Annotated in this window: 50 protein-coding genes, 1 tRNA gene and 1 pseudogene (2 of these 52 running past the window's edge); 21 read left to right on the forward strand and 31 right to left on the reverse strand. The window is 66.5% G+C overall.

Annotated features, from left to right (window positions below; all coding sequences use genetic code 11):
* The 5 genes in view from F4036_04575 to lptB are tightly spaced (at most 14 nt apart) and all read left to right on the forward strand, a layout consistent with a single transcriptional unit that may run on beyond the window.
* Positions 1-893: the 3' portion of a KpsF/GutQ family sugar-phosphate isomerase gene (locus F4036_04575; protein MYK37018.1), read on the forward strand. It extends 79 nt beyond the left edge of the window; only the last 893 of its 972 coding nucleotides appear in the window; its start codon lies off the left edge, out of view; it ends in the stop codon at positions 891-893.
* 14 nt (positions 894-907) lie between these two features.
* A complete protein-coding gene (locus F4036_04580; protein MYK37019.1) occupies positions 908-1,414 on the forward strand; it encodes an HAD hydrolase family protein in 507 nt (168 codons plus the stop codon).
* On the forward strand, positions 1,411-2,055 hold the full coding sequence (gene lptC, locus F4036_04585; GenBank protein MYK37020.1) for an LPS export ABC transporter periplasmic protein LptC: 645 nt from the start codon (positions 1,411-1,413) through the stop codon (positions 2,053-2,055). Before F4036_04580 ends, lptC begins: the two co-directional genes overlap by 4 nt.
* Entirely contained in the window at positions 2,030-2,644 is a 615-nt protein-coding gene (locus tag F4036_04590) for a hypothetical protein (GenBank protein MYK37021.1), read from the forward strand. Before lptC ends, F4036_04590 begins: the two co-directional genes overlap by 26 nt.
* Positions 2,644-3,375, forward strand: coding sequence for an LPS export ABC transporter ATP-binding protein (gene lptB, locus F4036_04595; protein ID MYK37022.1), 732 nt, complete (start codon positions 2,644-2,646; stop codon positions 3,373-3,375). Before F4036_04590 ends, lptB begins: the two co-directional genes overlap by 1 nt.
* A gap of 81 nt (positions 3,376-3,456) precedes the next feature.
* Here lptB and secA read toward each other — a convergent pair whose 3' ends face one another.
* Together secA and F4036_04605 are read right to left on the reverse strand one after the other, a co-directional pair.
* A complete protein-coding gene (gene secA, locus F4036_04600; protein MYK37023.1) occupies positions 3,457-6,207 on the reverse strand; it encodes a preprotein translocase subunit SecA in 2,751 nt (916 codons plus the stop codon).
* 58 nt (positions 6,208-6,265) lie between these two features.
* On the reverse strand, positions 6,266-7,150 hold the full coding sequence (locus F4036_04605; GenBank protein MYK37024.1) for a M23 family metallopeptidase: 885 nt from the start codon (positions 7,148-7,150) through the stop codon (positions 6,266-6,268).
* A 30-nt stretch (positions 7,151-7,180) separates the two neighbouring features.
* On the opposite strand from F4036_04605, the gene F4036_04610 reads away from it, so the two are divergent.
* On the forward strand, positions 7,181-7,483 hold the full coding sequence (locus F4036_04610) for a hypothetical protein (GenBank protein ID MYK37025.1): 303 nt from the start codon (positions 7,181-7,183) through the stop codon (positions 7,481-7,483).
* Here the strand turns inward: F4036_04610 and F4036_04615 are convergent.
* From F4036_04615 to F4036_04700, 18 genes are all read right to left on the reverse strand, one after another.
* Positions 7,467-8,423: a UDP-3-O-acyl-N-acetylglucosamine deacetylase gene (locus F4036_04615; GenBank protein MYK37026.1), complete on the reverse strand. Its 957-nt coding sequence runs from the start codon at positions 8,421-8,423 to the stop codon at positions 7,467-7,469. The genes F4036_04610 and F4036_04615 overlap by 17 nt on opposite strands.
* 188 nt (positions 8,424-8,611) lie before the next feature.
* Entirely contained in the window at positions 8,612-11,500 is a 2,889-nt protein-coding gene (locus F4036_04620) for a TonB-dependent receptor (GenBank protein ID MYK37027.1), read from the reverse strand.
* Between the two features lie 99 nt (positions 11,501-11,599).
* A complete protein-coding gene (ftsZ, locus tag F4036_04625) occupies positions 11,600-12,847 on the reverse strand; it encodes a cell division protein FtsZ (GenBank protein ID MYK37028.1) in 1,248 nt (415 codons plus the stop codon).
* 22 nt (positions 12,848-12,869) lie between these two features.
* Positions 12,870-14,102 (reverse strand): cell division protein FtsA, encoded by a 1,233-nt coding sequence (gene ftsA / locus F4036_04630; GenBank protein MYK37029.1) that lies wholly within the window; start codon positions 14,100-14,102, stop codon positions 12,870-12,872.
* The gene (locus tag F4036_04635; protein MYK37030.1) at positions 14,099-14,833 is read right to left on the reverse strand and encodes an FtsQ-type POTRA domain-containing protein; all 735 of its coding nucleotides are present in this window, start codon (positions 14,831-14,833) and stop codon (positions 14,099-14,101) included. The genes ftsA and F4036_04635 overlap by 4 nt, the downstream gene beginning before the upstream one ends.
* 1 nt (position 14,834) lies before the next feature.
* Positions 14,835-15,806 (reverse strand): D-alanine--D-alanine ligase, encoded by a 972-nt coding sequence (locus tag F4036_04640; GenBank protein MYK37031.1) that lies wholly within the window; start codon positions 15,804-15,806, stop codon positions 14,835-14,837.
* Positions 15,803-16,720, reverse strand: coding sequence for a UDP-N-acetylmuramate dehydrogenase (gene murB, locus F4036_04645; GenBank protein MYK37032.1), 918 nt, complete (start codon positions 16,718-16,720; stop codon positions 15,803-15,805). The genes F4036_04640 and murB overlap by 4 nt, the downstream gene beginning before the upstream one ends.
* Positions 16,717-18,156: a UDP-N-acetylmuramate--L-alanine ligase gene (locus tag F4036_04650; GenBank protein MYK37033.1), complete on the reverse strand. Its 1,440-nt coding sequence runs from the start codon at positions 18,154-18,156 to the stop codon at positions 16,717-16,719. The genes murB and F4036_04650 overlap by 4 nt, the downstream gene beginning before the upstream one ends.
* Complete coding sequence (gene murG / locus F4036_04655) at positions 18,153-19,232, reverse strand: undecaprenyldiphospho-muramoylpentapeptide beta-N-acetylglucosaminyltransferase (protein ID MYK37034.1); 1,080 nt, start codon at positions 19,230-19,232, stop codon at positions 18,153-18,155. Before murG ends, F4036_04650 begins: the two co-directional genes overlap by 4 nt.
* Positions 19,229-20,398 (reverse strand): putative lipid II flippase FtsW, encoded by a 1,170-nt coding sequence (gene ftsW / locus F4036_04660; GenBank protein ID MYK37035.1) that lies wholly within the window; start codon positions 20,396-20,398, stop codon positions 19,229-19,231. Before ftsW ends, murG begins: the two co-directional genes overlap by 4 nt.
* 4 nt (positions 20,399-20,402) lie before the next feature.
* Entirely contained in the window at positions 20,403-21,725 is a 1,323-nt protein-coding gene (gene murD / locus F4036_04665; GenBank protein MYK37036.1) for a UDP-N-acetylmuramoyl-L-alanine--D-glutamate ligase, read from the reverse strand.
* An 11-nt stretch (positions 21,726-21,736) separates the two neighbouring features.
* Positions 21,737-22,813, reverse strand: a complete 1,077-nt coding sequence (locus F4036_04670; GenBank protein MYK37037.1) for a phospho-N-acetylmuramoyl-pentapeptide-transferase — start codon at positions 22,811-22,813, stop codon at positions 21,737-21,739.
* Complete coding sequence (locus F4036_04675; protein MYK37038.1) at positions 22,806-24,188, reverse strand: UDP-N-acetylmuramoyl-tripeptide--D-alanyl-D-alanine ligase; 1,383 nt, start codon at positions 24,186-24,188, stop codon at positions 22,806-22,808. The genes F4036_04670 and F4036_04675 overlap by 8 nt, the downstream gene beginning before the upstream one ends.
* Positions 24,185-25,678, reverse strand: a complete 1,494-nt coding sequence (locus F4036_04680; protein ID MYK37039.1) for a UDP-N-acetylmuramoyl-L-alanyl-D-glutamate--2,6-diaminopimelate ligase — start codon at positions 25,676-25,678, stop codon at positions 24,185-24,187. The genes F4036_04675 and F4036_04680 overlap by 4 nt, the downstream gene beginning before the upstream one ends.
* The gene (locus F4036_04685; GenBank protein MYK37040.1) at positions 25,675-27,363 is read right to left on the reverse strand and encodes a penicillin-binding protein 2; all 1,689 of its coding nucleotides are present in this window, start codon (positions 27,361-27,363) and stop codon (positions 25,675-25,677) included. The genes F4036_04680 and F4036_04685 overlap by 4 nt, the downstream gene beginning before the upstream one ends.
* Before the next feature lie 24 nt (positions 27,364-27,387).
* Complete coding sequence (ftsL, locus tag F4036_04690) at positions 27,388-27,711, reverse strand: cell division protein FtsL (GenBank protein MYK37041.1); 324 nt, start codon at positions 27,709-27,711, stop codon at positions 27,388-27,390.
* A gap of 8 nt (positions 27,712-27,719) precedes the next feature.
* The gene (gene rsmH / locus F4036_04695; GenBank protein MYK37042.1) at positions 27,720-28,655 is read right to left on the reverse strand and encodes a 16S rRNA (cytosine(1402)-N(4))-methyltransferase RsmH; all 936 of its coding nucleotides are present in this window, start codon (positions 28,653-28,655) and stop codon (positions 27,720-27,722) included.
* Positions 28,652-29,080, reverse strand: coding sequence for a division/cell wall cluster transcriptional repressor MraZ (locus tag F4036_04700; GenBank protein ID MYK37043.1), 429 nt, complete (start codon positions 29,078-29,080; stop codon positions 28,652-28,654). Before F4036_04700 ends, rsmH begins: the two co-directional genes overlap by 4 nt.
* A 160-nt stretch (positions 29,081-29,240) precedes the next feature.
* Between F4036_04700 and F4036_04705 the strand changes: the two genes are divergently transcribed.
* The gene (locus tag F4036_04705) at positions 29,241-29,543 is read left to right on the forward strand and encodes an aromatic ring-opening dioxygenase subunit LigA (protein MYK37044.1); all 303 of its coding nucleotides are present in this window, start codon (positions 29,241-29,243) and stop codon (positions 29,541-29,543) included.
* Positions 29,540-30,358 carry an extradiol ring-cleavage dioxygenase gene (locus F4036_04710; protein ID MYK37045.1) on the forward strand — a complete coding sequence of 273 codons (819 nt, stop codon included), beginning with the start codon at positions 29,540-29,542 and terminating at the stop codon, positions 30,356-30,358. Before F4036_04705 ends, F4036_04710 begins: the two co-directional genes overlap by 4 nt.
* Before the next feature lie 243 nt (positions 30,359-30,601).
* Here the strand turns inward: F4036_04710 and F4036_04715 are convergent, their stop codons facing one another.
* From F4036_04715 to F4036_04725, 3 genes are all read right to left on the reverse strand, one after another.
* On the reverse strand, positions 30,602-31,912 hold the full coding sequence (locus F4036_04715; protein ID MYK37046.1) for a LysM peptidoglycan-binding domain-containing protein: 1,311 nt from the start codon (positions 31,910-31,912) through the stop codon (positions 30,602-30,604).
* 109 nt (positions 31,913-32,021) lie between these two features.
* Positions 32,022-32,585: a tRNA (adenosine(37)-N6)-threonylcarbamoyltransferase complex ATPase subunit type 1 TsaE gene (gene tsaE, locus F4036_04720; GenBank protein MYK37047.1), complete on the reverse strand. Its 564-nt coding sequence runs from the start codon at positions 32,583-32,585 to the stop codon at positions 32,022-32,024.
* A gap of 3 nt (positions 32,586-32,588) precedes the next feature.
* Positions 32,589-33,737, reverse strand: coding sequence for an ATP-binding protein (locus tag F4036_04725; GenBank protein ID MYK37048.1), 1,149 nt, complete (start codon positions 33,735-33,737; stop codon positions 32,589-32,591).
* Between the two features lie 131 nt (positions 33,738-33,868).
* On the opposite strand from F4036_04725, the gene F4036_04730 reads away from it, so the two are divergent.
* The gene (locus tag F4036_04730) at positions 33,869-34,975 is read left to right on the forward strand and encodes a hypothetical protein (GenBank protein MYK37049.1); all 1,107 of its coding nucleotides are present in this window, start codon (positions 33,869-33,871) and stop codon (positions 34,973-34,975) included.
* A gap of 16 nt (positions 34,976-34,991) precedes the next feature.
* Here the strand turns inward: F4036_04730 and F4036_04735 are convergent, their stop codons facing one another.
* Complete coding sequence (locus F4036_04735) at positions 34,992-36,491, reverse strand: NAD(P)H-hydrate dehydratase (GenBank protein MYK37050.1); 1,500 nt, start codon at positions 36,489-36,491, stop codon at positions 34,992-34,994.
* A gap of 95 nt (positions 36,492-36,586) precedes the next feature.
* Between F4036_04735 and queG the strand changes: the two are divergent.
* Positions 36,587-37,636: pseudogene (gene queG / locus F4036_04740) on the forward strand (tRNA epoxyqueuosine(34) reductase QueG).
* 8 nt (positions 37,637-37,644) lie between these two features.
* On the opposite strand, the gene F4036_04745 reads toward queG, so the two are convergent.
* From F4036_04745 to pcnB, 4 genes are all read right to left on the reverse strand, one after another.
* The gene (locus F4036_04745) at positions 37,645-38,499 is read right to left on the reverse strand and encodes a pantoate--beta-alanine ligase (GenBank protein MYK37051.1); all 855 of its coding nucleotides are present in this window, start codon (positions 38,497-38,499) and stop codon (positions 37,645-37,647) included.
* A gap of 15 nt (positions 38,500-38,514) precedes the next feature.
* Positions 38,515-39,318: a 3-methyl-2-oxobutanoate hydroxymethyltransferase gene (panB, locus tag F4036_04750; GenBank protein ID MYK37052.1), complete on the reverse strand. Its 804-nt coding sequence runs from the start codon at positions 39,316-39,318 to the stop codon at positions 38,515-38,517.
* Positions 39,319-39,381: 63 nt separating this feature from the next.
* Complete coding sequence (locus F4036_04755; GenBank protein ID MYK37053.1) at positions 39,382-40,152, reverse strand: deoxynucleoside kinase; 771 nt, start codon at positions 40,150-40,152, stop codon at positions 39,382-39,384.
* A complete protein-coding gene (gene pcnB / locus F4036_04760) occupies positions 40,019-41,386 on the reverse strand; it encodes a polynucleotide adenylyltransferase PcnB (protein MYK37054.1) in 1,368 nt (455 codons plus the stop codon). The genes F4036_04755 and pcnB overlap by 134 nt, the downstream gene beginning before the upstream one ends.
* Before the next feature lie 22 nt (positions 41,387-41,408).
* On the opposite strand from pcnB, the gene F4036_04765 reads away from it, so the two are divergent.
* A tRNA-Glu gene (locus F4036_04765) sits at positions 41,409-41,483 on the forward strand.
* Positions 41,484-41,488: 5 nt separating this feature from the next.
* On the opposite strand, the gene F4036_04770 is transcribed toward F4036_04765, so the two are convergent.
* The 3 genes from F4036_04770 to lptF are packed head-to-tail and all read right to left on the reverse strand — an operon-like array spanning position 41,489 to position 44,978.
* A complete protein-coding gene (locus F4036_04770) occupies positions 41,489-42,787 on the reverse strand; it encodes an MFS transporter (protein ID MYK37055.1) in 1,299 nt (432 codons plus the stop codon).
* Positions 42,787-43,998, reverse strand: coding sequence for an LPS export ABC transporter permease LptG (gene lptG, locus F4036_04775; GenBank protein MYK37056.1), 1,212 nt, complete (start codon positions 43,996-43,998; stop codon positions 42,787-42,789). The genes F4036_04770 and lptG overlap by 1 nt, the downstream gene beginning before the upstream one ends.
* Entirely contained in the window at positions 43,875-44,978 is a 1,104-nt protein-coding gene (gene lptF, locus F4036_04780; protein ID MYK37057.1) for an LPS export ABC transporter permease LptF, read from the reverse strand. The genes lptG and lptF overlap by 124 nt, the downstream gene beginning before the upstream one ends.
* Before the next feature lie 90 nt (positions 44,979-45,068).
* Between lptF and F4036_04785 the strand changes: the two genes are divergently transcribed.
* The 10 genes from F4036_04785 to F4036_04830 all read left to right on the forward strand — a co-directional run.
* Positions 45,069-46,553, forward strand: coding sequence for a leucyl aminopeptidase (locus tag F4036_04785; protein ID MYK37058.1), 1,485 nt, complete (start codon positions 45,069-45,071; stop codon positions 46,551-46,553).
* A 94-nt stretch (positions 46,554-46,647) separates the two neighbouring features.
* On the forward strand, positions 46,648-49,458 hold the full coding sequence (locus tag F4036_04790) for a valine--tRNA ligase (protein MYK37059.1): 2,811 nt from the start codon (positions 46,648-46,650) through the stop codon (positions 49,456-49,458).
* Between the two features lie 69 nt (positions 49,459-49,527).
* On the forward strand, positions 49,528-51,654 hold the full coding sequence (locus F4036_04795) for an indolepyruvate ferredoxin oxidoreductase subunit alpha (GenBank protein MYK37060.1): 2,127 nt from the start codon (positions 49,528-49,530) through the stop codon (positions 51,652-51,654).
* Positions 51,648-53,192: an indolepyruvate oxidoreductase subunit beta family protein gene (locus tag F4036_04800; protein ID MYK37061.1), complete on the forward strand. Its 1,545-nt coding sequence runs from the start codon at positions 51,648-51,650 to the stop codon at positions 53,190-53,192. The genes F4036_04795 and F4036_04800 overlap by 7 nt, the downstream gene beginning before the upstream one ends.
* The gene (locus tag F4036_04805; GenBank protein MYK37062.1) at positions 53,189-53,704 is read left to right on the forward strand and encodes a disulfide bond formation protein B; all 516 of its coding nucleotides are present in this window, start codon (positions 53,189-53,191) and stop codon (positions 53,702-53,704) included. The genes F4036_04800 and F4036_04805 overlap by 4 nt, the downstream gene beginning before the upstream one ends.
* Positions 53,705-53,772: 68 nt before the next feature.
* Positions 53,773-54,765 carry an oxidoreductase gene (locus F4036_04810; GenBank protein ID MYK37063.1) on the forward strand — a complete coding sequence of 331 codons (993 nt, stop codon included), beginning with the start codon at positions 53,773-53,775 and terminating at the stop codon, positions 54,763-54,765.
* Positions 54,766-54,812: 47 nt separating this feature from the next.
* Positions 54,813-55,652, forward strand: coding sequence for an SDR family oxidoreductase (locus F4036_04815; GenBank protein ID MYK37064.1), 840 nt, complete (start codon positions 54,813-54,815; stop codon positions 55,650-55,652).
* 64 nt (positions 55,653-55,716) lie between these two features.
* Positions 55,717-56,424, forward strand: coding sequence for a hypothetical protein (locus F4036_04820; GenBank protein ID MYK37065.1), 708 nt, complete (start codon positions 55,717-55,719; stop codon positions 56,422-56,424).
* Positions 56,425-56,464: 40 nt separating this feature from the next.
* Positions 56,465-57,166: an SDR family oxidoreductase gene (locus tag F4036_04825; protein MYK37066.1), complete on the forward strand. Its 702-nt coding sequence runs from the start codon at positions 56,465-56,467 to the stop codon at positions 57,164-57,166.
* 31 nt (positions 57,167-57,197) lie between these two features.
* Positions 57,198-57,382: the 5' portion of a hypothetical protein gene (locus F4036_04830; GenBank protein MYK37067.1), read on the forward strand. 337 nt of this gene lie beyond the right edge of the window; the window shows 185 of its 522 coding nt (coding positions 1-185); the start codon lies at positions 57,198-57,200; its stop codon lies off the right edge, out of view.

Below are 57,382 nucleotides of genomic sequence, written 5' to 3' on the forward strand. Positions count from 1 at the left end.
AGCGCCTGGGCGAGGATTTCGACACGGCCTGCGAGCTATGCCTGAGGACCGAAGGCCGCGTAGTGCTTACCGGCATCGGGAAATCGGGCCATATCGCCGGCAAGATCGCGGCCACACTGGCCAGCACCGGCACGCCGGCATTCTTCATGCATACGGGCGAAGCCGGCCACGGCGATCTGGGCATGATCACGCCGGACGACATTGTGATCGCGTTGTCGAATTCCGGCGAAACCGAGGAAATCGTGCGCCTGCTTCCGATGCTGAAAAGCGCGGGCGTACCGCTGATCGCGATGACCGGTCAGGAGGATTCGACTCTGGCCCGCCATGCCACGGCGGTCCTGGACGCGCAGGTGCGGGAAGAAGCCTGTCCGCTGAATCTCGCGCCCACCTCCAGCACGACCGCGATGCTGGCGCTCGGCGACGCGCTGGCGGTCGCCCTGCTCGAGGCGCGCGGCTTCACTCCCGAGGAATTCGCCCGCACCCATCCGGGCGGGCGGCTGGGACGGCGCCTGCTGGTGCCGGTTTCGGACGTGATGCGCACCGGCGCCGACATCCCGCAGGTGGCCCCGACCGCCACGCTCGCCGAAGGGCTGCTGGAAATGACCCGCAAGGGCCTGGGAATGACCGCGATTACCGACGACAGCGGGCATCCCCTCGGAGTATTCACGGACGGCGACCTGCGTCGCGCGATGGACCGTGAGGTGGATCTCAGGAAGACCCGCATGGCCGATGTCATGACCCGGGGCGGGCGTTCGGTGGCGCCGGACCTGCTGGCTTCGGCAGCGTTGGCGGAAATGAAACAGCGCAGGATCACGGCGCTGATGGTTGTGGCGGACGGTTTCCTCGTCGGCGCATTCAACATCCACGACCTGATGCGGGCCGGCGTGGTCTAGGACCTGTTCCCGCCATGCACCCGCCGATGTCCCTGCGCGATCGGGCAGCCGGTATTCGCCTGCTGGCGCTGGACGCCGACGGCGTGCTGACCGACGGACGGATCTTCATCGCGGATGCGAGCGGAAGCGAATGGACGATGGGATTCTCGGTCAGGGACGGCCACGGTGTCCGCCTGCTGATCCGGGCCGGCCTGGAAGTGGCGGTGATCTCGGGCAGGGACAGCTACGGTCTGCGTTTGCGTCTCGGCGAACTGGGTATCGGGCGTTCGGCGCTTCGCTGCCGGGACAAACGGGCGGCGCTGACGGAAATGCTCGCGGAACTCGGCCTTGAGCCCCGCCAGGCCGCGTTTATCGGCGACGACCTGCCCGACCTGCCGGCCATGAAGCAAGCGGGGCTTGCCATTGCGGTGGCGGACGCCCATCCGGATGTGAGGGCCGCGGCTGACTGGACAACGGCGCTGGCGGGAGGTCAAGGGGCCGTTCGCGAAGTCTGCGACTTCCTGCTGGCGGCGCAATCATGAGCCGGCTGCGCCGCCATTTCCCGGCACTGCTCCTGCTGGGCCTGGCTCTCGCGAGCCTGCTGCTTGCCTTACGCACCGAGTCCGTTTCCGGGCCGGAACAGGCAAGCCTTGCCGGGAACTATTTCTTTCGCGACGCCCGGATGACGCTCGCCGGAAAGGACGGCCGGGCCGCGCTTGTCGTGACCTCCGGCTCCGCCGTCCGGTCCCTTACCGGCACTGCGCTGAAGCTGGAACCGGTATCGATCCGGCGCAGTGGCACCCAGGCGTGGGAACTGGCGGCCGATTCCGCGGAAGTGCCCGGCGAGAACGCCGACATCGTTGCCCGGGGCGGCCTTCGCATGACCTTCGGGCCTGCAGGAGACTGGGCCGCGACGGCCCGGCGCGCCACGATCCCGCCCGACGGAACGAGCATCACGCTCACCGGAAACGTGCACATCCACAGGCCCGAAGGAGGAGCGGGCGGATCGGCCATTTTCGGCGAACACATCATCCTTGAACCGAGAGGCATGACGGCCCGCACCGACCGGCCGGTCCGGCTGCGGATCGGCGATTTTGAATTCGAGGCCAACGGCCTTGACGCGCAAATCGGCGAGCAGGTCATTAAACTTGAGTCCGATGTTCGTTCGATCGGCAATCCCTGACGTACTGTGCGCAATCGCGCTCTCGGCCGTCCTGCTGCCGGCCGCGGCGTATTCGCAGGACGGTTCCGACGAGCCGGAATCCAAGCTTCAGATCGACGCGGGCGCCGGGCGCTACGACGCCGCTACCGGCCGCATGACCCTCACCAGCGTCCGGATCAGCGAGGCAGGCTACGAAATAATCGCCGATCAGGCGGACAGCGACTCTTTCGACCTGACGGACGCGACCTGGAACTTCGTGGGCAATGTGCGCTTTCGCGCGCTGACGGCCAGCCTGACCTGCGATTCGGCCGAACTCCGTTTCGAGGACGACCAGCTGAAGAGCGCCACCGTTCGCGGGGATCCGGTGCGGATGCGGAATGAAGGCGACATCGTGATCGAAGGCAATGCCGCGACCGTGGAATACGACGCGGAATCGGAATTGGTCCGCTTCCTGGGAGGAGCGGTCCTTGAAACCCGGGCAAGCCGGGTCAGCGGTCAATCGATTACCTACGATCTGCGCAACGAAACCGTGACGGTCCATCCGCCGGAAGGGGAGCCCGTTCTGTTCACGTTCGACTTCTTCACTGCCGACGAGGATGACGAGCCTTAGTGTCGCGTCAGGCACTTACAGCCGAGAGCATCTCGAAGCGCTTCGGCGAACGCCGCGCCGTCCGCGAGGCGTCCTTCGAGGTCCGGGGCGGCGAGGTCGTGGGGCTGCTCGGCCCCAACGGCGCCGGCAAGACCACGGCCTTTTACGTCGTCGCGGGGTTACTGAGCTGCGACACCGGCAGCGTGCGGCTGGACGGGGTCGATGTCACGGGATTCCCCGTCCATCGGCGCGCGCTTCTGGGACTGGGCTACCTGCCCCAGGAAGCCTCGGTCTTCCGAAAGCTGTCCGTGGAGCAGAACATACTCGCCATACTTGAATTGCGGGCCGACCTGAACCGGGCGGGCCGCAACGATGAACTGAATCGTCTTCTCGACGATTTCCAGCTTCACAACGTCCGCAAGTCGGCGGGCATCAGCCTCTCCGGCGGAGAACGCCGCAGGGTGGAAATCGCCCGGACACTGGCCAGATCACCCCGCTACGTGCTGCTGGACGAACCCTTCGCCGGAATCGACCCGATTTCGGTGACGGAAATCCAGGGGATCATCGCCCAACTTGCCCGGCGCGGCATCGGCGTGCTGATTACCGACCACAACGTGCGCGAGACGCTGGGTATCTGCAGCCGCGGATATATCCTGCACGAAGGCGTGGTGATCGCGTCCGGCACGCCGGAAACGCTGCTCGAAGACCCCAAGGTGCGTTCCGTTTACCTCGGCGAGTCCTTTCGCCTGTAGCCGGGGGCGAGAGCATGTCCCTCGCGGCGTCCCGCCCTCCACGGGGCGGGGACGTGCTCGTTCCCGGGGTCTTCTTCCGATTCAGGCGTCGGCGCTGATTGCGCCGTGGCAGCGTTTGTACTTCTTGCCGGAGCCGCAGGGGCACGGATCGTTGCGGCCCACCCGGGGCCGGGCGCGCCGATAGGTCTGGACCGGCGCCGGGGGCGAGGGCATGTCCCTCGCGGCGGGCGGGCGGCGGGGGCCGCGGGTTGCGGGCGCCTGCGGTCGGGCAGGCTGACGGGCTGCGGGAGCGGCCAACGCCGAGGCTTCATCGTGCTGCAGTTGCAGCTTCCTGCTGGGCGCCGGGGCCTGCGCAACGGGCTTGTCCGCGGCCGAGAACTGCGCCCGGCATAGCGTCACCGTGACCTGCCGGGCAACCATGCCGAGCATTTCGGTGAACATCTCGAAGGCTTCGCGCTTGTACTCCTGCTTGGGATTCCTTTGCGCATAGCCCCGCAGGTGGATTCCCTGGCGCAGATAGTCCATCGCCGCCAGGTGTTCCTTCCAGTGATGATCCAGTTGCTGCAGCAGGACCACGCGCTCGATGTGGCGCATGACGTCGGGCGCGACCGGAGCGGTCTTCTCCCGGTAGAGCCGGTCCAGCTCGTCGTTGACCCGCCCGGCCACCCCGTCCGGCGACAGCTCGGGGCTGGCCCCGAGCCATTCGGTTACCGGCGCATCCGCGCCCAGTTCAAGCGACAGGGCTTTCTCCAGCGAGGCCGGGTCCCAGTCCTCGTCGGCGGCGTCCTCGGGCATGTGTTGCGCCACCAGGTCCTGCACCATCTCGTCACGCATGCCCGCGACGATGTCGCTGACGTCGCCCGAGCCCAGCAGTTCGTCGCGCCGCTCGTACACGACCCGGCGCTGGTCGTTGGCGACGTCGTCGTATTCCAGCAACTGCTTGCGGACGTCGAAATTGTGCGCCTCCACCTTGCGCTGGGCGCGCTCGATCTGGCGCGAAAGGAGCTTGCTCTCGATCGCCTCCCCTTCGCGCATGCCGACCGATGAGAGCATTCCCTGCGTGCGTTTCGGGTCGCCGAAGATCCGCATCAGGCTGTCTTCCAGCGAGATATAGAAACGCGATGCGCCGGGGTCGCCCTGGCGTCCGGAACGCCCCCGCAACTGATTGTCTATGCGCCGGGATTCATGGCGCTCGGTACCCACGATGCGCAGCCCGCCGGCTTCGATCACTCGCCGGTTGCGCTTTTTCCAGTCCTCCCTGAGGGCGCCCTTCTCGTTGTCCGGGGCTTCGTCGCCCAGTCCCTTCAATTCGGCTTCCAGGTTCCCGCCCAGAACGATGTCGGTCCCGCGGCCCGCCATGTTGGTGGCGATGGTCACCACGCCCGGACGGCCGGCTTCGGCGATGATCTGCGCCTCCCTGGCGTGATGCTTGGCATTCAGCACCTGGTGGGGAATCCGCACGCCCTTCAGCATGCCGGACAGCAGTTCCGATGTCTCGATCGAGGCGGTTCCCACCAGCACGGGCTGGCCCCGGTCCCTGCTTTCCTGAATGTCCTCGACCACCGCGTCGAATTTGTCGCCGGCGGTAAGAAAGACCAGGTCCGGATCGTCGCGGCGAATCATTTTCATATGGGTCGGAATGACCACGACTTCCAGGCCGTAGATCTGCTGGAACTCGTACGCTTCGGTGTCGGCGGTGCCGGTCATGCCGGCCAGCTTTTCGTACATCCGGAAGTAGTTCTGAAACGTGATCGACGCCACGGTGCGGTTTTCCTGGCGCACCGCCACCTTCTCCTTTGCCTCGATGGCCTGATGCAGTCCATCGGACCAGCGCCGCCCCGGCATCGTGCGGCCGGTAAACTCGTCCACGATGATCACCTCGCCGTCGCGAACGATGTATTCCACGTCGCGCTTGAAGAGGTGGCGGGCCCTGAGCGCGGCGGTAAGGTGGTGCATGAGGCGCACGTTGGCCGCGTCGTACAGGCTCGCGCCGGCCTCGATCAGCCCCGCCTGGATGAGCAGCGTCTCGACGCGCTCGTGGCCCTCGTCGGTCAGGTAGGCCTGCTTGGCTTTCTCGTCGAGCGTGAAGTCTCCCGGTCCGTCCTCCTGCTCCCGCTTTCTCAGGCGGGGCGCGACCAGGTTCATGCGCCGGTAGAGTTCGGTGCTTTCCTCCGCGGGTCCCGAGATGATCAGCGGGGTGCGCGCCTCATCGATCAGGATGGAATCGACCTCGTCGACTATGGCGTACCGCAGTCCCCGCTGCGCCTGATCCTCGTCGCGCAGCGCCAGGTTGTCGCGCAGGTAGTCGAACCCGAATTCGTTGTTGGTGCCGTAGCACACATCGCAGCGGTAGGCCTCGCGCTTTTCCTCGGGAGCCTGCTGGCTGACGACCGCGCCCACCGTGCATCCCAGAAAACGGTAAACGGGTCCCATCCACTCGGCGTCGCGCCGCGCCAGATAGTCGTTGACGGTAACGATGTGTACGCACTCGCCCGCCAGGGAATTGAGGAAGGCCGGCAGGGTCGCGACCAGCGTCTTGCCCTCGCCGGTGCGCATTTCCGCGATCTTGCCTTCGTGCAGGGCAATGCCACCGATCAACTGCACGTCAAAGTGCCGCAGGCCGAGGGTTCGCACGCTCGCTTCCCGCACCAGGGCATAGGCTTCCGGCAGCAGTTCTTCCGTATCCTGTCCGTCACGGGCGCGGCGGCGCAGGGCCGAGGCGCGTTCCCTCAGTTTTGCGTCGGACGACTTTCCGAGTTCCGGCTCCAGCGCATTGATGCGCCGGGCGACTTTCTCGTACCGCGACAGCATCCGCTGATTGCGGCTGCCCATGATCCATTGCAGCGGATTCACAGACTAGGGCCTTGAGGCTAAATCGGTGGTGGAGGGGTCAGGGAGTTCTGCGGAGAAAATCAACCGGGTTCACGGAAACGCCGTTGCGCAAGACTTCGAAGTGCAGGCTGCTGCCGGTTACCCGCCCGCTGCGGCCCATTCGGGCGATCTCCTGGCCTCGCTGCACATAATCGCCCACCGCCACGAGATTGAGGGAGTTGTGCGCATAGCGGGTAACGTAGCCGCCGGCGTGACTTATTTCCACCAACTCCCCGAACGTGCTTCGGCGGCCTGACCAGGTGACGACGCCCGGCGCCACGGCGTATATCGGGTCGCCCATGGCGCCGTCGATATCCACGCCGTCATGCCATTGCCGCCTGCCGGAGAACGGATCCTTGCGGAAACCGCGATACGAGGTGATGCGGCGCGAATCCACCGGCCAGCCCGAAGGCGCATACATGGATTCAGCGCCTTCCCGGGTAAGCGCGTCGGCCACGCCCTGCAACTCCTTGAACCGCTGGTTCATCCGGGCCGTCAGGAGGTTGAGTTCGGCGATCAGATCCACCCGTTCGCCGGCGACCTCGCCCTCATAGCCCAGCGCAGGGCTGGAGATGTCGGCGCTCACCGGCTTGAATGGGGCTTCGCCGCCCATTTCCTCAAGCGAGGTCTGCCAGGTTTCCATCTGCACCAACGCCGCTTTCATTTCCTCGACCCGGGCCGCCATGACGGCGATCCGGCGCTCCGCGTTCGCACGGGCCTCCTGAAATTCTGCGTTCTGCGCCACCAGCGTGGTCTGCAGCTTGTCCAGACGGGCAACCACGGACGGCATCGCCCGGTCCTGCAAAAGGCTCCCGGCGAGATAGCTTCCGGCCGAACTGGCAACCAGGGCGAAGGCCCAGATCAGGTTACGGTTCAGCAACAGGTTTCGGGTAATCGAGCTCATGGCAATATCGCAAGGTAGGGATTCTACGACATGCGCACGATTCGAAAGCCGCCGCGAAAGAGCCGACCGGAAAGTCTGGAGTCCGCGCTCGGCGATCTGGCGGAGCAGGCCCGCGCCCAGGTGGCGCTGGCCGACCTGCTGCGCGAATCGCTGCAACCCGGCCTGCGTGAAGGCTTTGCCGGCAGCGACCTCGATCCGGGCGGCACGCTGACGATATTCGCCGCCGCTCCCGAATGGGCCGCCCGCCTGAGATTCGAGGCCGGCAATATGGAACGGGCCGCAGGCAACGGCGGCTGGCCGGTCAGGCGCGTACGCATCAGGTTAGCCCTGTAAGGCTGTCGAACCGGCCGGCAGCATCGCGACTGCGCGACCCGTCCGCGGCGCGGGAGACCCCCTTTACCTCCTCCCAGGCGGAAGAACGCTGCATCAGTTCCGTCATCAGGCGCGCGTTGAGAGTGTGCCCCGACCCGAAGCACCGGTACCGGCCGATCAGGGGCCGGCCGAGCAGCGACAGATCGCCCACCGCATCCAGCAGTTTGTGCCGTATCGGCTCGTTTGCGTAACGCAGGCCACCCTCGTTCACAACCCGGTAGTCGTCGAACACCACGGCATTGTGCAAACCGCCGCCCAGGGCCAGGCCATGCCGGCGCATGGCCGCCACCTCGTGGAGGAAACCGAAGGTGCGCGCGCGGCTTATCTGTTCGATATAGCCGCCGGCCGAAAACTCGAATTCGTGAGCCTGTCCGCCTCGAGTGAACGCGGGATGAGCGAAATCCCCCCGGTAGGAAAGCGTGTAGCCCTCGCCGGGCAGGAGCGCCGCCCAATGCCGGCCCTGTTCCACCCGGACCTCCTCGAGCACCCGGATATAGGTCCTGGGCGTCTCCTGCCGCTCGACACCCGCTTCTTCCACGAGCAGCACGAAAGCCGAAGCGCTGCCGTCCAGCGCCGGCACCTCCGGGCCATCCAGATCGACCCAGGCGTTGTCGATGCCGATTCCGGCCAGGGCGGACAGCAGGTGCTCCACCGTCGCCACCCGCGCATTGCCGCTCCCCAGCGTCGTTCCAAGCCGGGTATCGACGATGAAGTCGTGGCGCGCCGGAATGTCCGGCGCGTCCGCAAGGTCGGCCCGCCGAAACACCACTCCGTTGTTCGGAGCGGCGGGGCGTAGTGTCATTTGCGCCTTTCGACCGCTGTGCAGGCCTATGCCGCAAACCGTGACAGTGCCGCGCAGGGTTCGTTGCCGGACAAGCGCTTGCCGGATGGAATCACCCATAAGTTACCGAATTATCGGCATTTTTCGGAATAAAGCAAGCCGCGGGACGGAGGAGGCGTCAGACTTAAGCCCTTCGTTCGTCCCCCTCCTCGTGGGAGCGTTGAAGCAGGGACAGCGAGAACCGAGCCAGGATGGCGTCTCCCACGAGGAGGGAGACGAACGAAGGGCGAGGAAGCGCAAGCGATTAGTCAGAACTCGTAGCGGACGCTCACTCCGTATTCGCGCGGACTGCCGAGAAACGCGTTGAATGTCTGCGTGGATCCCGGTCCCGTGCCGCTACCCTGCAAGGGCGCGTCGAAGGCCGTAATGAAATACTCCTCGTCCAACAGATTGCGCGCCCACAGATCGATGGTCCAGCGCGGCGAGCCCGGACGGGTCAGCATCAGCCTGGCGTTGACCACCGTGAAGGCATCCTGCTGCTTTTCGATGTCCAGATCGGAGCCCGTGTTGTGCTCGCTGGTATAGCGGGCATCCACGTGAAAGGCGCCCTCCAGCGCGCCTATGGGAAAGCGCATGGTGGCGCCGACCACGCCGGTCCACTCCGGCGCGTGCGTCATCCGTTGACCGGACCGCACCCCGTATTCGGGTCCCTCGCCGTACTTGACGTCGGCGTAGGTTACGCCGCCGTATATTTCAACCCCGCCGATAACGACGCCGCGCGCCTCGATCTCGACACCCTGGCTGGTCACTTCCGGAATGTTCAGCGCCTCAAAGGCCAGGCCGGTAAACGTCGTAAGCTGGAAACCGTCGAATTTCTCGTAGAAGAGGTTGACGTCCATCATGGCGCGCCGGTTCTCGAACTCGAACTTCGCACCCAGGTCGAAGGCGTCGACGGTCTCGGGCTGGAATGCCCACTCGTGCACGCCCGGCACGTTGGCGCGCCCGGTCGTGAGCAGGGTGAGGATGGGGCTGATCAAGCCGGTGCGGTCCATGTTGAAGCCGCCGGCCTTGTAGCCCCGCGCGTAGCCGCCGTATACCAGGTAGTCGCCGACCTGGCGGGACAGCCGCACCGTGCCGGAGATCTCGTTCTCGTCCTGGGAGCCGGAATACCTTCCGTCAAGGCTCGGGTCCACGAACGGGATGCACGCAAAGGCCGTCATGGTTCCGATGCCCGCGTTCACGTCCGGATTGACCAGCAGCGCCTGGCCTCCCTGCGCCAGCCCGGCGAGGTTGGGCAGCAGCTCCTGGTAACCGGCTGCGACAGCCGCCGCGCCGTTGGTGATCGCCGCCTGGGCAATGGGGTTGGGAATTGCCTGGGTCGCCTGCTGGACAAAACCGTTGAGTTGCTGCAGGTACTGGTTCACGCCGCCCGCATACGCCTGCAGACCGCCAAGATAGGCCTGCATGGACTGGAAATATCCGAGCACCTGCCCGGAAAAGGGCCGGCAAACCTGGTCGGTCGATTGCAGGTTGGCGTCGATCGACTTGCTCTCCGACGTGTAGCGCAGTCCCACGGTCAGTTCGAAGTCGTTGGCCATCGCAATGCTGTTATGCGTGAACAGCGCCCAGCTTTCGGAATTCTGCTCGAAATCGTCGCGGGAACCATTACCGTAGAACGCGCCCCCGGAGTATTGCTCGTAGCTGGTCCACGGACTAAACGGAAATGCCGGAAACGGCGGCAGGGTGGCGGTCGGCTGCGGGACCGCAAAACCCGGTGGCAGGAAGGGCGCAAGACCGGCCGCGTAGCCCGCGGCGCCCATGGCCAGTTGCTGTGCGCCCCACTCGAACGCCGCAGCCCCCGCGCCCAGTTGCGCGAAGCCCGCGCCCACCGCGTTCGCGGTCGCGCCGCCGATCGCATTGGCGTAGGGCGAATAGCCGACGCCGAACTCCAGGACGTCGGTGTAGTCCAGATCCTCGTTGGCGTAGAAGGCGCCCACCAGCCAGTCCACCGCGCCGGCCTCGCCGTTGATGCGAATTTCCTGCGTGAAGGTCTCGAAACCCGTGGCGGATTCCCCATGGGGACGCTCGCCGATATCGACGACGGAGAAATCGATGTCCATTCCGCGCTCCGTCTGCCAGTCCCGGATCGCCGTGATGCTGGTCACGCGCCCCAGGCCGGTGCTGGTGTTGATCTCCACCGACACGCCGGTTTCGTCCATGCCCTGGTAGTAGCCGGAACCGGCGCTCACCGTGGCCTTGCGGTCATACGGATCGAATGCGATACCGACGATGCCGGGATTGCGGGTCTGCAGTAACGAGATGCCCTGAATAATGTCCGCCGTGGGGCCCCGCACCAGTCCTACCGCGGCGCAGCACTCCTCTTCGCGGCTGGTGTAATCCGCAATCAATCGAACGGTCGTGTCCGGGTTGGGCTCGTACATCAATTGCCCGCGCACGAACAGGCGGTCGCGATCGTTGAAAGTCCGGTCGTAATTGGGGTCTTCCAGGAAGCCGTCACGCTTGTGCCAGACGCTGTCCAGCCGCAACGAAATCCCGCTGGCGGCATCGCCTCCGCTGGCGCCGGCCTCGATCCGGGTCGAATCATAGGATCCGACACTGATATCGCCGTATCCCGAAGGTTCGGTATCGGGAGCCGCCGTAATGATGCTTACGACGCCGGCCGATGCGTTTCGTCCGAACAGAGTGCCCTGCGGGCCGCGCAGGATCTCGACCCGTTCAATGGCGCCCAACTCGTTGTATCCGACGCCCGCCCGGTTGCGGTATACGCCGTCCACGTACAGGCCCACAGCAGGCTCGAAGCCCGGATTGTCGCTGTTGGTGCCGATGCCCCGGATTCTCGCCGTCGCGCCGACCGTTTCTCCCTGGCCGGTGTTCAGGGTCAGGCTGGGCGCAATGCGCATCAGTTCACGAATGTCCGTCACGCCGCTCAGTTCGAGCTGCTCCGCGCCATAGGCGGAAACAGCGAGCGGAACCTCCATGATGGACCGCTCGCGGCGCGTGGCCGTCACGATGATTTCCTCGAGAACCAGGCCGTAGGCGCCATCGGACTGAGCGTCTTCCTGCTGCGCCGCCAGAGGAAACGAAATCAACAGGGAAAACAGTAAGTAATGAGCGCGCATAACCCCCCCTTTTCCGCCCACGCGCGTGGCGAAATGCAAATCGGTACTTGAAGCCATCTTACACCGGCTCCGCGTACGCGACCAATCTGTCGCCGCGCGGGCGCGCGGCGTCTGCGGGTGTTCCCGTGGATGGCGGGAAAATTGACCCCCTTCCCGCTAGTCCACCTGCTTGCGCAGGTGCGTGGGCACCGGATTGAAGACTTCACGGCCGCGTGCGCCGCCTCCGGCGCGAACCCGCATCACGGCCGGGCGTTCCAGGCCTTCGTAGCTGGGTTGCTGGGACAGGCCGAGGATGCTCCGCTTCTTCGCGCCGGTCCCCGGGCCGTCCTTTGCGGACCCGAAGTCCCTGTTGCCGCGCGGCTCGGCCCGGCGAACCGGTCCGCCGGCCTGCGTCGCTTCCTCTCGCGCGCCCTCGGACGCGCTCAGGCCGGTGGCTACCAGCGTAACCCGCACCGCGCCCTTCATCGACTCGTTGACCACCTCGCCGAACTTGACCATGCCCTCGCGGGCCAGCATGTTCTGCAGCGAGTCGCCCAGGGACTTGAACTCGCGCATGCCCAGGTCATTGCCGTGGGTGATGTTGACCAGCAGTCCGCGGGCGTCACGCACGTCCACGCCCTGGAGCAACGGGCTTTGCATCGCGTGCTCGAGCGCCTCGCGCGCCCGGTCCTGTCCGGAGGCCTCGCCGGCCCCGATCACTACCCTTCCGGGCTCCTGCATCACCTTGCGGACGTCGGCGAGATCCACGTTGATCCGGCCTGGGCAGGTCAGCAATTCGGCAATGCCGCGCACGGCGTTGCGCAATACCTTGTTGGACTCGCTGAAGGCCTCCTCCATGGTCACGTCGCCTTCGCCCTGATCGCAGAAATAATCGAACAGCTTTTCGTTCGGGACGGTGATCAGGGAATGGGCGTGTTCCTGCAGCGCACCGATCCCTTCGCCGGCAATCTGGGTCCTGGCGGGCCCCTCGAAATCGAACGGGGTCGTCACCACGCCGACGACCAGGAGGTTGCACTCCCGGCCCAGGCGCGCGACCTCCGGGGCGGCGCCGGTTCCGGTCCCGCCGCCCATTCCCGCGGCCACGAAAATCATGTCGGCGCCATCCATGACCGCCTTCATCCGGTCTTCGTCCTCCAGGGCGGCCTCCCGGCCCTTGCCGGGATCCGAGCCCGCGCCCATCCCCTGGGTCACCGCGCGCCCTATCGTGAGCTTGACGTCCGCGCCCGAGTTGGACATGGCCTGTTCGTCGGTGTTGATCGCGACAAACTGCACGTTGCGGACGTTGGACTTGACCATCTCGTTGACCGCGTTGCCGCCGGCCCCGCCCACACCCACGACTTTCAGCCGCGGCGTCGATCCGGGTTCGGACTTCACCAGCCTTATGTTCATGTCTTTTGCCTCCATTACGGTGCTCCTTCGCAATTGGTCAGAATTGACCCTTGATCCACTTGAATGCCGAGCGCAGGCCGCCCTTTCGGGACCTGGACCCGGCAGCCGCGCCTTCGTCGCGCGGTTTGAGTGTGTACAGCAACAGGCCGACGCCCGTCGCGTGGGCCGGATTGCTTACGACTTCCTTCATGCCCCCGGCCCGCTGCGCGTATCCCAGGCGGACCGGCACGTTCAATACTTCCTCGGCCAGTTCCACGGCGCCCGGCATTGCCGAAGTGCCCCCCGTGAGCACCACGCCCGCCGCCGCGCTTTCGAGGTAACCGCCACGGTGCAGCACGTTGTGAACCAACTGGAAGAGTTCCTCGTAGCGGGGCTCCACGACCCGCGCCAGGGCCTGCCGGGACAGCTTGCGGGGCGGCCGGTCACCGACGCTGACCACCTCGATCTCCTCGTCTTCCTCCACCATCTGGGCCAGGGCGCAGGCATAGCGGATCTTCAACTGCTCGGCTGCCGGGGTCGGGGTCCGCAGGGATTGAGCGATGTCGTAGGTCACCTGGTCGCCGGCGATCGGAATGACGTGGGTGAAGCGGATCGAGCCGCCTTCGAACACGGCGATGTCGGTCGTGCCCGCGCCGATGTCGAGCACGCAGCAGCCGAGCTGCATCTCGTCTTCGGTAAGAATGGCGGTACCCGAGGCGAGATGTTCGAGCACGATGCGCCCGGCGCGCAGATCGCAGCGGCGAACGCATTTCTCGATGTTCTGCGCGGCGCTCTCCCCGACTGTGATGATATGGACATGCGCCTCGAGGCGCACGCCCGACATGGCGGTGGGATCAAGAATCCCGTCCTGATCGTCGACCACGTAGTCCCGCGGCAGGACGTGCAGCACGCGTTTGTCCGAGGGCACGACCACCGCGCGGGCCGCCTCTATGACGCGCGCGACGTCCGATTCCGAGACTTCGTCGCCGCGCACCGCGACAATTCCGTGGGACGTAAGGCTTTGAACGTGGTCCCCGGAAATGCCCACGATCACTTCGCCGATCTGCACCCCGGACATCAGCTCCGCTTCGCCGACGGCCTGGTCGATCGAGCGCACCGTTGCCTCGATGTTCACGACCGAGCCGCGCTTCATGCCCTGCGACGGGCTTGAGCCGAAGCCCAGAATCTCAAGTTCCCTGGACTCCTCATCGACCGCGGCCACGATGGCGGCCACCTTGGAGGTGCCGATATCGAGCGCGGTCACGATTTCCTGGTCGCGTCTTCGTGTCATGGCGATCTTCCTCCTTGCCTGCGCGCGGCGGTGTTGACGTTGCGCCAGGCCACGGCGAATCCGTTCGGGTAGCGCAAGTCCAGATAGGCGATCTCCGTTGCCCGTTCCGCGGTCAGTTCATCCAGGGCCATCAGGGCCCGCTCGAGCCTGAGATCGACCGATTCGGCGCCCAGGCGGAGTTGCGGTCCGTCCCGCAGGCCGAGGCTCCATGCGCCACGCGGATCCAGGCGCAGTTCGTCCAGCGCCAGCGAGCGGGCGCCCAGCCGCGCGGAAAAAGCCCGGTAGCGATCCAGCATCACTTTTTCGGTCCCCCCGGGCCCCTCGAGAAGCGGCAGGGTCCGGTTGATCGGGCCGCCGGGATCAAAGGCCTCGCCGGACTCGTCAAGCAGCGCTTCCCGCCCCCAGCGGGCGACGGGCCGGCGCTCGGTAATCACGATGCTCACGTCCAGGGGCCATTCCCGGCGCACCCGGGCGGTAGCGACCCAGTTGAGTTCCTCCAGCCGCAGGCTGAGCCGTTCCGCCGGCAAACGCAGCCATCCCCAGGACGTGAAGGGCACGATCAGCGCCTGCAGGTCCTCCTGGCTCACATGATGAATCTCACCGTGAATCTGCACCGTTCGTATGGGCACCCGGTTCAGTCCGGGCAGGCTGAAGGCGGCCACCGTGCAGAGAACCAGCCCGGCCAGGATCGGGGATGCGATCCTCCTGCGGCGCTTTCGGGTCCTTCTCATCTCAGTTCCCACCGCCGGCGGCGCCCCGGTCAAAGCTGGTCTCGAGAATCCGCCAGCACAACTCGTCGAAGGAAATGTCCGCCTGCGCCGCGGCCATTGGCACCAGGCTATGCGTAGTCATGCCCGGAACGGCGTTCACTTCCAGCACCGAGAAGGCCCGGCTGCGGTCGCACATCAGGTCCACGCGGGCCCAGCCGCTGACATTCAATTCCCGGATGGCCCGTTCGGCCATTCGGTTGACCTCCGCTTCCTGTTTCCGATCCAGTCCGCTGGGGCAAACGTAGCGCGTTTCATCGCTCTCATACTTGGTGTGGAAGTCGTAGAACTTCGTGTCGGGCGGGACGATGCGGATCACGGGTAGCATCTCCCCCTGCAGCATGCTCGCCGTGTACTCGGCGCCTTCGATCCAGGCTTCGACCATCACGTCTTCGCCGTAGCGGGCTGCGAAGGCAAACGCGGCGGCCACTCCCGAGGCCCCGTTCACCCGCGAAATACCAAAGCTGGATCCCTGATTGTTCGGCTTGAATCCGACCGGATAGCCCAGCTCGTTCGCCGACCGTTCGGCATCGGGCAGGTCGCGGACCATGCGCCATTCGGGCGTGGGCAGTCCGGCGTGGGCGAATACCCCTTTGCTCACGTGTTTGTCCATGGAGACCGCAAGCGCCGAATGGCCGCTGCCGGTGTAGGGCAATCCAAGCAGTTCGAGCAGCCCGGCCACCACGCCGTCTTCGCCTCCGGGTCCATGCAGGGCGTTGAACACGCGGTCGTAGCCGCCGCCCTGCAGCGCCGCCACCAGCGCGGCGCCGGAAGCGTCCACCGGCTCGGCATCCACTCCCCGGGCGCGCAGCGCTCCAAGCACCGCCTCTCCGGTGAGGATCGAAATCTCGCGTTCGGCGGAATCCCCGCCCAACAGCAAGGCGACCCGGCCGAATTCGGCCGCGCCGGCTATTTCATGGCGCAGCGGCCCGCTCATGCCGCGGCCTCCGGCCCGGCGCCCAGGATCCGGACCTCCGGTTCCAGCGCCACTCCCGAGGATTCCCGGACAGTGGCCTGAATCCTGAGAATCAGGCGCTCGATGTCGGCGGCCGTGGCGCCGCCATGATTGACGATGAAATTGGCGTGCTTGGTCGAGACTTCGGCCGCGCCCTGGCGCATTCCCTTCAATCCGGCCCGTTCGATCAATTCACCGGCAAAACCGCCGGGAGGATTGCGGAAGACCGAGCCGCAGCTGGGCAGGTTAAGCGGCTGACGCCGGCGGCGCTCGGCCATCAAGGAACGGATCCTGCCCGTCTGCGGGGCGGCCTCGAACTCGAAGTGCGCCATCAGGAAACACTCGTCGGCGGGACCGTCAAGCTGCCGGTATCCGGGACGGTACTGGCCGCGCGGACGGCTGTGTTCATTGCCGCCGCGATCCAGCGTTTCCACCGACCGCACGCTGTCCCAGGTTTCTCCGCCGAAGGCACCGGCATTCATCGCCAGGGCGCCGCCCACCGTGCCCGGTATTCCGGCAAAGAAATCGGCCGGCCCCAGGTCCCATGACGAGCACGCCTTCGCCAGCGCCGTGCACGGCAGGCCCGCACCGGCCCCGACGCTCGATTCCGTTCGTTTCAGCTCCCGAAATGCCCGCCCCAGGGACACTACGGCCCCCTGGATTCCGTCATCGCGAACCAGGAGATTGCTGCCCATGCCGACAAAATGGACCGGCAGCGCCGGATCCAGTGCGCGCAGGAATTCCGCCAGGTCGGACCGGTCCGCGGGTACGAAAAACAGCCGGGCGGGACCGCCCACCCGCCAGTGGGTGTGCCTGGACATGGGTTCGTCATGAGACAGTCGCCCACGCAGGGCTTGAAAGTCCGGGCCTTGAGAACGGGCGGTAGCGGCGCTCATCGCGTCCCCTCCCGGCGGCCTTTCCGCACGGCGATCGTGGGCCCGCGCAGCCGTGCCGGCAGCCTCGCGGCCTCGGCGCCGATGTCGCCGGCGCCCATCGTAAGCACCACGTCTCCGTCGGCCACGATATTTCGAAGGGCTGCCGCCAGGCCCCTTACGTCCGGTACGAATACCGGCTCGGCGCTCCCCCGTGCGCGCATCGCGCGACAGATCGCCCGGCCGTCGGCGCCGGAAATGGGCGATTCTCCGGCTGCATACACTTCCGTCACCAGGACCCGGTCGGCGCCGGACAGTACCGCGGCGAGGTCGTCCAGCAAATCGCGCGTGCGGGTATAGCGATGCGGTTGAAAGGCCGCCACCAGGCGGCGTCCGGGCCAGGCCTCCCTGGCCGCCTGCAGGGTGGCCGCGACCTCGCGGGGATGATGAGCGTAATCGTCCACGAGCGTCACCTGGCCACCGCTCATCGGGACATCGCCCAGCAATTCAAAACGGCGCCGCAGCGGACGGCATTCCGCCAGCGCCTGGCGTACGAACTTCATGTCGATGCCGAGTTCGTCGCCAAGGGCCACGACCGCCAGCGCATTCAGAGCGTTGTGCCGACCCGGGAGATTGACGGTCACCACCGTGCGCTCCCCGCCGGGCAGCGCGACCTCCATGCTTGACCAGAGGCCCTCCCCGCGCAGCTTCACGCCCCGGTAATCCGCTTCCGGCGAAAAGCCGTAGGTGCGGATCCGGCGCTGCACCCTCGGCAGGATCTCGGCCACGCCGGGGTCGTCGGCGCAGGCCAGGAACAGGCCATAGAACGGCAGATTGTGGGCGAATTCCACGAAGGCCTGCCTGAGGCGTTCCAGGTTTCCGCCGTAGGCGGCCAGGTGGTCGTTATCGATGTTGGTGACGACCGCCACGACCGGCTGCAGGTGCAGGAAGGACGCATCGCTCTCATCGGCCTCGGCAACCAGGCAGGAGCCCGCGCCAAGCTTGCTGCGCATGGCGTTGCGCACCTGTCCGCCCACCACGTACGTAGGATCCTCGCCCGCGCAATCCAGCATTTCCACGATCAGGTGGGCCGTGGTCGTCTTGCCGTGCGTTCCGGACACCGCTATGCCGTCGCGCCGGCGCATCAGCTCCGCGAGGACATCGGCCCGCGCCACCACCGGCAATCGGGCCGCGGCGGCCGCCTTGATTTCGACATTGTCGGGCGGGATGGCGGAAGAACGAACCACCAGGTCCGCGTTGCCCACCTGGGACGCGCGGTGACCGTAAAACACCTTCACACCCAGGCTCTCCAGGTGCCGCGTGGCCCGGCCCGAAAACCGGTCCGATCCCTGCACCTCGTATCCCAGGTTGGCCACCACCTCGGCCAATCCGCTCATGCCGGCGCCGCCTATCCCGACGAAATGGATGCAACGCACCCGCTCGGTCAGCAGTTTCCTCATGCCCCGGCCCTCACCCTCAGACAGGCTTTCACGACGTCGTCGGTCGCGTCCGGGCGAGCCATTTCATGGGCGCGCAGGGCGCGCGCCAGGGCGCTGGCGCGATTGGCGGCGAATTCTTCCACGGCGTGTGCCAGCGCATCGGCGGACAGGTCCCGCTCCGCGATCAGCGCAGCGGCTCCGCGGCCCACCAGGTGCTGGGCATTCCGGGTCTGGTGATCGTCGGCGGCCAGCGCGAACGGCACCAGGATGGCGCCCAGCCCCACCACGCTGAGTTCCGCCAGCGTCAGAGCGCCGGCGCGGCATACCGCGATATCCGCCCAGGCGTATACCTGCGCCATGTCGACGATGAATTCGCGCACATTCGACTTCACTCCCAGGCGCCGGTAGGCGGATTCGACCTCGCGGGTGTCCGAGCGGCCGGCCTGGTGCAGCACCGTGCACTCGGCGTCCAGCTTCGCCAGACCCTCGGGGACTTTTCGGTTCAGGATCCTGGCCCCCTGGCTTCCGCCGAGTACCAGGATGCGCAGCGGCCCGGTGCGTTCACCGAACCGGATCCTGGGCGGATCGAGACTGAGCAATTCCCGGCGAACCGGATTGCCGGTTTCGATGCAGGGCCTGTGGGCAGGCAATGCTCCGGGAAAGGCCAACAGGACGCGGCGGGCGAAACGCGCGAGCAGGCGGTTGGCGTAACCGGCCACCGTGTTCTGTTCATGAATCAGCAACGGCACGCGGGCAAGCCAGGCCGCCAGGCCCCCGGGCGCCGAAACGAAACCGCCCATGCCGAGCGCCACCCCGGGCCTGACGCGCCGGAAGATCAGCAAGGCCTGAAGCACCGCGCGGCCCACGGTGAGGGGCGCCAGCAGCCACACCAGGAATCCGCGCCCGCGCAGTCCGGAGATCGTCAACCACTCCATCGCGACGCCGGCCGGCGGTTTGATGCGCGACTCGAGTCCGCGGCGGCTGCCCAGCCATACCACGTCCACCCCGCGGTCGCACAGGGCCCTGGCAACCGCCAGCGCGGGGAAAACGTGCCCGCCGGTGCCGCCGGCCATGATCATCACCGGACCGGCGTTCATCGACGGCTCCTCGACGGCCTGCCCGGCTCGAGGGCGGCATTTTCCCGGTCGATGCGCAAGAGGATCCCCAGCGATACGAGGGTGACCACAAGATTGGACCGGCCGTAGCTGACCAGGGGCAGCGCAAGGCCCTTGGTGGGCAGCACGCCCATGTTCACGCCCAGATTGACCAGGACCTGCAGTCCGATGCACAGGGCCAGGCCAAGTGCGAAATAGGCCTGAAACATGCGCTTGCGCCGTGCGGAGGCCCGCGCCACGGCGAGCACCCGGGCCACCAGCAGGGCGAAAACCGCAAGCAGCGCCAGGCTTCCCAGCAGCCCGGCTTCCTCGGCGATCACGGCAAAAATGAAATCGGTGTGGGCTTCGGGAAGGTAGAACAGTTTTTGCACGCCCGCTCCCAGTCCCGCCCCGGACAGGTGTCCGGTGCCGATGGCCATCAGCGACTGGGTCAGTTGCCAGCCGCTGTGCAGCGGATCGGACCACGGGTCCAGAAAAGTGTTCACGCGGGCGAGCCGGTACGGCGCGGTCCAGGCGAGCACGGCGAACGCGGCCCCGCAGGCGAGCGCCAGCGCGCTCACATCGCGGTAGCGCGCTCCCGCGACAAAAAGAACGCCAACGGTCATGGCCATGATCAGCGCCGCATAGCCGAAGTCGGGTTGCCCCAGCAGCAGCGCCGCCACGATCGCAACCAGGATGACCGGCTTCAAAAGGGCGCCCATGCCCCTTTGCAGCGCCGCTTCGTGTCGCTGCGCGTAACCGGCCACGAACATCAGCACCATCAGGCGGACCGGCTCGCTGACCTGCACCGAAATCGGTGTTCCCAGGGTCAGCCAGCGGGTACTGCCGTTTACTTCGCGGCCCATGCCGGGCATCAGCACCAGGACCAGCAGTGCAATCGCCAGGAGCATCGGCAGAAGCCCCAGGCGCGCCCAGAAGCGGGAAGGAATCCGGTAGGCAAGCACGGCGCCGGACAGTCCGATCAGCGCCGCCATGGCCTGCCGGGTCAGGAAGAAGAAAGCATTGCCGTAATCGCGCTCGCCCAGTTCCAGCGAGGCGCTGGCCAGGGCGATGAAGCCGGCCGTCAGCAATGTTCCGGCGGAGAGCAACAGCCATCCGTCCATCCGAAAGTTGACGGCGTCCGGCGATCGGGAACCTGTATTGCCCATGGCGCTATTGAATCGACCGGACCGCGCGTTCGAATGCGCGCCCCCGCTCCCGATAGTTGCTGAACATGTCGAAGCTCGCGCAGGCGGGCGCCAACAATACGGTCGAGCCCGGGCGCGCAAGTTCGCGCGCGGCCGTCACCGCCTCGTCCAGCGTATCGCTGCGTGATACCGCGCAATCCGCGCCCAGCGACCGGACAATGCGGTCGGCCTCCTGGCCGAATGCGATCACCCGGGCGTCGCGGCCCTTGAGCGCATCGCGCAACGCTCCGTACGACAACCCCTTGCCGGCGCCTCCCGCGATCAGCACCAGGGGATCCGGAACGGTGCGCACGGCGGCTGCGGCGGCGGCCGCGTTGGTGGCCTTGGAATCGTTGATCCAGCGCAGCCCCGCCCACTCTCCCAGAGGCTGCATCCGGTGCGGCAGGCCCTGATAGTTGGCCGCGGCGCGACGCATGGCCGCCGGATCCACGCCCAGCACCCTGCCCATGGCCAGGGCGGCCAGCAGGTTGCTCAACTGGAAGCCGCGCTGCATGGCGCTTTCGCCGACCCGAATCAGGTGCGTCTTCGCGTGGCATATTTCAGCCTGCGGGCCACGGCCAATGATCCCCACCCGCGCCGTGGCGGGCCTGCCCAGACCGTAATCCAGCCTTGGACAGGTGTGCGGCGGCGGCGCCAGCGCCTGCACCGATGGTTCGTCCGCGGGCGCTACCGCGTGCTTGCAGGACAGATAGATGCGCGCCTTGGCCGCGGCGTAATCTTCAAGGCTGGCGTGCGCGTCCAGATGGTCGGGCGTAATATTCAGGATCACCGCTGCTTCCAACGCGATCGGCGCCGAGCGTTCAAGCTGAAAGCTTGACAATTCGAGCACGCAGACTTCATGGCGCTCCGTAAGCAGGTCCAGGGCCGGCGTCCCCAGATTGGCGCCGGCGCCCGCCTTCAGTCCCGCTTCGCGCAGCATGTTCAGCAGCAGGGTGGCGACGGTGCTCTTGCCGTTGGAGCCCGTGATTCCGGCGAGGCGGGCGCGATTGACGCCGGCGAATACGTCCAGATCGCTGACGACCGGCATTCCCCGCTCGCGCGCCTGGCGGACCAGGCGATGGTCGAGGGGCGCCCCGGGCGAGAGCAGCAGCCGGTCCACCTTCCCGGGCAACTCGCGCAAACCGTCGTTTGCATGGCGGGCCGCCTCCGGCATGGCCGCGCTTATCTCGGATTCCGCCGGCGGTCGGGCACGCGTATCGCAGAAAACCGCCGGGCGGCCGGTGCGCGCGAAGTAACGGGCGCAGGAAGCGCCCGTGGCGCCCATGCCGAATACAAGCGTATCGCCCATGATTCAGCGCACTATCGGATCTTGAGGCTGGCGACGGCCACCAGCGCGAGAATGACCGAAATGATCCAGAACCGAACGATGATCTTCGGTTCCGGCCAGCCCTTGAGTTCGAAATGATGATGCATGGGAGCCATCCGGAAGACCCGCTTGCCGGTCAGCCGGAACGAGCCCACCTGGACCATCACCGATACGGCTTCCATGACGAATATTCCGCCCACGATGGCCCAGGCCAGTTCCTGGCGGACGATTACCGCGACCGTGCCGAGCGCTGCGCCGAGGGCCAGTGCGCCGACGTCGCCCATGAAGACCTGGGCCGGGTAACTGTTGAACCACAGAAAGCCCAGTCCCGCGCCCCCCATGGCGGCGCACACGACCATCAGTTCTCCGGCCCCGGCCACATAGGGAACGCCGAGATAGTCGGAAAAGATCGCATTGCCCGCTATCCAGGAAAACAGCCCCAGGGCCGCGGCCGCGATCGCGATCGGCATGATCGCCAGTCCGTCCAGCCCGTCGGTGAGATTGACCGCGTTGCTGCTGCCTACGATCACGATGTAGGCAAATGCCGGAAACAGAATGCCGAGCGGCAGGTACAGGTCCTTGAAGTAGGGGATCAGGACCGAATCGCGCGGCTCGCCGACCTGGCTCAACACCGCCAGAACCAGCACCGCCGCAACCGACTGCAGCACGAATTTGAGCCAGGACGGAAGGCCCGCGGAGGTGCGCATGGCGAGCTTGCGGTAGTCGTCGGCGAAGCCGATCAGGCCGAAGCAGACCGTGGTTCCCATGACGACCCATATGTAAGCGTTGGCAAGGTCGGCCCACAGGAGCGTCGAAACCAGCAGCGCAAGAAGGATCGGCACTCCGCCCAGGGTCGGGGTCCCGATCTTGGAAAAATGCGAGCGCGGACCATCGTTCCGCACCGGCTGCGCCACGCTGCTGAGCCTGAGACGGCGTATCACCAGGGGCCCCAGCACCAGGGACAGCACCAGGCCGGTAAGCGCCGCCAGGACCGAGCGCAATGTGATGTAGCCGAACACGCTCAGTCCGGAATACCAGCCCGTCAGTTGCTGTGCCAGGTACTCAACCATGCTCCGCGTTCTCCCCGTTCAAAACTCCGGCCGCGTCCAGGAGGGCGGCCACGGCGCGCTCCATGCCCATGAAACGCGATCCCTTCACCAGTATCGTGACGTCGGCCCTGAGGTCGTCCGTCAGCAACCGGCACAGGTCGCCAACGCCTGATCTCCACCGCTCGCCGGCGCCGAAGGCCTCGGCGGCTTGCCGGCTTTGTTCGCCAGCGCAGTACAGCCGCTCGATTCCGGCCCGTGCCGCCTCTTCGCCGACGCGGCGATGCCATTGCACCGAATCCTGTCCCAGTTCGGCCATGTCGCCCACCACCAGCCAGCGTTCGCCCTCCTGCCCCGCAAGCACGCCGATGGCCGCCGACATGGAAGCCGGATTGGCGTTGTAGGAGTCGTCGATCAGGCGCACTCCGGCACCCGGCTCATGCACCCGCAGGCGGCCCGATACCCCTTCACGACCCCGCAGGCCGGCGGCCATCGCGTCCAGGCCGGCGCCGGCCGCCGCGGCCAGCGCGCAGGCCGCCAGCGCGTTGCGCAGATTGTGGGCCCCGATCAGTCCGGTTTCGACGGGGGCCACGCCGGCCGGGCAATGAAGTTCGAAGCCGAGCCCGCTGTTGATGCCCTTTGCGTTCCGGGCGCGAAAGTCGCCGTCGCCGCCGAACCGCAGGGCGGTCCGCTCGCCCAGCAGGTCCTGCCAGTAATCGGAAAACGGCGTGCCGGCGGGAATCACGCCCACTCCGCCGGACGCCAGCGAGGACATCAGGACGCCCTTCTCGCGGGCGACGTTTTCCACGTCGCCCAGCCCCTGAAGGTGCGCGGGCGATGCGTTCAGCACCGCGCCGATGGTCGGCCGCGCGATTTCCGACAGGCTTGCGATATCGCCGGGCCGGCTGGCGCCGAATTCAAGCACGGCGGCGTTGTGCGTGTCGGAAAGATCAAGCAGCGTCAGGGGCAGGCCGATTTCGTTGTTGAAACTGCGGCGCGAGGCCAGCACGGACTCCGCGCCCCACTCGGCGCGCAGAATCGAGGCGGTCAGTTCCTTGACCGTGGTCTTGCCGTTGCTCCCGGTCACCCCGATGACGGGTATGTCGAACCGCCCGCGCCAGGTTCGCGCACAGTCGGCCAGTGCGCCGCGGGTGTCCTTGACGATGATCTGCGGGACGTCCTCGGGAAGCGGCCTGCTCAGGACCGCGCCGGTGGCGCCGCCGGAAATCGCCGCGGAAAGAAAGTCCGCGCCGTCGAAATGCTCGCCGCGCAATGCGAAGAAAAGAGCGCCGCGCGCCTGCGAACGGCTGTCGGTGCTGACTCCCGCAAAGTGGCCGTCGGGCCCCAGCAACTCGCCATCCATGGCGGTCGCCCATTCCGACAGGCTGCCATTGATCATCGGGCCGCCCCCGGATAACTCGCCAACGCCTCGCGGACTACCGAGGCATCGGAAAACGGCAGTACTCTCCCGCCGCTGATCTGAAAGGCTTCGTGCCCCTTGCCGGCAACCAGCACGATGTCGCCCGGCCGGGCCGCGTGCAGGGCCGCGCGTATCGCCCGGCTCCGGTCCAGCTCCAACACCGCCCGGCCGGAGGCGCCGGCCAGAATCTGCTCGGCAATCTCGCGCGGATTCTCGCCCCGCGGATTGTCGGAGGTGATGAACAATTCGTTGGCCAGGGCGCCGGCGACGCGCCCCATTTCCGCTCTTTTGCCCGCATCGCGCTCGCCGCCGCATCCCATCACGCACCACAGGCGGTGGGGCTTGCGGGCCCGCAGCTCGCCAAGGACCGCGCCCAGCGCGTCCGGCGTGTGGGCATAATCCACAAAAGCGTCCGGCAGCGCGCCGCCGCCGAAATGCTCCATGCGTCCCGGCGGCGCGGGACAGTTCGACAGGGCCCGCGCGGCATCCCCACTGTCGATGCCCAGGGCCCGCAGAAGTCCGCATGCAAGGGCCAGGTTGGCGCCATTGAAGCAGCCGTAAAGCCGGCTGGCGATCCTGAACCGGGACGCGCCCTCGGCAAGTTCCAGGCGCAGGCCCTCGGCGCACGGGCGCACCCGCCGCAGCGAAAGGTCGGCCGGATTGACGCCTTCGCAGGCAACGCGCAGGACGGCGCCGGAAAAATTCTCCGCAAGTTCTGACCCGAAGGGATCGTCGACATTGATCACCGCCGCTTCCGGGCGATGCTCGACGAAAAGCCGCTTCTTGGCGCCTCCGTAGGCGGCCGAGTCGCCGTGGTAATCGAGATGGTCCCGTCCCAGCTGGGTAAAGGCGGCAAGCTCGATGCGCAAGCCGCTGATGCGGTCCTGGTCCAGCGCCTGCGACGACACCTCCAGAAACACGTGCTCCATGCCATTGTCGGCCAGGACCCGCAGCCGCCGGTGCAATTCATCCGGGTCGGGTGTGGTCATCGCGGAAGGCCACAGCTTGGGAGGAGGACCCCAACCCAGAGTGCCCATGGCGGCCGCGGGTCGGCCTAAAAAATTCATTGCGTGCGCGGCCAGCCAGGCCACGGTTGTCTTGCCGTTCGTGCCGGTAATGCAGGTCACGGCAAGGCCGGCGGACGGTTGGCCGTAGTAGGCGTCGGCAACCGGTCCCACCTTGCGGCGCAAGTCCGGCACGGAAAATCCGGCGACGCCGTCCGGTAGCGTGGGCTCGGACACGCCGTCGGCGGGTTCCCAGGCGACGGCAGCCGCGCCGCGCTTCAGCGCCTGGGGCAGAAACTCAAGGCCGTGGCGCGCGCCGGAGCAGGCCAGGAACAGCCCCCGGGGAACGACCCGGTCGCTGTGCATGGCCAGACCGCGAACGCGCATCGCCGGCGCCTCGGCGCCGACGGCGGCGAACAGCCGACTCAAATCCGCCGGGCCGCCATGGGCGCCACAGTCGCTCATCGGGACGCCACCATGGTTCCGGACGCGTCCGGAACGCCATCCATCGGCGCTCCGATCAGCCTTAACGCGCCCGCCGCCACGCGCGAAAAAACGGGGGCGGCCACCTGTCCGCCGAAATAACCGTTAACCGCCGGGTCGTCGATCACGACCACCGCCACCACCCGCGGCCGGGATGCCGGCGCAAATCCCACAAACAGGGCCGTGTGCCGCTCGGAGTCGTAACCTTCCGGGCCAAGCTTTTCGACCGTTCCCGTCTTGCCCGCCACCCGGTAGCCCGGCACCCGCGCTGCGGTTGCGGTGCCACCCGGGCCGAGCGGCTGTTCCAGCAGTTCCGACATGATCGCCGCGGTGTGCGCCGACAGCACGCGCACGCCGCCCGGACGCTCGTCGGTCCATATCAGGCTCACCGGAATGGTCCTTCCACCGGTTGCGAAAACCGCGTAAGCGCGTGCCAGTTGCAGGGCCGTAACGGCAAGTCCGTAGCCGTAGGCCATTACCGCCTGGTCCACCGGCTTCCAGTGCTTGTAGTCGTACAGCGACCCGTCGGCTTCTCCGGGGAAACCGCTTTCCGTGGCGCGGCCGAAGCCGACTCCGGTCAGCGTTTCCCAGAATCGATGCGGCGCAAGCTTCATCGCCACGGTCGTTGCGCCTACCTGGCTGGAACGGCGCAGCAGGGTGGCCAGGTCGATCACTCCGAGGGGATTCCGGTCCTTGATCACCTTGGGCCCCACCTTGACGTAGCCGGGCCCCGTGTCGATTTGCTCGTCAAGCGCCCACGCGCCGCTTTCCAGGGCGGCCGCCACGACCAGGGGCTTGATGGTGGACCCGGGCTCGAACAGGTCCAGGGCCGCACGGTTACGGTAGTTGGCGGGCTGAAACCCGCGCCGGTCATTGGGATTGAAGGAAGGCTGGCTGACCATGGCCAGCACCTCGCCGCTGAGCGTGTCCAGCATCACCACCGATCCCGAGCGAGCGCCATGGCGCTCGACCGCGTCCCGCAGTTCGGCATGGGCGAGATACTGGAGCCTCAAGTCCAGACCCAGGCGAAGGTCGCGTCCCCGCTCCAGCGGTCTGATGCCGGCTATGTCGCGCACATGGCGGCCGAGTCGATCACGCACGACCTGCTTGCGCCCGTCCCGTCCCTTCAGCCAGGAATCGAATGCCAGTTCAAGGCCTTCCTGCCCGTTCTCGTCGATGCCGGCAAATCCCACCAGGTGGCCGGCGATTTCTCCGGCAGGATAGTAACGGCGGTACTCCCGGCGCATCTGTAGTCCCGGCGCCTTGAGATCGACGACCGCCCGGGAGCGGTCGGGAGGCAGACCTCGCTTGAGCCAGACGAATTCGCGGCCCCGGGCGCGCTCGATTCTTTGCTCGAGTTGCTCGGCGCTGGTGCCGAAGGTTTGCGCCAGTCGCGGCAGGTAGGGCCGCAGCGTCTCCAGGCTGGCGGGATGTACCCAGAAGCTGTCCACGGGAGCGCTGACCGCCAGCGGTTGACCGTTGCGATCCAGGATGCGACCGCGCCGGGCGACGATCGTTGCCTCGCGAACCTGTTGCGCGTCGGCCCGCGACTCCAGGAACTCGTTCTCCAGCAGGTGCAGTTGAACGGCGCGGCCCGCCAGAATCAGGGCGCAGCCCGTCAGGGCAACGGTGCAAACCGCGATGCGGATCCGAAACCCGCGCGGCATGGCCTGTACGCGCCTGCTCACGTTTTACCTGCTCGCCGCGCGCGGGCCCGCTGAAGAGGAATCCGCCGATTCCACCCGCAGGAACACGATGTCGTGCTGCTCGGGCCGCCGCATCGCCAGGCGCTCGCTCGCCTCCCGGTCGATGCGCCGGTATCCGGCCCAGGTCGCGCGCTCCAGTTGCAACGCGCCCCATTCCACTTCCAGTTGATCGCGCTCGCCGATCAGGTCCTGCATGGCCCGAAACTGCACCCTGTGCTCATGGCGCGCGTAGCTGAGGAGAATGCCGCTTGCCAGCGTTGCAAATGCAAGGCCGAGCAGCAGCAGTGACGAAGAGCGCCCGGGTTTCATCGTTCGCTTCAGGCGGCCAGTCGTTCGGCAACGCGCAGGCGGGCGCTGCGGGCTCGCGGATTTCGCCGGCTTTCGGCGGCGCCGCAGCGCCGCATCCGGCCCACGACCTTGAGTAAAGGCCCGGCTGCCGAGGGGACGGACGGCAGCCGGGCAAGCGGAGGAGGCAGGCGCGAAGCATTGCGCATGAAGCGCTTCACGATGCGGTCCTCCAGGGAGTGAAAGGCGATCACGCACAAGCGTCCGCGTGGGCGCAGGCTTCGTACCGCCTGCGGCAACGCGTCCTCAAGCGCCTTGAGCTCGGCGTTGATGAATATGCGCAGCGCCATGAACGTTCGGGTAGCCGGATGAATTCCGGGCTTGGGGTTCCGCGCGATGGACGCCACCAGCCGCGCCAGGCCGGAGCAGCTGGATACCGGCCGGTTGCGGCAGATGGCATCGGCGATCCTGCGCGCCTGGGGCTCCTCTCCGCAACTTCGGATCACGCGGGCGATTTCATTCTTCGGCGCTCGGTTCAGCCATTCGGCGGCGCTTTGGCCCTCGGTGGGATTCATGCGCATGTCCAGCGGCCCATCCGAGCGCAGGCTGAAGCCGCGGTCCGGGTCGGTGAGTTGCGGAAGTGAAACCCCAAGATCGAAGAGGACACCGTGCACCCTGCCCTGCCAGCCCTTGCGTTCGAGCGAGCGGGCGAGGTGGCGGAAATTGCCGTGTTCGATCGAAAACCTCGGATCCCGTTCCGCGAGCGCCCGGGCCGACTGCACCGCTTGCGGGTCGCAGTCCAGTGCATGCAGGCGTCCGCGCTCTCCAAGACCCGCCAGAATCGCCCGGCTGTGCCCGCCGCGCCCGTAGGTCGCGTCAACGTAGAGGCCGTGGGGATCGAGCGCCAGGCCGTGAAGCGTTTCCTCCAGCAGCGCGGGTTCATGCTCGAACGCTCCGTCCGCATTCAAAGTTGCACGGCGCTCAGGGCTGCGTCCACGGACTCGCTTGTGCCGACTTCCAGCGCCCGTTCGCGCCACCGGGCCGCATCCCACAATTCAAAGCTGCGCCCCAGCGCCAGCAGCGTGGCCTGGCGTTGAAGATCGCAGTGTTCCCTTAAGACCGGAGGCACGCGCAGGCGCCCGGCCGCATCCAGCGAGACGTCGGTCGCGTAGCCGACGATCAGCCTTTCCGCGTCCCGACCTCCCTTCTGCCGTATCACATCGTCCCTGACTTTGGCAAAATCCTCCGGCAGGTATATCAGCACGCACCGATCCGGATGAACGGTGCAGACTACGCGCCCGCCGCTGGCCTCGGCCACGCCCTGCCGGTAACGCGCAGGGACGCCGAACCTGCCCTTGGTATCCAGGGTGACATTGGCCGGGCCTTGAAACATTCCCTATCCGCTTAACCCACAATCTCCCACAGACTCCCACTATACCCCAAAATAGTGCTACCGCAAGCGCCTGCGGGCGGTCTTTCGTTGACGGAGAAACACCGCGGATGCAATATCGGACCGGGAACCTGAATCAGCGCTCCCGCACCCGCGAAACCCCATGAGTCTTTACTACCTGCAGAAGCTGATCTACCAGCTGAATAGGGACGAGCATGTCCGGCAACGCTACGAAAGGGATTTTGAGGATCTGCTCGCGGACTATCCCCTGGACGACGGTGAAAAGACCGCCCTGCGCGAACCGGACATCGGGTTGCTTTATGTGATGGGCGTCAACGGCCAGCTGCTGATGCACTACGCCGCGCTGTGCGGGTACGAGTGGGACGAGTATCTGCAGGCCATGCGCGACGGCGTCGAGCGCTACGGACCCGTGCGATCGGGCCTGTACGCGATGACCGAAACATGAGCCTCGTATTCGCCGGCGTTTGCAGCCATGCCCCCGGAATCACCGGACGGTACGAGCGCGCCGACAAGGCGCAGCGCGAGGGGTTCTATACCCGGATGCACGAAATGCGCCGGCGTCTGGAAGCTGCCCGCCCGGACGCGCTGATCGTGGTTGCGGCGGAGCATTTCGCCAACTTCTTCATGGACAACATGCCGGCCTACTGCCTGGGGATGGCGGAGGGCTACGAGGGCCCGGTCGAGGACGAGGAGTGGCTGGGCATCGGCAAGGCCAGCATCCCCGGCAATGCCGATCTCGCGGAGCGCCTCATCGGTGTGGTTCTGGAAGATGTAGACGTGAGTTACGCCCAGGAATGGAAGTTCGATCACGGAGTGATGGTTCCGCTCAACTTCCTGACGCCCCGTTACGACCTTCCCGTCATCCCCGCCAACATCAACTGCCAGGGTCCGCCGCTAACGCCGCTCAAGCGCGCCTGGAAATTCGGCGAGAGCCTTCGCCGCGCCTGCGAAGAGCAGCCCGAACGGATTGCGTTGATCGGAACCGGCGGGCTTTCCCACTGGCCCTGCACGCCCGACTCCGGCAAGATCAACGAGGCCTGGGACCGGGAATTCCTCGACCGCTGGGTACGCGACGACTACTCCGGCATGACCGGCTACAGCGATGCGGAAACCTACCGGGACGCGGGCCAGGGAGGATTCGAGATTCGCACCTTCGTCTGCGTGGCGGGCGCCACCGCCGGAAGCCCGCGCGAAGTACTTTTCTACGAACCAATCCCGATCTTCGCCGTCGGCTGCACCGTCGGCATCGTCCACCTGTAGTTTGCGCGAACCCTGCGCGCGGTGTTGCCCCTTTCCCTCTGGAGCCACTTCGCGACGCTCCTGCCGCGAAAGGGGCAACACCGCGCTTCAGTAGGCGCGTGCAGCTTCAGCCTTTTCTATCCCCCTCCCCTGTGGAGAGCGTTGGAGCCAGGGATGGCGGAACCGAGCCAGGATGGCGCCTCTCAACAGGGGAGGGGGATAGAAAAGGCGAGGACAGGCAGTACGCCCCGCGACTGGTTTTGGCTAGCTGGTGGGGATTCTTAGGACCTGGCCGACGCGGAGGCGGTCGTTCGGCAGGTTGTTGGCGCGGATCAATACCGCGAGGGGCACATTGAAGCGCTGGGCGATTCCGCTCAGCGTGTCGCCGCGTCGTGCGACATATTGCTGCTCGGGCATTTCGCCGGCCGCCACCCGTTGCGCGATCAGCGTGCCGCGCGGCGGATTCCGGTAGAAATACGCGCGAATCCCCGACAGAATGGCCTGGGCCACCTTTTCCTGGTAGCTGGCGCTGTCGAGCAGCCGTTCGTCCTGGGGATTCGAGATGTAGGCGGTCTCGACCAGGATCGAAGGCACGTCATGAGCCTTCAGCACCGCAAACGGCGCCGTCTGCACGCTCGACTTTCGCACGCGGCCGACGCCGTGCAGGCGCTGCAGCACGTCGTCACCCACTTCCAGGCTGGCGCCGATGGACGCGTTCTGCGACAGATCGATGATCATGGTCGCAACGGTGGGTGACAGGCCCTCCATCTCGATGCCGCCAACCATGTCCGACGCGTTCTCGCGCCGGGCAAGCCTCCGGGCCTCATCGGACGAACCCTTTTCCGACAGCACGTAAACGCTGGAACCGCGGACCCGCCGATTTCTCACGGCATCCGCGTGCACCGACACGAACAGGTCGGCGTTGCGCTGCTGCGCACGCGTATAACGGTCGCGGAGCTTGATGTAGTAATCGCCGTCGCGCGTCATCATGGACGACATTCCCGGCTCCCGGTCAATCTGCCGCGCCAGACGGCGGGCGATGGCAAGGACCACGGTTTTTTCCTGCAATCCTCCCCTGCCGATGGCACCCGGGTCCCTGCCGCCGTGCCCGGCATCGACGGCGATGAGCACGTCGCGGTTCGCGGGCGCCGCGATTTCCTCCTCAACAGCTTCCTGCCCGATGCCCCCGGGATAGATATCGACCACGATACGATGACCGCCGTCATCCTTGCCCGCGGCCACGGCAAAGCTGGTAGCGGTCGCGGCGGCATGCAGGTCGAACACCACACGCAGCATGTCGCCCGGGTGACGGCCGTGACGCATCCGCCGGACGATCCCCGTGCCGCGCTGCGGAAGCGTGGCGCTCATCCTCGCGGAATAAAGATCCACGACAACCCGCGGCTGGTTGTCCAGTACCTCGATCGTGTGGCTGCGCGGCTGATCCAGTTCAAGGACCACCCGCGTCTTCGAGTCGTATTCGGCCACGCGGATGCCGTCTATGCGCGCGGGTGCGGCGTGCAGCGCGCCAGCCATAAGACCGGCAACGAGAGCAACGAGGAGGCGGTGGGCGGTCATGCCTGCTGCTTGGTCGGTTTCCTCGTTGGCGAGTATAGCCCCGCGGCACGGATTGTCAAGGAAAAAACGAAGAATATTAGTAGGCTATTCCCACTACTTAAGAAACATCCTACTCAGAGAGCAATTGCAGATCGGGGTGCTCCGCCCCACGCAGCAACCGCAGAATGCAAGCGCCCCGAGTCGAGTGGGCGCGCAGATCCACGAGCCTGCCGCGTTTCGCATGCTTGAGACGGCATGCGAGATCGGGGGGACCCAGGCGTCCCCGGGCGTTCTCGAACCACTCCACCAGCAATACCTGGGAGGCCGCGGCCGGCGTGGACTGAATACCGTCCTCAAGACCGAGTTCATCCAGTTCGGCCAGATGCCGCAGGCGGTACAGATCCACATGCAGGGCTTCCACCTTCCGTCCCGTCCCGCCAATGGCGAAACTGTGCGCATGCACCAGCCCGTAGGTGGGGCTTGTTACCCGGGACCGGACACCCAGCGCCGCCAGCGTTGCGGCGGCAAGGGTCGTCTTCCCGGCCCCCAGTTCTCCGTCCAGGGCAAGAAGCAGGAAAGGACTGCCGGCGACGGCTTCCTGCAGGGCCCCGCCAAGTGTTCGTCCCAGCGCCGTCAGGCCGTCGACGCTACGGGCGCAGAAGACAGCCGCCCGATCTTGCAGGCCGGGGGTCAAGGCTCATACTTCCTCGTGCAGGCGCTCGGCCGAAATCGCGCGGGTTCGCCTGCCCAGAGCCATGCTTGAGGGTCCCGCATGAACCACATCCATCCGCGTCAGCGAAAGGTTTTCCAGCGCGGACCGTACCGAGCGCGTAATGCGGGGAGAGGAGGTTCGACGAATTTCGAAACCGCGAAGCTGGCTGCCGCTCTGGACGATGAGATCCACCTTGGCCCCGGTGTGCGCCGCCCAGAAATAGAACTGCGAATCCTTTCGACCAAGGACACGTATCAGGTTCTCGAGCACGAAGCCTTCCCAGGAAGCTCCCGACCTGGGATGCCGCTCCAGGTCGCGCAGGCTCGTAATGCCAAGGCAATAGTGCAGCAGCCCCGTGTCCCGAAAATAAACCTTGGGCGACTTGACCTGACGCCTGGGCAGGTTCGCGCGCCACGGCTTCAGCGTGCGCACGACAAAGGCGGATTGAAGAATGTTCAGATAGCGGCGCGCGGTGTGATGCGAGACGCCGAGCGATCGCGCCAGTTCGGATCCGTTCCACACCTGCGCATGGCTGTGCGCCAGCATCACCAGGAACCGTTCGATCCGGCCCGCCGGAGCATTGGACGTCAGGCGATGGAGGTCGCGCTCCAGGAAGTCGCGAACGTATCGCTCCCGCCATTCGTAGCTCTCGCTGTCGCTGCCGGCGCTGTACGACGCCGGCAGCCCACCCCTCAGCCACAGCACGTTCGCCTGCGGTACGGGCAGTTCGGCGGAAAGAAGTCCGGGAAGTTCATAGTAGGCGTTGAATTGGGAGAGCGATTCGAACCGTTGCCGCAGCTTGTCCGGCACGATGCTGCTGAGCAAGAGGAATCGCGCCGGGTTCCGGGGCCTCACGAGCAACCGGCGCACGACATCAATAATGTGCGGGGCGCGGTGGATTTCGTCCAGCACGATCAGGCCCTGAAGGTTGGACAAGGCCAGGTCCGGATCTTCAAGCCTGGATCGGTCCGCCGCCGAGCCCAGGTCGAACAAATAGGCATTCGAGCGAGAGCGCTGCGCAAATTCGCGTGACAGGGTCGTCTTGCCTGCTCCCCGTGGGCCCAGAAGGACAATGGCGGAGTTGTTGGAGAACAGCCTCCGCAATGCTCTGACATGGCCGTCACGCTCAATCATGCCGCTTATTCCAGAAATCTGGAATACCCGAGTCTAATTTTCTTCAAAATAGATGTCAAGTTTCTCAAAACGAACGCGAGCCCACTCGGCCCATGCCGTTCCTTTCACACAGCCGGCGGTACCATGTCGCAATGAACAAACGAACCGCTCCCCTGCGGATTGCGGGCCGGAAAGCACCGGTCGGCAGGCCGTCGCCCGCCACGCTCATTGCGCTCATGCTTGCCGGGATCCTGCTGACCCCTTCATCCCTGGCGGGAGAACAGGACCTTGAGCCGGTAACGCGGCAGCCCTGGCAGGAAGTCGTGGTCAGCGTCAGTCACATTGACCGCACGGCACGGTTCTTTCTGGGGATAGGAGGTTATGAAGCGAAGTGGCGCGGCCCGCTCGACTCCGCATTGGTGGCGGCGTGGGAGCTGCCGCAGGAGGCAGGCGGCGAGGCCCTGCTGCTCGGCCCCGCGGACTACGAGTCCGGGCTGATCCGCCTGGTGCGCTTCGACAATGCGGGCGAACGCCTGCCGACGCGCCCGGGCTCCAGGACCTGGGACACGGGCTGTTACTTCAGCATGATGGTGCGGATGAAGGACATGCCGGAGATCTACCGGCGGGCGATCGACCTGGGCTGGTGGACCGAGACCCCGATCACCCGGCTTTCCTTCCGCGGCTCCGAACTTCGGGTTGTGATCTATCGCGGGCCGGACGGTGTGCAGGTGCAGGGCTACGAGCGGCTCAAACCGCCCCTGCCCGACTCCATACCGGCCTTCGAAACGCTGACCGGTCCGTTCAACATGATGCAGATGGTCAGGGACCGGGACGCCACCCATGACTTCTTCACTCGCATCCTGGGTTTCGGTTCCTATTACAAGGGCGATCCGTTCATCGCGCCGAAGCCCACCCCCACGCCGCTGGGCATTCCGTTGAGCCTGACCACCACGGTTCCCTATCGCGCCGGCATCGTGGAAACTCGACCCGGAGAATTCGGGCGCATGGAATTCATCGAAGTCATGGGCATGAGCGGGTTCGATTATTCGGACCGCTGCCGGGCGCCCAATCTCGGAACCCTGGCGGTGCGCTTCGAAGTCGGGGACGCCGTCGAAGCCCGCAACCGGATACGGGAACGGGGCTGGGGGATACGCAACGAGATCAGCCGCGTGCGGCTGGAGCCCTACGGGGACATCGACCTGTTCGCCGTTGAAACTCCGGACGGCGCCATTATCCAGTTCTACTCGGCGCCGAAATAATCCTCGCGGCGCCGAATCAGGGATTCAATCCGGCACGCAGGGCCTCAAGTACGTCTCCGGCGATCATCCCGCGCTGACCGGCCTCCGCAACGCGATCGCCCGCCCGGGCATGCACGAAAGCGGCCAGGGCGGCCAGGTCCTCCGGTTCGGCCTCGGGGAACTGCGCCCAAAGGCCCGCCATCAGTCCCGTGAGCACGTCGCCCATTCCTGCCGTCGCCATGCCGGGATTGCCGGCGTCGATCACCCAGGGCGGTTTTTCGCTTCCCGAAACCAGCGTGTGCGCACCCTTGAGCAGCGCCACGCCGCCATGACGCTTCCTGAGTCCCGCAACGGCGCCCAGCCTGTCCTCCTGCACCCGGGCGCTGGAGCTATCCAATAGCCGCGCGGCCTCGCCGGGGTGCGGTGTCAGGATTGCCGGGGCAGCCCCCGCGGGAAACTCGGGCGCGAAACCGAGACCGTCCGCGTCCACCACCATCGGCAGATTGCTGGCCCGGGCCGCTGCGAACACTTCGCGGGCCCAGGCATCCTGGCCGAGACCGCAGCCGACCGCCAGTACGGTGGCCCGTTCAAGCAGGGGCGCGAGTTCTTCCGCTTTGCGGACGCCGCGCACCATGAGTTCCGGCCGACCGGACAGAAGCGCGGCCGAATGTTCCGGGTGCGTGGCCACCGATACGAGTCCCGCCCCCGCGCGCAACGCGCCCTCGCCGGCCAGCCTTGCGGCGCCGCCCATTCCCGGTCCCCCTGCCACTACCAGGACATGCCCGAAGCGGCCCTTGTGATCGGCGCGCTGCCGCGCCGGGAGCATCGCGCGCAGCATCTCTGCCGTGAACACGCGCAACATCGGCTTCTCCGCAAATGCGGTCCCGATTTCCGCTACCCTGTCCGGCGCAATCCGCCCGAGCGGCTCCAGCACCCGCCGCCCCACGAAATCCGGAGCGTCACCCAGGAACAGCCCGCATTTGTCGGCCACGAAGGTCACCGTCAGGGCCGCACGGACCGCCGCCGTCATCAAGGCCCCGGTGTCGGCGTGTATGCCGGTGGGTATGTCGACGGCCAGGACCGGCGCACTGCCTTCATTGATCGCCTGTGCCGTTTCGAGATAAAGCCCGCCCAGCGGGCGGTCCAGCCCGATTCCGAGCATGGCGTCAACGATCAGGTCGCATCCTTGCAGTTCCGCGCGCGCCGGCGGTCCGGACGGCACGGAGGATTGCCGCGCTGCCTCGAACTGCGTGGCCGCGTCGCCCCGGGGCCGATTGTCGGGAGACAGCAGCATGACCCTGACGGCGAGGCCCTCCTGCTTCGCCAGACGCGCCATCACGAAACCGTCGCCCGCGTTGTTTCCGGCGCCGGCCAGGACGATCCATCGGCGGGCCCCGGGGAACGCACGCCGGGCGCGCGCGTAGGCGGCCGTGCCGGCGCGCTCCATCAGGGCGTTGCTGTCGATGCCTTCGCTTGCCATGAGCGCGCCTTCCAGCGCGCGCACGGCGTCGGTGCAGTATGCGGTCCGATGACTCATCAGCACGAATATTGCCCCAAATCTCCCTGGAGGAGGGCGTCCCGCACTCCACGAGGACGCAACGCCTTCCCTTCCGACCTATACTCTTTCGGCCCATGCAAGCTGCCGCGGAACACGCACGGATCGCCGCCGAACTGCCTGCGCTGGCGCGGGAATTCGGCTTCGAACAGGCCGGAGTGGCCGGAATCGGCCTGACCCGGGCCGAGGCGCGCCTGGAGCGCTGGCTGGAGCTGGGGCGGCACGGAACGATGGGCTGGATGGCGCGGCATGGACGCAAGCGAACCCGGCCGGACCGCCTGCTTTCCGGAACGCTGAGGGTGCTCTGCTTCCGCATGCATTACTGGCCGCGGGACGCCGCCCCGGCCCTGGCCGTGCTGGCCGACCCGGACCGGGCCTACATTTCGCGTTACGCGCTGGGCCGGGACTACCACCGCCTGATGCGCAGGCGGCTCCGGAAGCTGGCCGAAGTTATCGCGTCAAGGGCCGGACCCATGGGTTACAGGGTGTTCGTGGACAGCGCCCCGGTCATGGAGAAACCGCTGGCCGCGCAGGCCGGACTGGGCTGGATGGGCAAGCACACCAACCTGATCGACCGCCACGAAGGCTCGTGGTTTTTTCTCGGCGAGATCTACACCGACCTCCCGCTGCCGGTCGACCGCCCCGTGACGGACCACTGCGGCAGTTGCCGGGCCTGCCTGGACATCTGTCCCACCGAGGCCATCGTGGCGCCTTATCAGCTCGACGCCCGCCGCTGCATTTCGTACCTGACCATCGAGCATCGAGGTTCCATTCCCCTGGAACTGCGGCCGCGGATCGGCAACCGGGTGTTCGGCTGCGACGATTGCCAGCTGGTCTGCCCCTGGAACCGCCACGCGCGGCCCAGCGAAGAAGCCGCCTTTGCCCCGCGCGGCGGCCTGGACAACTCCCGCCTGACGCGTCTGTTCGCGTGGGGCGAGGAGCAATGGCGGGAACGCACCCGGGGAAGCGCCCTGCGCCGCGCCGGCTACACGGGCTGGCTGCGTAACCTGGCTGTCGCGCTCGGCAACGCCGCGCGGTCAGAAGAGGTAATCGAGTCGCTGCGAACGCGCTTGTCGCACTCCAGCGAAATGGTTCGCGAGCACGTCCGCTGGGCGCTTGAGCGGCAGGCGGGCGATCAGGACCCCGCGCCGCAGACGACGTTGTCGATGAGCCGGGCGGAACCCAGCCAGGCGGCCGCGAGCACGACCCACTCTCCGGTGGAGGAAGCCGCCGGCGGCCCAAGATCGCCGGCTCGCCGCACCGCGACATAGTCCGGCGCAAAGCCCGCTTCCGCGAGCCGGGCCGACGCTTCCTCTTCCAGCCCGGGAAAGTCGCGCTCTCCCGCCTCGATACGCGCGGCGCATCGCCGCAATTCGGCATGCAGGGCCGGCGCTGTCCGGCGTTCCGCTTCCGTCAGGTAGCGGTTCCGCGAACTCATGGCCAGTCCGTCCTTCTCGCGCGTGATAGGGCCCTCGATCACCTCGACGGGAATATGCAGGTCTTCCGTCATTCGTCGCAGGATCACCAGCTGCTGATAGTCCTTGCGTCCGAACACAACGGCGTCGGGCAGAGTCAGCAGCAGCAGGCGGGCGACGACCGAGGTCACGCCGGCAAAATGCGTTGGGCGGTGCATGCCGCACAGCTCGGCCGAAAGGCCGGGCACTTCCACCCGGGTCAGGTCGTCCAGCCCGCGTGGATACACTTCCTCCTGGCCGGGAGCGAAAAGCAGGTCCACTCCCGCCTCGCGCAGCAATTTCGCATCGGCATCCAGGTCACGGGGGTAGCGTTCGAAATCCTCTCCGGGTGCGAACTGCGTTGGATTGACGAAGATGCTCACGATCACCCGGCCATCGGCGCCGGCCAGGCGCGCAAGGTCCACGTGCGCCTTGTGCAGCGCCCCCATCGTGGGCACCAGAGTGACTTTCTCGCCGGCCCCGCGCCAGCGGCGCACCTGCGCGCGCAACTGCGCCTTGGTCGTAACTGTCTGCACGGGGCAGCCGCCGGTTCAGGAGAAGCAGTGCTCGGGAGCGGGGTATTCGCCGGACTTTACGGCCTCTACGTAGGCCTCGCAGGCGGCCTGCGGATCGTCCGCTGCGGTGATGAAGTTGCGTACGAATTTCGGCACCGGACCCTGCGTGATGCCGAGCATGTCGTACAGGACCAGGATCTGTCCGTCGACGTCGGGCCCCGCGCCGATCCCGATAACGGGCACCCGGCACTCCTCCGCGATCGCCCTGCCCAGCTCGTTGGGAACGCATTCGAGCAGGACCACGTCCGCCCCCGCCTCCTCCAGCCGGCGCGCGCTGGTCACCATTTGCTCCGCCTGCGAGGGATCGCGTCCGTGCACCTTGAATCCGCCGATCTTGTGCACCGACTGAGGCCGCAGTCCGATATGCGCACAAACGGGGATATCGTGCCGGGCCAGGTGCTCCACGATCCTGCGCTGGCCCTCGCCGCCTTCCAGCTTGACCATCATCGCGGCGCCTTCCTGCATCAGCCGCACGGCGTTGTCCAGCGCCTGTTCCGGCTCGCTGTAGCTCATGAAGGGCATGTCGGCCACGAGGAAGGCGTGGGTGAGCGCCCGGGCCACGTGCCGGCTGTGATAGATGATGTCCTCGACCGTTACCGGAACGGTCGTGTCATGTCCCTGAATGACCATGCCCAGGGAATCGCCTACCAGCACCAGGTCCACGCCGGACCGGTCCACCAGCCGCGCAAAACTGGCGTCGTAGGCGGTAAGGCAGGCGATCGGCTCGCGCTCTTTCTTCATCCGCGCCAGCGTGCTCACGTTTACCGGAGGCCTGCGCATGTCGCGCTGCTTCAGTTGAACGTACACGTGCGATTCCTAGTGTCGTGTCACGCCCTGCGATGATCAGACGACCAGGCCGCTGGGATCGAAGTAGGTGCGGCCGGACCGGACCTGTTCCATTTCGTTGAGCAGCAGTTCGATGTGCGCATCATTGTTCACCAGATCAATGGCTTCGGTGTTCACTATCAGGACCGGCGCCTCGTCGTAGTCCAGTATAAATCGCGCCATCGCCTCGTTAAGCAGTTCGAGATACTCGGCCGTTATGCGCCGTTCCATCGGAATGCCGCGGTTGGCGATCCGCTTGAGCAGGGTACGAACCGAGGTTTGCAGGAACAGCACCAGGTCGGGCACGGGCGGGTCGATCGAGACGGCCCCGCGCACCATGTCGTAGACCTGCAATTCGTCCGACGCCAGCGTGCACTCGGCATAGACCCGGTCGCGCTCCAGCAGGAAATCGCTGATGCGCGTTGTGGGAAAGAGGTCGTCCTTCTTGATGCGCTCGGCGAGCTGCGTGCGGTGCAGCAGGAAATAGAGCTGCGACGGCAGCGCAGCCTGGGTGACCCCGTTGTAGAAGCGCTCCAGGAAGGGGTTGCCGTGCGGCGCCTCCACGATCAGTTCTCCGTTCATCCGCTCCGCCAGCAAGTGCGCCACCGTGGACTTGCCGGCGCCGATGCAGCCTTCGACGGCGATGTATCGGCCGCTACCGGACCTTTTTTTCATTTCCATTGGCGCTCCGGCCCCCGGCGCGGCCCGGTCCGTGGCGGCGACGCTTCGACCAGGAGCGTGAAGGGGCCGAACCCGCCCTCTTGCGCCAGTAGAGAACACACTGTTCATCAATCTCGGCCAGACGCCGGCGCAGACACAGCAGGCGATAGGCCGGGCGGAACAGGGGGTGCTTCAGCGTCTGGTTCACGCGCCGGCGCGGCCTGGCCTGCAACAGCGCCTGCCGCCCCAGTACATGCTCCATGTCCGCCATCATCTTCTTGGTGGGGCGCAGTCCGTACTGGCTGTCGCGAACCATCCGGCGAAAGGCATCGGTAATCTGCGTATAGCGGGGTATCCTGCTGCCGCCGGGCGCCACGGCCCGGGAAATCGGCCCCCAGTAGAACACGCACAACAGGAACATCAGGCTGGCATGTGAACCCTCGCTCAGCCTCTTGTCGGTCGCAGCGAGTGCGTCGCGAACGAATCCTTCGGCCCGCGGCTCCTCATCCATCCAGGGGCCCAGGAACGGGAACAGTTCGTCGAGCAGTCCGAAGCGGCGCAGTTCTTCGAAACTGGAAACGGCGTGACCGCCAAGGAACAGCTTGCGCACCTCTTCGAGGAGGCGGGCGGGCGGCTCCGCCCGCAGCAGCCGGGCCATTTCCGGAATCGGCTCGGCGCACCGTACGTCGAGCTCGCAGCCGAGCTTGGCCGCGAAGCGCGCCGCGCGCAGCATCCGCACCGGGTCCTCTTCGAAGCGCAATCGCGGTTCCCCGATCAGGCGCAGCCGCCGCCTGGCGATGTCCTTGAGGCCGCCGACGTGATCGATAATGCGCTTGTCGGCATAGTCCCAGTACAGCGCGTTGATCGTGAAATCGCGCCTCAGCACGTCCTCTTCCAGGCTCCCGAAGCGGTTGTCACGCAGGATGCGCCCGTTGGTTCCCCGAACAACGGAGCCCTCCGGATCCGAGGCCTCGTTACCCGAACCGCGAAACGTGGCGACCTCGATGAATTCGCGGCCGAACATCACGTGCGCGAGCCGGAACCGGCGCCCGATCAGCAGCACCCGGCGGAACAGCTTCTTTACCTGCTCCGGCCTGGCGTCGGTCACGATGTCGAAGTCCTTGGGCTGAAGATTCAGCAGCAGGTCGCGCACGCCCCCGCCGACCACGCATGCGCGATAGCCTGCCCGGTGCAGGCCGCGTAGCACCCTGACGACATTGGACGGAAGCTGCCGCGCGGCAATGCGCGGTTCGCCCGAATTGATTTTCAGCGCCGTTGTCTTGATCGAGGTCGAAACTCCAGCCACGGATGGCACGGCGCGCGTGTGAAGCACGCCTTTATTCGGCTGCCTATAATATCGCACCGCGCCTTATCAGGCACGAAACGCTCCCTTCGTCTAGGGGTCAGGACGCCAGGCTCTCAATCTGGAAACAGGGGTTCGATTCCCCTAGGGAGCGCCACTACCCTACCCTGCCGGGGTCCGCTGACGGGTCATCGACACTCCCGGCAGGACCGCGAATACCAGCACGGCGGCGTTCACGGCCGACGTCAGCACGAATGGCCCGGTCAGCAGCCCTGCATCGAATATATAGCCGCTCAGCTTCAGTATTACGGCCGCCCCGAGCCCGCTGCACACCGTGTAGAAGCCGATTACGGTGCCGCGAACCTTGAGCGGCGCCTCCGCCTGAACGAACACCTGGGACGAAATGATCACGGCGGATTGACCAATGGACAGCAGAGCGGCGGACAGCTGGCCGGATACCGAGGAAGGATCGGCAATAAAAAACGTCGAACCATAGCCCGCGACTGCGAAAGCAAGACTAACCTGAAGTGCGAAAAGCGGTCTGGTTCGATCGTTTAGAACACCGATGGCCGGCATGGCGGCCATCGAGACCAGCTGGATAATCACCATCAACACGCCGGCCAGAGCCAGTCCCTGCGCGAAGCCCGCCCCGGTTGCCACCGCATGGCCCGTAGTCCAGAGGCTCAGATACGTGCCGATCACGGCCATGTTTGCCCCCGCCGCAAAGCCCGCCAGATAGGCCAGCCGAACGCCGGGATGTCTGATCTGTGCGACACCCTGACGAATGAGCGCCCACAAGCCCTGATGTTCGACCCCCTCGCGAGGACCGTCCGCACGCAGCATCAGCGCCAGGACCAGTGCCGATACTCCCGCGGCTCCGACCATCAGGAAGTGTGTCGCGTATCCGGCATCAATGACATTCCAGCCTCTTTCGAGCAGCCACTTCGGCATTCCGACGATCACTACTGCGGCCACTATCGATCCGATCCCGAAAGTCACGCCCTGAAACGCGTTCCACTTGCCCCGGCTGTTTTCCTGCACGTAGTCGGCGACCACGATCAGGAAGCACGCCGCCACGGCCGTGCGCCCGATGGAGAAGATCGTGCGGGACACGATCAGTCCGGACAAGGTGGACACGAGCGGCGCAACCAGAATGCCCAGCGCCATGACCACCACGCCCAGAGTCAGCACCAGCCGCCGTCCCTTCTGGTCGGCCAGCGCGCCCGTCGCTCCCGCCAGGAATACCGTGATGATCTGTCCGATTGCCCCCAGCGTTCCCGTGGCATCGCCCATTTCCGAGGCGGGCAGATTGAGATGATGCTCAAGCAACCATGGCTGCACCATGTTCAGACCGACGAAACAAAATGCCAGGCAGCAGACGCCCAGCAGCAGTCCGGCCGCGTTCACCGGCCGAACGTCCCGGTTGAGCGACATGCCCGCGAATGTTCCTGCAGCAGCCATCAATCGGGAGCCCGGCGCCAGCGCAAGCGGTCGGCGCGCACAAGGAGCAGGACCACGGCTATGCCGAGCACAAGGGTAGGCGCCCAGCCGGCCAACCACGGCGCCAGGCCGTAGAGCTGACCGGCTTCGGCCACCCCGCGGTTCGCCAGAAACCAGATCAGCGCGATACCCAGGCCCAGTGCGGCGCGGGCGCTGCCACCGAGGGTCCTTCGATTGGTGAAAACGAGCGGCAACGCCAGCACGCACATCAGCGCCACTGCCGCCATCGTCGCAAGCCGGGATTGCATTTCCAGGCGGAAGCGCAGACCGCTCAGCTGGTTCGCCTCCAGGTAGCGCGCGTAGCGCAACAGGCTGCCGACCGTCATCAGCTCGGGGCGCAGTTCGACCAGTTCGACGATATCCGGGCTCAGGCGGGTCTCGGTGACCCTGAGATCGCTGTACGACACCTGTGCGCCGTCCTCGCCCACCATGGTCTCTTCATAGCCCCCGAGTTCGAGCTTTCCGTCCTCGTTGATCCTCGCCGCCCGCGCCCGGCCGAAACTGCGGATGCCCTCCGGCGCCAGGCGGAACAGTAAGGCGCTCGCATAGCCCTCTTCGTCGCCCCCGGGGCGCAGGTTCAGAATCAGGTCGCCGTCGCGCATCCAGACGCTCTCTCCCTGGGTCAGAGCCGGCGCCGGATTCAGGGCGGCAGCCCGCATGCGTTTGCCCAGGGCGTGCATCGGCGGAGCCAGCGATTCGCCGAGGAACGCCGCCAGCGCAACGAAAAGCGCTCCCGCGGCCCACACCGGAACCGAAAGCCGGAGCACCGACACGCCGGAAGCCCTCGCCACCGTCAGTTCGTGGTGCGCGGAAAAATTGCCCAGCGCAAGGAAACTTCCGATGATGGCGGCCGCGGGCAGCGCGTCGAACGCGAATTGCGGAATGCGCAACGCGGAGTAGGCGAGACCGTCCAGCAGCGTGTAGGCGCCCTGGCCCGCCATGCGGGACTGCTGGGCGAAGTCCACGAACAACGAAAGCGACACCAGCGCGCACAGGCACATGAGCACAAGCGGGACGACTCCGCGCAACAGGTAGCGGTCAAGAAGCGTCATGCCGTCTGCATGGCGCGGATACGCCGGCCGAATTGCCTGATCAGGTGCGAATCGCCCATCCCGAAATACGCCGCGGCCGCGCAGGCGAGCAGCAGGTGAACCCACCACACGCCGAGCCATAGCGGCGTGATTCCCTGCTGGGCCCAGGAAAGCGCCGCGGTAACCAGGTTGGTGTAGATCACGTACAACAGCAATGCCCAGGGGAGCGATGCGAAGCGGCTCTGGCGCGGCAGGCGGCGGCTCAGGGGCAGCGCCATCACTGCCAGGATCAGCAAGACCAGAGGGGCCGAAAGGCGGCGCTGAAGTTCCAGCAGCGATTCGGGATCGCCTTTCGACCACAGTTCCGCGCTGGGTGCCGCGTCCATGTTCATCCCCGCGGAAACCGTTTCGGGCAGGATCGCCGGTATGCCGTGCTCGGCAAAGCGCACGATGCGGATCTGCGCCTCGCCGGGCCATCCGTCGTACAGCACGCCGTCGTAGAAGGTCACCATGCGCACCAGCGGGTCCGCGGTTTCCTGAAGCGCCATCCGGTCGGTCACGATGACCTGCATGCGCCCGTCCACGCGCCTGTGGGCGAACACGCGGTAGAGCCGGCCCTGCTCATCCGCCTCCTCGGAATAGACCACGCCCTGGCCGCCCATGGAAACGAAATGGCCCGGTTCCAGACGGCGCAGATCGCCCATGGACGCCGCTTCCCGTTCCAGTTCATCCACTGCCCGGCGCGCGCCGGGCGCAAGGTCCAGGGTCATCCAGCAGGCCAGCGCCGCCACCGGCAGGGCCAGCGCCAGCACCGGCTTGAGCTGGGAACGGGCGCCGTAGCCGCAGGCGCGGATCACCGGCAACTCGCAGTCGCGATACATGCGCCCCAGGGCGAGAAGCAGGCCGAAGAACAGCGCCGCCGGCATGATCACCGGCAGGTACTGCAGGCAGGTGTAGCCGATCATCGGCAGCACGGCGTCGCGGGGCAGATCCTGCGACGCGGCAGCCGACAGTATTCGCACGCACTGGTTGGTGCCCAGCAGCACCAGAAGCACCGCAAGCGCGCCGCTGAACGCCGTCAGACCTTCGCGAAAGAGATACCGGTCCAGTATCCGCATCATTTCTCAAAGGCAATAGAATGAGCCACCGTTACGGCCTGCGCCGGTTCCCGTAAAACAGCAGCGTTGGCCGGGTTTTCAAGAGGCGACCACATGCAATTCGATATCACCACGCAGAATTTGAACAGTTTACAAGCTGACCTGGCGATCGCACCGGTCTATCAGGACGGAAAGCCGGCCAGGGCCACCACCGGTCTGAGCGCGGGTCTGCGCAATCTGATCGCCAACGCCATGGCTTCGGGGGACATTCGCGGGAAGTCCGGGGAAACGCTGCTTCTTACCCATACGGGCCGCCTGGGAGTGCGCCATTTGCTGCTCGCCGGCCTCGGCAACAAGGACAAGCTGGATGCCACCGGCTGGCGCAAGGCCGTGGAGGCCGCCGTGAAGCGGGCCGAGCGGTCGAGCGCAACCACGGTGGTAAGCCTGATGGGTCTGGAAGACGTGCCGGGCATGGACTCGACGCGCAAGGCGCGTAGTTTCGCCGAGCAATGGCTCTACGCCTCCTATCGTTACAAGGCGACCCGCAAGCGGGTCAAGGACACACGGCCGAAGGACCGCCGGCTCACCGTCGCGATCGATGGCGAGGAGGAAGAGGCGCAGGCAAAACTGGGCTTGAGGCAGGGCCGCGCCATCGGACGGGCCCGCAACTATGCGCGGGAACTGGGCAACCTGCCGGCAAACGTATGCACTCCGGCCTACCTGGAATCGGAAGCGCGCAAGCTGGCGCGCCGCAGCACCCGCGTCACCGCCGAGATCCTGCAGGAAGACGAAATGAAGGAACTGGGGATGAACTCGCTGCTGTCGGTTTGCGAAGGCAGCGAGTTGAAGCCCCGGCTGATCGTGCTCCATTACAAGGGCGCGTCGGACGAATCTCCCCCCGTGGCGCTGGTGGGCAAGGGCGTGACCTTCGACACCGGCGGGATTTCGCTGAAACCCGGGCGGTCGATGGACGAGATGAAGTTCGACATGAGCGGGGCGGGCTCGGTGCTGGCCGTCCTGCACGCCACGATCGAACTCCGGCTGCCGATCAACCTGGTGGTCCTGGCGGCGGCAGTCGAGAACATGCCCGGCAGCCGCGCCACCAAGCCGGGCGACATCGTGAAGGCGATGTCCGGCGAAACCATCGAGATTCTCAATACGGACGCCGAAGGCCGGCTGATACTGGCGGATGCGCTCTACTATTCGTTGCGTTACAAACCGTCCAAGGTGGTGGACGTCGCCACGCTGACGGGCGCCTGCCTGATGGCGCTGGGGCGCCACTACAGCGGCCTGTTCGCGAACAACGACGGCCTCGCCGAGGACCTGCAAGCGGCAGGCGACAAGGCCGGCGATCCGGTCTGGCGGCTGCCCATGGGACCGGAATACATGCCCGAACTGAAGAGCAACTTCGCCGACATGGCCAACATCGGCTCGCGCTTCGCCGGGGCCACGACCGCTGCCTGCTTCCTGTCACGATTCGTGAAGAACGCCCGCTGGGCGCACCTGGACATTGCCGGCACGGCATGGAAGACGGGGGGCAGCAAGGGCAGCACGGGACGCCCCGTACCCCTGCTCACCGAGTTCCTGCTGAACCAGTAGCCCTTTCATGCCCCCTTCTTCCAGGAGTATTGGAGGCAGGGATGCCGGAGCAAGCTCCATGGATGGATTCATGCGTCTCCGGGAAGAAGGGGGCATGAAAGGGCGGGCGCTGGCGGAAAGGTATCGGCCGGCGGAGATTGAGGGCGAGGCCTATCGCCGGTGGGAGGAGGCGGGATGGTTCGCGCCGCGCGGGAACGGACCGCCCTTCTGCATCGTCATACCCCCGCCCAACGTCACCGGCAGCCTGCACATGGGGCACGCCTTTCAGGACACGGTGATGGACGCGCTCACCCGCTACCACCGCATGCGCGGCGACCGCACCCTGTGGCAGCCGGGCGTGGACCACGCCGGCATCGCCACCCAGATGGTGGTGGAGCGGCAGCTCGAAGCCGAGGGCCTGAACCGCCGTGAACTGGGTCGCGAGGAGTTCGTCCGGCGAGTCTGGGCCTGGAAGGAGTCGTCCGGCGGGCGTATCGGGGACCAGCTGCGGAGGCTGGGCGCGTCGCTGGACTTCTCACGCGACTGCTTCACGCTGGACGAAGCGCGCAGCCGCGCGGTCCGGGAAGTTTTCGTGCGCCTGCACGAAGAGGGCCTGATCTACCGCGGACAGCGGCTGGTTAACTGGGACCCCGTGCTGCAGACCGCGCTGTCCGACCTGGAAGTGGTTTCCAGCGAGGAGGACGGTCACCTGTGGCGTCTGCGCTACCCGCTGGCGGACGGCGGCGGCGTGGTGGAAGTGGATACGACACGCCCGGAGACCATGCTGGGCGACACCGGCGTGGCCGTGCATCCCGCCGATGAACGGTACCGGCAACTCGTCGGCCGGATGGTGCGCCTGCCGCTGACCGGCCGGGAAATCCCCATCGTGGCGGACGAGGCGGTGGATCCGGAGTTCGGCACCGGCTGCGTCAAGGTCACGCCCGCGCACGACTTCACCGACTATGAAATCGGGCGGCGCAACGGCCTGCCCGCAATCAACGTGCTCACCGCCCGCGCCCGCATCAACGACGCCGCGCCTTCGGCATTCGTCGGCCTGGACCGCTTCGATGCCCGCAAGGCGGTGGTGGAAGCGCTCCGGGAGCAGGGGGCGTTGGCGGGCGTCAACAAGCACCGCCACGCCGTTCCGCGGGGGGACCGCTCGCAGGCCGTGCTGGAGCCCTTCATGACCGACCAGTGGTACGTACGCGCCGCACCCCTGGCCGAGCCCGCCATCGCCGCGGTGGAGGACGGACGGGTGCGCTTCGTTCCCGAAAACTGGGCGGCGACCTATTTCGAGTGGATGCGCAACATCGAGGACTGGTGCATCAGCCGCCAGCTCTGGTGGGGGCACCGGATACCCGCCTGGTACGGCGAGGACGGCGAGGTCTTCGTCGGCCGCAACGAAGCCGAGGCGCGTCAACGGCACAAGCTGCCGGACGACTATCCGCTGCGTCGGGACGAGGACGTGCTCGACACCTGGTTTTCCTCGGCCCTGTGGCCGTTCTCGACCCTGGGCTGGCCGGAGGAAACGCCGGAGTTGAAGCGCTTCTATCCGGGCACGGTGCTGGTGACCGGGTTCGACATCCTGTTCTTCTGGGTCGCGCGGATGATCATGATGGGCCTGAAGTTCATGGGCGACGTGCCATTCAGGGAGGTTTACGTGCACGGCCTGATCCGCGACCACGAAGGCCAGAAGATGTCCAAGTCGAAGGGCAACGTGATCGACCCCCTCGACCTGATCGACGGCGTGGACCTGGACAGCCTGGTGGAGAAGCGAACGGCCGGGCTGATGCAGCCGCAACTGGCGCCGGAGATCGAGCGCGCGACGCGCAAGCAGTTCCCCGAAGGCATTCCGGCATTCGGCGCCGACGCCGTGCGATTCAGTTTCGCCGCCATGGCCAGCACCGGCCAGGACATCCGCTACGACCTCGACCGCACCGCCGGCTACCGCAATTTCTGCACCAAGTTGTGGAACGCCGCCCGCTTTGTCTTCATGCAGCAGCCCGGGAGCGAGGACGCCCCGCCCTCAAGTCCCGGGAGCGAGGGCATCCCGCCATCGAAAGACACCCACCTTGGGCCCGCCGACCGCTGGATCGTCTCCCGCCTAGGCAAGGCCCTCAAGGCGACCGCCCAGGGGCTGGACGGCTACCGGCTCGACCTGGCCAGCCGCGCCATGTACGACTTTGTCTGGCGCGAATACTGCGACTGGTACCTGGAACTGGCGAAGATCGTGCTGGCCGGTGGCGACGAACGTGCCGCCGCCGCAACCCGGCATACGCTGGTTCGCGTGCTGGAGACCGTGTTGCGGGCGCTGCATCCGATCATGCCGTTCATCACCGAGGCGCTGTGGCGACGCACCGCCTCGCTGGCGGGAACCGGGGGCGAAAGCGTGATGATCGCATCCTGGCCGGAAGCCGATGGTTTTCCCGAGGACCGCGAGGCCGAAGCCGAGATCGAGTGGCTCCAGGGTTTCGTTCTGGGAATGCGGCAGATCCGCGGCGAGCTGGACCTGCCGCCAAGCCGCCGGCTGGAAGTGCTGGTCCAGGGCGGCGGCCGAAAAGACCGCGAGCGGATGGAATCGCTGTCGGAGCTCCTTTACCCGATGGCCGGAATAGACAAACTCACGCTGCTCGCAGCGAACGCCGAGGCGCCACCCGCCGCGTCGGCCCTGCACGGCGAGCTGAGGCTTCTGACGCCCCTGGCCGGCGTGATCGACCCGGCGGCCGAAAGCTCCCGCCTCGGCAAGCTTCTCGCCCAGGCCGAAAAGGCCCTGCAGGCGGCCGAGAAAAAACTGGCCAACCCGCAGTTCCTGGAGAAGGCCCCGCCCGACGTCGTCCAGGGCGTGCATGACCGCCGGGAAGAACTGAAACGCGATCTTCAAAGCCTGCGCGAACAACTGGAAAGACTGAAAAACCTGGGCTCCTGAACAAACGCGGACCGGGGTGCCGGGTAGTACACTTGACACGTTTCCACGCGCTCTGCGCGGGAGTGGGAAGTGGCCGAACGATCATTCGCGAAGGAAGTTGAACTGCTGCGCCTGACCGCGGGCGAGGAATTCCGCGGCGAGGGCATACTCGCGGTCACCAAGGCGCTTCTGCAGTCCGGCGTGGCCTACGTGGCCGGCTACCAGGGCGCACCGGTCTCGCACCTGATGGACGTGCTGGCCGACGCGGGCGAAATCCTGAACGAGCTGGGCGTGCAATTCGAGTCCAGCGCCAGCGAAGCCACCGCGGCCGCCACGCTGGCGGCTTCCATCAACTACCCCCTGCGCGGCGCGGTGACCTGGAAATCCACCGTGGGCACGAACGTGGCCAGCGACGCGCTCGGCAATCTCGCTTCGGCGGGGGTCAAGGGCGGCGCGCTGATCATTCTCGGCGAGGACTACGGCGAGGGCTCCAGCATCATGCAGGAGCGCACGCACGCCTTCGCGATGAAATCGCAGCTCTGGCTGCTCGATCCCAAACCCCGGCTGGACAGCATCGTGACCGCGGTGCAGCAGGGCTTCGAGCTGTCCGAGGCCAGCAATACGCCCGTGATGCTGATGCTGCGCATCCGCGCCTGCCATCTGTACGGGAGCTTCATTGCCAGCGACAACCGCCGTCCGCCGTTCACGGCCGCGGACGCGCTCAATGCGCCGCAGCGCGACCCGTCGCGCATCATCCTGCCGCCCTACACCTACGAGCAGGAACGCGAGAAGACCGATCAGCGCTGGCCGGCCGCGGTGCGCTTCATCCGGGACAGCAAGCTCAACGAGTTCATCGATGGTCCGGAAAGCGATCTTGGGATCGTGCTCCAGGGCGGTCTTTACAACGGAGTGCTGCGGGCCCTGGAACACCTGGGCCTGGCCGACGCTTTCGGCGGCTCGCGAGTGCCGCTCTACGTGCTCAATGCCACCTATCCCCTGGTCGAGGAGGAATTCGTGCGATTCGCGACGGGCAAGCGCGCGCTGCTGATCGTCGAGGAAGGCCAGCCCGAGCACATCGAGCAGGCCGCCCACCAGTTCCTGCGCCGCGCCGACCTGCAAGCCCGGGTGCTCGGCAAGGGCCCCCTCCCGATGGCGGGCGAATATACCGGCGCGGTACTCACGGAAGGAATCCGCGCCTTTGTCGAAGAACACGGCCCCCGCCTGCTGAATCCGGTCACTGAACAACCTTTGCTTCCCGCCTCGCAACTGGCCGCCAGGGTGCCGGAACGGCCGTCCGGCCTCTGCACCGGCTGCCCCGAACGTCCGCTGTTCTCTTCGCTGAAACTGCTGCAGAAGGAGATCGGCCCGGTGCACGTGAGCGCAGACATCGGCTGTCATTCCTTCGCCAGCCTCGAGCCCTTCCACCTGGGCGCCAGCATCCTCGGCTACGGGCTGGGAAGCGCGGCGGCCTCCGCACTGCACACGCAAGGCGATAAGCGTCCTGTGTCGATCATGGGCGACGGGGGCTTCTGGCACAACGGCCTGACCAGCGGCATCGGCAACGCGGTGTTCAACGAGCACGACGGCGTGACCATCATCGTGGACAACGGCTATGCCGCGGCCACCGGCGGACAATGGATCCCCTCGTCGGAGGCCGATGCTCCGCGCCGCACCGCCCGCCTGTCGATCGCCGACGCCGTGCGCGGCGTGGGCGTGCGCTGGGTTCGAAGCCTCAATACCTACGACATGAAGGGCACGCTCAGGATCCTGCGCGAGGCGATGAGCACGCGCGAGAAGGGGCCCAAGGTGATCGTGGCCCAGGGCGAATGCCAGCTCAATCGTCAGCGGCGCATCCGGCCTCTGCTCAATCGGCGGCGCAAGGCCGGCATGCGGGTTGCGCGCAAGCACTACGGCGTGGACGCGGAAACCTGCACCGGCGATCATTCCTGCATCCGGCTGTCCGGCTGCCCGTCCCTGACCGTCAAACCAAACCCCGATCCGCTGCGGAGCGCGCCGGTGGCGGCGGTGGACTACGACTGCGTGGGTTGCGGGGTATGCGGCGAGGTCGCGCACGCGGCCGTGCTCTGTCCATCTTTCTACCACGCGGAACTGGTGGACAACCCGGGCGCGGTCGAGCGTTTCATGCAAGGGCTGCGGCGCGCCTTGATCGGTTTTCTGCAGAGACGGACGCAGCGCAAGCGGGCCCTCGCGTGGTAGAAGAGGAACCGGCTCCCCGGGTATTCAAGCTGGCCATCGCGGCCCTCGGCGGTCAGGGCGGCGGCGTATTGACGCAATGGCTCCTGGACGCGGCCGAAGCCGGCGGCTTCATCGCGCAGGCGACCTCCGTGCCGGGCGTCGCCCAGCGCACCGGCGCCACACTCTACTATCTGGAATTCTTCCCCCGCGCGGCCGCGGAGAAGGCGGGTGCGGACCCCGTGCTTGCGCTGATGCCGCAGCCGGGCGACGTGGACCTCGTGGTCGCATCGGAACTGATGGAAGCGGGCCGCGCGATGCAGCGTGGACTGGTGACGCGCGAGCGCACGACCCTGGTCGCTTCCACCCACCGGGTATTCACGATCGGCGAGAAATCGGCGCTTGGCGACGGGCTCGCGGACAGCGATTCCGTTCTCCAGGTGGCGCGGGCCAGCGCGAAACGCCTGGTGGCGCTGGACATGGAGGCCTTGGCCCGCGAGCACCGCAGCGTGATCAGCTCGGTCGTGCTGGGCGCCCTGGCGGGCTCCGGCGCCCTGCCCTTTTCCGCCGAGGCCTGCGAGCAGGCAATCCGGGCGAGCAGCCGGGCCCTGGAACGCAACCTCGCCGCATTCGAAGCCGGCAAGGCGCGGGCCGAAGCTGCTGCCGGCGGAGATGCCGCCGTAGCGAGTACGGAATCCGCACCGCCGTACGACCCGGTGCCGCTACCCCGCAACCCGAAGGCGAAAGCGCTGATGGAGCGGGTGTCGAAGGAGTTCCCGGGCGCCTGCGCGGACCTGCTGGGAATCGGCGTGCACCGTCTGGTGGACTACCAGAACCACCGCTACGCCGGCCTGTACCTCGACCGGTTGCGCTCCGTCCTGGAACTCGACAGCGCAGCCCGCCAATACACGCTGCTGCTCGAAACCGCCCGCGGCCTGGCGCTGTGGATGAGCTACGAGGACACGGCGCGGGTCGCCGACCTCAAGACCCGAGCGGCCCGCTTTGCCCGCGTGCAGGCGGAAGTCGGCGCCGGCGGAGGCCGGCTCATGCGGATCGTGGACTACCTGAGTCCGCGGGTGGAGGAAATCTGCGGCAGCCTGCCGGCCTGGCTGGGAGCGCCGCTGATGAGATCGGGCCTCACACGCCGGATACTGCAGGCCTTCACCGGTGGCCGGAAGATCTCCACCGACCGTCTCTGGGGATACCTCCTGATGCGCGCGATGGCGCGCACGCGCGTCTGGCGCCTGAGTTCCCTGCGGCACCGCGAGGAGGACGAGCGCATTCGCGAATGGCTGGTCACACTTTCGGAGCTGGCCCAGCACGACTACGAGCTTGCGGTGGAAATGGCCGCCTGCCAGCAACTGGTGAAGGGATACGGGGAGACTTTCGAGCGGGGCCTGGGCCGCTACCGCGCTATCGTTGAGGCGTTGCCGGCCCTGAGGGACGGCAACGATCCCGCGGGCGCCGTGCGCGAGTTGCGCGACGCGGCGCTGGCCGATGAGGAGGGCCGGAAATTCGAAACCACGCTGGCCCGATTGTGCGAGAATCGGCCACCCGCATGAAGTCGCTGATCGCCAATCTGCTGAACGCCGGCTCCCGCCCTCTGAACCTGCTGGGCGCGGCCGCCTGCTTTCTGCTGTTCGGCTACGCGCTGTTCGCCGAGCATGTCCAGGGTTACGCGCCCTGCCCGCTTTGCATCCTGCAACGTTTTGCGGTCGTCGGAATGGGCCTGGCTTTTCTGCTTGCCGCCCTGCATCGCCCGGCCGACTGGTTCCGCCACGCGTATTCGGTGCTTTGCGCCGCCGTGGGATTGTCCGGCGGCGGCGTGGCGATACGCCACCTCTGGATCCAGAGCCAGCCCGAGGGCGCCGTGCCGCCCTGCGGTGCCAGCTTCGATTTCATCGTCGAGAACTTCGGCGTGATCACCGCCGTCCGCGAAGCGCTCACCGCCTCCGGGGAATGCGCCGAAGTCGACTGGTCGCTGCTCGGACTGTCGATGCCCGGCTGGGTGCTGCTGGCCCTGCTGGGCCTCACCGCCTGGGCCGTCTGGACCAACTCCTTCGCCCGCCGCTGAGGCGCTTGATTCCGATGCCGATTCGGGGCATCTTGGCGGCCCCGAAGGTCTGACCAGGGAGCGAACACTTGAGCGACACATTCAATGCCATCGTGGCGCGCGAGCGCGACGGCAAGGTTCAGGGCCGACTCGAGGCGCTCACCGCGGCGGACCTTCCCGACGAGAACGTGCTGGTGGAGATCAGCCATTCCACGCTCAATTACAAGGACGGCCTGGCAGTCAGCGGACGCGGCAAGATCTGCCGACGCCTGCCCATGGTGTGCGGCATCGACCTGGCCGGGATCGTGCGCGAATCGCGCGACGGCCGTTTCCAGGCCGGCGACCGGGTGCTGGTCAACGGCTACGAGCTCTCCGAAAAATACTGGGGCGGCTACGCGCAGCGGCAGCGCCTGAAGGGCGACTGGCTGGTGCCGGTCCCGGAGGCGTTCACCGCGGAACAGACGATGGCACTGGGCACGGCCGGCTACACCGCCATGCTGAGCGTTCTTGCGATTCAGGATGCGGGGCTCACTCCCGACGCCGGGCCGGCCCTGGTTACCGGGGCTACGGGCGGCGTGGGCGCCGTGTCGATCATGCTGCTCGCCGCGCTCGGTTATCAGGTCACCGGAGTAACGGGCAAGCCGGACGGCGCGCAGTTCCTGCAGTCGCTGGGCGCCACCGGAACCATCGCGCGTGACGAACTGGCGCGCGATTCGCGGCCGCTGGAGTCCGAGACCTGGGCGGCGGCCGTGGATTCCGTCGGCAGCAGCACGCTGGCGACGGCCCTGGCGCAGACTCGCCGCGGCGGCCTGGTGGCGGCGGTGGGACTGGCCGGGGGGTTCCGCCTTCCGACCACGGTCATGCCGTTCATCCTGCGCGGCGTGACCCTGCGCGGCATCGATTCCGTCATGGCTTCGCAGGAGCGGCGCCGGCGGGCCTGGGACGCGCTCGCCGAACTCGTCGATACGGCGAAACTCGCCGATATCTATCGCGTGGCGCCCATGTCGGAGGTTCCCGCGCTGGCCAACGAAATTCTGGACGGACGGATCAGCGGAAGAGTCGTGATCGATGTCAACGCCTGACCGCCCGGGCGGGAGCGGCAAGGCGAACAGGGGATAAAATCCACTGCATGAAAAACTACGATCTGAGCGGCAAGGTCGCGCTCGTTACCGGAGCGGGCCGCGCGCGCGGACTGGGTGAAGGTATCGCCTCGAAGCTGGCCGAATGCGGAGCCGGCGTACTGATCACGGACCTGGGCGAATCGCCGGACGAACACATGCCCGACCGGCACATCGGCGCCACCGATTCCATGCGGGCCGTGGTGCAGGGCATCAGGGACCGGGGCGGGGTCGCCGACGCCTTCCCGCTCGACGTGCGCGACGAGTCCCAGGTCGAAGCGGCGGTGGCGCACGCCGTCGAGCGCTTCGGCCGGCTGGACATCCTGGTCAACAACGCCGGAATCGGATACCTGATCGACGCCTGCACGGAACTCACGGAAGACAAGTGGGACGCGGTCCTGGACGTCAACCTCAAGGGGCCCTTTCTGTGCACCAAGCACGCCGCCCGTCGGATGATCAGTCAGGGCGAGGGCGGGCGCATCATCAATATCGCAAGCCAGGCGGCGAAATCCAGTTTCCCGCACATGGCCGCCTACACGGCGTCCAAGCACGGCCTCGTCGGCCTGACGCGAACCTGCGCCCTGGAACTGGGGCCGCACGGGATCACCGTAAACGCCGTCTGTCCCAACCACGTCACGACCGGCCTGGGCGCCGTCCAGAACGATTATTTTTCCAATCACTTCGGCCTGACGCTGGAGCAGTACATCGACAATATCCGCACGCGGAATCCGATGCGCCGCGAGGGCAAGGTCGCGGACACCGCCAACGCCGTGGCGTTCCTGTGTTCCGATCAGGCCATCTACATCAACGGCGACTCGCTGAACGTGACCGGCGGCGAGGAAATGCACTAGCGCCCGGCCGAACCAATTGCGCCGGTCGAAAGGGAGCGGCGCATCCCTAGGAGATAACGATCACATGCTGAAAAAACAAGAATTTTTCGACGCACTGGAAGCCGCGCGCAAGCCGCGCCACGGCGGCGGACACCCGTTCAGCCGGATGTGGGCGCAGGGCGCCCTGTCCCGCGAACAACTGGGGCGTTACGCGGTGCAGCACTATTACTACATCGCCCCGATCCCGCAGCAGTTCGCCGCGCTCTATGCCCGGCTGCCTGACCTCGACGCGCGCCAGCACCTGCTTGAAAACCTGCTGGGCGAGGAAATGCCGGAAACGCCGGAAAAACGGCATCCGGACCTGCTGATCAAATTCGCCGAAGCTTGCGGCCTGTCGCGCGACGATGTCGTCAATGCGGCCCTGCGCGACGAAATCCTCCCCACCACGCGGGCCATGCGCGCCTGGATATGGGAATTGTCCACGATTCGTCACCTGGCGGAGTCGGCGGCCGGGATCATGGTTGCGCTGGAAGGCCAGCTGCCCACTCTATATCCCGCCTACGTCAAGGCGATGCGCAAGATGGGTTTCACCGAGGACGACATGGAGTTCTTTCACGTTCATATCGAGGGCGACGAGGAACACGCCCATATCGGCCTGGAACTGACCGACCGCTACGCCACCACCGAGGCCCTCCAGGAGCGCGCCATCGCCGCGGTTCGGGCGTCCGCTTCGCTGCGGTGGAGCATGCTTGACGGCATCCAGGCCGCGCTGGTGGTGCCCAAGGCCGCCTGAGCTTGATTGAATCCGCCGGGAGCGCGGACTGAGGGGCAACATGGAGTGTGCGCTGGTAACGGGTGCGGCGGGAGGCATCGGTTCCGCCGTCGTTGAGCGGTTCGTTGAGCGTGGGCTGGCGGTGGGGGCGATGGTTTTGCCGGGGCAGGAGGCGCCGGCCGGACTGGCGCTGCCGGCGGAAGCAACCGACGAAGCCCAGGTCGCGGACGCCGTCGCGCGGTGCGCCGACGAACTGGGTCCTCCCCGCTGGGTGGTGCACACCGTGGGGATCACCGGAGAGGGGCCGTTCGTGGACGTGTCGCTGGAGGACTGGAACCGGGTCGTCGACGTCAATCTCACGTCGACGTTCCTGCTGGCGCGCTCCGTGCATCCGCATCTCAAGCAGACCGGCGGCGCCATGCTGATGTATTCGTCCACCAATGCGATCAACGGCGGCAACGAATTGTCCGGCCCCGCCTATACGGCGGCCAAGGCCGGAATCATCGGCATTGTCCGCTATCTCGCCCGCGAGTGGGCGGCCGACGGCATTCGGGTCAACGCGATCGCACCCGGCCCGATCGATACGCCCATGCTCGACCGCCTCGGGCCGGAGCGGCGCGCCTTGCTGGGCAAACGGGCGCCGCTGGGCCGCCTCGGCACCGCGGACGAGTGCGCGGCAATGACGGATTTCCTTTGCTCCGACGCGGCCGGGCACGTGACGGGCACAATTACCAACATATCCGGCGGCCTGCTGCTGGACTGACTGACCTAAAAAATCCGAAGAGAGGGCAATCATGAATATCAGAACTGCGATTTCGGGCACGACGCTGCTGGCGTTGATGCTGACGGGTGGCGCCGCCGCGGCGGACGAAAAGAGCGTAATGGAGAAACTCGCCGCGCTGGAAGGCGACTGGATGTTTCTGGACGAGAACGGTGAGGAGACCGACATGATCGGCTCCACGTTCCGGCTCACGGCAGC

The sequence above is a fragment of the Gammaproteobacteria bacterium genome (genome assembly GCA_009845905.1).
In the GTDB taxonomy this organism is placed as follows: domain Bacteria; phylum Pseudomonadota; class Gammaproteobacteria; order Steroidobacterales; family Foliamicaceae; genus Foliamicus.

What these genes read in the sequence shown, in the direction of transcription:
- F4036_04580 (MYK37019.1), top strand. Translation starts at nt 908, where the DNA reads ATGCACCCGCCGATGTCCCTGCGCGATCGGGCAGCCGGTATTCGCCTG.
- lptC (MYK37020.1), top strand. Translation starts at nt 1,411, where the DNA reads ATGAGCCGGCTGCGCCGCCATTTCCCGGCACTGCTCCTGCTGGGCCTG.
- F4036_04590 (MYK37021.1), top strand. Translation starts at nt 2,030, where the DNA reads ATGTTCGTTCGATCGGCAATCCCTGACGTACTGTGCGCAATCGCGCTC.
- secA (MYK37023.1), bottom strand. Translation starts at nt 6,207, where the DNA reads ATGGGCAGCCGCAATCAGCGGATGCTGTCGCGGTACGAGAAAGTCGCC.
- F4036_04605 (MYK37024.1), bottom strand. Translation starts at nt 7,150, where the DNA reads ATGAGCTCGATTACCCGAAACCTGTTGCTGAACCGTAACCTGATCTGG.
- F4036_04610 (MYK37025.1), top strand. Translation starts at nt 7,181, where the DNA reads ATGCGCACGATTCGAAAGCCGCCGCGAAAGAGCCGACCGGAAAGTCTG.
- F4036_04615 (MYK37026.1), bottom strand. Translation starts at nt 8,423, where the DNA reads ATGGGTGATTCCATCCGGCAAGCGCTTGTCCGGCAACGAACCCTGCGC.
- F4036_04620 (MYK37027.1), bottom strand. Translation starts at nt 11,500, where the DNA reads ATGGCTTCAAGTACCGATTTGCATTTCGCCACGCGCGTGGGCGGAAAA.
- ftsZ (MYK37028.1), bottom strand. Translation starts at nt 12,847, where the DNA reads ATGGAGGCAAAAGACATGAACATAAGGCTGGTGAAGTCCGAACCCGGA.
- ftsA (MYK37029.1), bottom strand. Translation starts at nt 14,102, where the DNA reads ATGACACGAAGACGCGACCAGGAAATCGTGACCGCGCTCGATATCGGC.
- F4036_04635 (MYK37030.1), bottom strand. Translation starts at nt 14,833, where the DNA reads ATGAGAAGGACCCGAAAGCGCCGCAGGAGGATCGCATCCCCGATCCTG.
- F4036_04640 (MYK37031.1), bottom strand. Translation starts at nt 15,806, where the DNA reads ATGAGCGGGCCGCTGCGCCATGAAATAGCCGGCGCGGCCGAATTCGGC.
- murB (MYK37032.1), bottom strand. Translation starts at nt 16,720, where the DNA reads ATGAGCGCCGCTACCGCCCGTTCTCAAGGCCCGGACTTTCAAGCCCTG.
- F4036_04650 (MYK37033.1), bottom strand. Translation starts at nt 18,156, where the DNA reads ATGAGGAAACTGCTGACCGAGCGGGTGCGTTGCATCCATTTCGTCGGG.
- murG (MYK37034.1), bottom strand. Translation starts at nt 19,232, where the DNA reads ATGAACGCCGGTCCGGTGATGATCATGGCCGGCGGCACCGGCGGGCAC.
- ftsW (MYK37035.1), bottom strand. Translation starts at nt 20,398, where the DNA reads ATGGGCAATACAGGTTCCCGATCGCCGGACGCCGTCAACTTTCGGATG.
- murD (MYK37036.1), bottom strand. Translation starts at nt 21,725, where the DNA reads ATGGGCGATACGCTTGTATTCGGCATGGGCGCCACGGGCGCTTCCTGC.
- F4036_04670 (MYK37037.1), bottom strand. Translation starts at nt 22,813, where the DNA reads ATGGTTGAGTACCTGGCACAGCAACTGACGGGCTGGTATTCCGGACTG.
- F4036_04675 (MYK37038.1), bottom strand. Translation starts at nt 24,188, where the DNA reads ATGATCAATGGCAGCCTGTCGGAATGGGCGACCGCCATGGATGGCGAG.
- F4036_04680 (MYK37039.1), bottom strand. Translation starts at nt 25,678, where the DNA reads ATGAGCGACTGTGGCGCCCATGGCGGCCCGGCGGATTTGAGTCGGCTG.
- F4036_04685 (MYK37040.1), bottom strand. Translation starts at nt 27,363, where the DNA reads ATGCCGCGCGGGTTTCGGATCCGCATCGCGGTTTGCACCGTTGCCCTG.
- ftsL (MYK37041.1), bottom strand. Translation starts at nt 27,711, where the DNA reads ATGAAACCCGGGCGCTCTTCGTCACTGCTGCTGCTCGGCCTTGCATTT.
- F4036_04700 (MYK37043.1), bottom strand. Translation starts at nt 29,080, where the DNA reads ATGTTTCAAGGCCCGGCCAATGTCACCCTGGATACCAAGGGCAGGTTC.
- F4036_04705 (MYK37044.1), top strand. Translation starts at nt 29,241, where the DNA reads ATGAGTCTTTACTACCTGCAGAAGCTGATCTACCAGCTGAATAGGGAC.
- F4036_04710 (MYK37045.1), top strand. Translation starts at nt 29,540, where the DNA reads ATGAGCCTCGTATTCGCCGGCGTTTGCAGCCATGCCCCCGGAATCACC.
- F4036_04715 (MYK37046.1), bottom strand. Translation starts at nt 31,912, where the DNA reads ATGACCGCCCACCGCCTCCTCGTTGCTCTCGTTGCCGGTCTTATGGCT.
- F4036_04725 (MYK37048.1), bottom strand. Translation starts at nt 33,737, where the DNA reads ATGATTGAGCGTGACGGCCATGTCAGAGCATTGCGGAGGCTGTTCTCC.
- F4036_04730 (MYK37049.1), top strand. Translation starts at nt 33,869, where the DNA reads ATGAACAAACGAACCGCTCCCCTGCGGATTGCGGGCCGGAAAGCACCG.
- F4036_04735 (MYK37050.1), bottom strand. Translation starts at nt 36,491, where the DNA reads ATGAGTCATCGGACCGCATACTGCACCGACGCCGTGCGCGCGCTGGAA.
- panB (MYK37052.1), bottom strand. Translation starts at nt 39,318, where the DNA reads ATGCGCAGGCCTCCGGTAAACGTGAGCACGCTGGCGCGGATGAAGAAA.
- F4036_04755 (MYK37053.1), bottom strand. Translation starts at nt 40,152, where the DNA reads ATGAACAGTGTGTTCTCTACTGGCGCAAGAGGGCGGGTTCGGCCCCTT.
- F4036_04770 (MYK37055.1), bottom strand. Translation starts at nt 42,787, where the DNA reads ATGGCTGCTGCAGGAACATTCGCGGGCATGTCGCTCAACCGGGACGTT.
- lptG (MYK37056.1), bottom strand. Translation starts at nt 43,998, where the DNA reads ATGGCTCGGCGTGTGGTGGGTTCACCTGCTGCTCGCCTGCGCGGCCGC.
- lptF (MYK37057.1), bottom strand. Translation starts at nt 44,978, where the DNA reads ATGATGCGGATACTGGACCGGTATCTCTTTCGCGAAGGTCTGACGGCG.
- F4036_04785 (MYK37058.1), top strand. Translation starts at nt 45,069, where the DNA reads ATGCAATTCGATATCACCACGCAGAATTTGAACAGTTTACAAGCTGAC.
- F4036_04790 (MYK37059.1), top strand. Translation starts at nt 46,648, where the DNA reads ATGAAAGGGCGGGCGCTGGCGGAAAGGTATCGGCCGGCGGAGATTGAG.
- F4036_04805 (MYK37062.1), top strand. Translation starts at nt 53,189, where the DNA reads ATGAAGTCGCTGATCGCCAATCTGCTGAACGCCGGCTCCCGCCCTCTG.
- F4036_04815 (MYK37064.1), top strand. Translation starts at nt 54,813, where the DNA reads ATGAAAAACTACGATCTGAGCGGCAAGGTCGCGCTCGTTACCGGAGCG.
- F4036_04820 (MYK37065.1), top strand. Translation starts at nt 55,717, where the DNA reads ATGCTGAAAAAACAAGAATTTTTCGACGCACTGGAAGCCGCGCGCAAG.
- F4036_04825 (MYK37066.1), top strand. Translation starts at nt 56,465, where the DNA reads ATGGAGTGTGCGCTGGTAACGGGTGCGGCGGGAGGCATCGGTTCCGCC.